This is a genomic window from Cupriavidus sp. L7L (genome assembly GCF_004353535.1).
In the GTDB taxonomy this organism is placed as follows: domain Bacteria; phylum Pseudomonadota; class Gammaproteobacteria; order Burkholderiales; family Burkholderiaceae; genus Cupriavidus; species Cupriavidus oxalaticus_A.
Genome location: NZ_SMNY01000010.1, coordinates 1 through 56,111 on the forward strand (window position 1 = coordinate 1; position 56,111 = coordinate 56,111).

General features: G+C 67.2%; 52 protein-coding genes and 2 pseudogenes (1 of these 54 running past the window's edge). 25 read left to right on the forward strand and 29 right to left on the reverse strand.

Annotation, left to right across the window (positions count from 1 at the left end; translation table 11 throughout):
* Positions 1-134 precede the first annotated feature (134 nt).
* The 3 genes and pseudogenes from E1J61_RS11815 to E1J61_RS11825 form a co-directional block, all read right to left on the reverse strand.
* Entirely contained in the window at positions 135-986 is an 852-nt protein-coding gene (locus E1J61_RS11815) for an EamA family transporter (RefSeq protein ID WP_133094251.1), read from the reverse strand.
* A gap of 87 nt (positions 987-1,073) precedes the next feature.
* The gene (locus E1J61_RS11820) at positions 1,074-2,207 is read right to left on the reverse strand and encodes a 2-aminoethylphosphonate--pyruvate transaminase (RefSeq protein ID WP_133094252.1); all 1,134 of its coding nucleotides are present in this window, start codon (positions 2,205-2,207) and stop codon (positions 1,074-1,076) included.
* A 57-nt stretch (positions 2,208-2,264) separates the two neighbouring features.
* Positions 2,265-2,609 (reverse strand): annotated as a pseudogene (locus tag E1J61_RS11825) (ABC transporter permease subunit); the annotation flags it as partial.
* Between the two features lie 332 nt (positions 2,610-2,941).
* Between E1J61_RS11825 and E1J61_RS11830 the strand changes: the two are divergent.
* The 5 genes from E1J61_RS11830 (at position 2,942) to gdhA (ending at position 9,053) form a co-directional block, all read left to right on the forward strand.
* On the forward strand, positions 2,942-3,661 hold the full coding sequence (locus tag E1J61_RS11830; RefSeq protein WP_133094253.1) for a phosphonate utilization associated transcriptional regulator: 720 nt from the start codon (positions 2,942-2,944) through the stop codon (positions 3,659-3,661).
* Positions 3,662-3,708: 47 nt separating this feature from the next.
* Positions 3,709-4,977 (forward strand): phosphonoacetate hydrolase, encoded by a 1,269-nt coding sequence (phnA, locus tag E1J61_RS11835; RefSeq protein WP_133094254.1) that lies wholly within the window; start codon positions 3,709-3,711, stop codon positions 4,975-4,977.
* A 78-nt stretch (positions 4,978-5,055) separates the two neighbouring features.
* Entirely contained in the window at positions 5,056-6,519 is a 1,464-nt protein-coding gene (phnY, locus tag E1J61_RS11840; protein ID WP_133094255.1) for a phosphonoacetaldehyde dehydrogenase, read from the forward strand.
* Positions 6,520-6,664: 145 nt separating this feature from the next.
* The gene (locus tag E1J61_RS11845) at positions 6,665-7,420 is read left to right on the forward strand and encodes a DeoR/GlpR family DNA-binding transcription regulator (RefSeq protein ID WP_133094256.1); all 756 of its coding nucleotides are present in this window, start codon (positions 6,665-6,667) and stop codon (positions 7,418-7,420) included.
* 289 nt (positions 7,421-7,709) lie between these two features.
* Positions 7,710-9,053 carry an NADP-specific glutamate dehydrogenase gene (gene gdhA, locus E1J61_RS11850; protein ID WP_133094257.1) on the forward strand — a complete coding sequence of 448 codons (1,344 nt, stop codon included), beginning with the start codon at positions 7,710-7,712 and terminating at the stop codon, positions 9,051-9,053.
* A 105-nt stretch (positions 9,054-9,158) separates the two neighbouring features.
* Here gdhA and E1J61_RS11855 read toward each other — a convergent pair whose 3' ends face one another.
* Positions 9,159-9,590, reverse strand: a complete 432-nt coding sequence (locus tag E1J61_RS11855) for a phasin family protein (RefSeq protein WP_133094258.1) — start codon at positions 9,588-9,590, stop codon at positions 9,159-9,161.
* A gap of 271 nt (positions 9,591-9,861) precedes the next feature.
* Here E1J61_RS11855 and E1J61_RS11860 point away from each other — a divergent pair, with 271 nt between their 5' ends.
* Positions 9,862-11,403, forward strand: coding sequence for a methyl-accepting chemotaxis protein (locus E1J61_RS11860; protein ID WP_133094259.1), 1,542 nt, complete (start codon positions 9,862-9,864; stop codon positions 11,401-11,403).
* An 80-nt stretch (positions 11,404-11,483) separates the two neighbouring features.
* On the opposite strand, the gene E1J61_RS11865 is transcribed toward E1J61_RS11860, so the two are convergent.
* The gene (locus E1J61_RS11865; RefSeq protein ID WP_133094260.1) at positions 11,484-12,854 is read right to left on the reverse strand and encodes an esterase-like activity of phytase family protein; all 1,371 of its coding nucleotides are present in this window, start codon (positions 12,852-12,854) and stop codon (positions 11,484-11,486) included.
* 347 nt (positions 12,855-13,201) lie between these two features.
* Here E1J61_RS11865 and E1J61_RS11870 point away from each other — a divergent pair, with 347 nt between their 5' ends.
* Complete coding sequence (locus E1J61_RS11870; RefSeq protein ID WP_133094261.1) at positions 13,202-15,439, forward strand: NADP-dependent isocitrate dehydrogenase; 2,238 nt, start codon at positions 13,202-13,204, stop codon at positions 15,437-15,439.
* An 84-nt stretch (positions 15,440-15,523) separates the two neighbouring features.
* Here E1J61_RS11870 and E1J61_RS11875 read toward each other — a convergent pair whose 3' ends face one another.
* Positions 15,524-15,742: a hypothetical protein gene (locus tag E1J61_RS11875; protein ID WP_133094262.1), complete on the reverse strand. Its 219-nt coding sequence runs from the start codon at positions 15,740-15,742 to the stop codon at positions 15,524-15,526.
* A 198-nt stretch (positions 15,743-15,940) separates the two neighbouring features.
* Between E1J61_RS11875 and E1J61_RS11880 the strand changes: the two genes are divergently transcribed.
* Together E1J61_RS11880 and E1J61_RS11885 are read left to right on the forward strand one after the other, a co-directional pair.
* Entirely contained in the window at positions 15,941-16,228 is a 288-nt protein-coding gene (locus E1J61_RS11880; protein WP_133094263.1) for a hypothetical protein, read from the forward strand.
* A gap of 84 nt (positions 16,229-16,312) precedes the next feature.
* Positions 16,313-16,687 carry a hypothetical protein gene (locus E1J61_RS11885; protein WP_133094264.1) on the forward strand — a complete coding sequence of 125 codons (375 nt, stop codon included), beginning with the start codon at positions 16,313-16,315 and terminating at the stop codon, positions 16,685-16,687.
* Positions 16,688-16,749: 62 nt separating this feature from the next.
* On the opposite strand, the gene E1J61_RS11890 is transcribed toward E1J61_RS11885, so the two are convergent.
* The 4 genes and pseudogenes from E1J61_RS11890 to E1J61_RS11905 all read right to left on the reverse strand — a co-directional run bounded on the left by E1J61_RS11890 (position 16,750) and on the right by E1J61_RS11905 (position 18,815).
* A complete protein-coding gene (locus E1J61_RS11890) occupies positions 16,750-17,004 on the reverse strand; it encodes a translation initiation factor 1 (protein WP_133094265.1) in 255 nt (84 codons plus the stop codon).
* 82 nt (positions 17,005-17,086) lie between these two features.
* Positions 17,087-17,308: a translation initiation factor IF-1 gene (gene infA, locus E1J61_RS11895; RefSeq protein ID WP_133094266.1), complete on the reverse strand. Its 222-nt coding sequence runs from the start codon at positions 17,306-17,308 to the stop codon at positions 17,087-17,089.
* A 74-nt stretch (positions 17,309-17,382) separates the two neighbouring features.
* Entirely contained in the window at positions 17,383-17,643 is a 261-nt protein-coding gene (locus E1J61_RS11900) for an isochorismatase (RefSeq protein WP_133094267.1), read from the reverse strand.
* Between the two features lie 418 nt (positions 17,644-18,061).
* A pseudogene (locus tag E1J61_RS11905) lies at positions 18,062-18,815 on the reverse strand (LysR family transcriptional regulator).
* A gap of 157 nt (positions 18,816-18,972) precedes the next feature.
* Here E1J61_RS11905 and E1J61_RS11910 point away from each other — a divergent pair.
* Positions 18,973-19,650: an isochorismatase family protein gene (locus E1J61_RS11910; RefSeq protein ID WP_133094268.1), complete on the forward strand. Its 678-nt coding sequence runs from the start codon at positions 18,973-18,975 to the stop codon at positions 19,648-19,650.
* A gap of 85 nt (positions 19,651-19,735) precedes the next feature.
* A complete protein-coding gene (gene ycaC / locus E1J61_RS11915; protein WP_133094269.1) occupies positions 19,736-20,362 on the forward strand; it encodes an isochorismate family cysteine hydrolase YcaC in 627 nt (208 codons plus the stop codon).
* 127 nt (positions 20,363-20,489) lie between these two features.
* Here ycaC and E1J61_RS11920 read toward each other — a convergent pair whose 3' ends face one another.
* The 4 genes from E1J61_RS11920 to E1J61_RS11935 form a co-directional block, all read right to left on the reverse strand.
* Positions 20,490-21,848, reverse strand: a complete 1,359-nt coding sequence (locus tag E1J61_RS11920) for an MFS transporter (protein ID WP_133094270.1) — start codon at positions 21,846-21,848, stop codon at positions 20,490-20,492.
* Positions 21,849-21,880: 32 nt separating this feature from the next.
* A complete protein-coding gene (locus E1J61_RS11925) occupies positions 21,881-23,485 on the reverse strand; it encodes a benzoate-CoA ligase family protein (RefSeq protein ID WP_133094271.1) in 1,605 nt (534 codons plus the stop codon).
* A gap of 92 nt (positions 23,486-23,577) precedes the next feature.
* Positions 23,578-25,125, reverse strand: coding sequence for a 3,4-dehydroadipyl-CoA semialdehyde dehydrogenase (locus E1J61_RS11930; RefSeq protein WP_133094272.1), 1,548 nt, complete (start codon positions 25,123-25,125; stop codon positions 23,578-23,580).
* Between the two features lie 8 nt (positions 25,126-25,133).
* Entirely contained in the window at positions 25,134-25,625 is a 492-nt protein-coding gene (locus tag E1J61_RS11935) for a DUF4863 family protein (protein ID WP_133094273.1), read from the reverse strand.
* An 87-nt stretch (positions 25,626-25,712) separates the two neighbouring features.
* Between E1J61_RS11935 and E1J61_RS11940 the strand changes: the two genes are divergently transcribed.
* The 4 genes from E1J61_RS11940 (at position 25,713) to boxA (ending at position 31,439) form a co-directional block, all read left to right on the forward strand.
* Positions 25,713-26,675 carry a helix-turn-helix transcriptional regulator gene (locus tag E1J61_RS11940; protein WP_133094274.1) on the forward strand — a complete coding sequence of 321 codons (963 nt, stop codon included), beginning with the start codon at positions 25,713-25,715 and terminating at the stop codon, positions 26,673-26,675.
* A 212-nt stretch (positions 26,676-26,887) separates the two neighbouring features.
* Positions 26,888-28,546, forward strand: coding sequence for a 2,3-epoxybenzoyl-CoA dihydrolase (gene boxC, locus E1J61_RS11945; RefSeq protein WP_133094275.1), 1,659 nt, complete (start codon positions 26,888-26,890; stop codon positions 28,544-28,546).
* A gap of 56 nt (positions 28,547-28,602) precedes the next feature.
* Positions 28,603-30,030, forward strand: coding sequence for a benzoyl-CoA 2,3-epoxidase subunit BoxB (gene boxB, locus E1J61_RS11950; RefSeq protein WP_133094276.1), 1,428 nt, complete (start codon positions 28,603-28,605; stop codon positions 30,028-30,030).
* Between the two features lie 128 nt (positions 30,031-30,158).
* Positions 30,159-31,439: a benzoyl-CoA 2,3-epoxidase subunit BoxA gene (gene boxA / locus E1J61_RS11955; RefSeq protein ID WP_133094277.1), complete on the forward strand. Its 1,281-nt coding sequence runs from the start codon at positions 30,159-30,161 to the stop codon at positions 31,437-31,439.
* A gap of 90 nt (positions 31,440-31,529) precedes the next feature.
* On the opposite strand, the gene paaX is transcribed toward boxA, so the two are convergent.
* Positions 31,530-32,453, reverse strand: coding sequence for a phenylacetic acid degradation operon negative regulatory protein PaaX (gene paaX, locus E1J61_RS11960; protein WP_133094278.1), 924 nt, complete (start codon positions 32,451-32,453; stop codon positions 31,530-31,532).
* 139 nt (positions 32,454-32,592) lie between these two features.
* On the opposite strand from paaX, the gene paaA reads away from it, so the two are divergent.
* The 9 genes from paaA to E1J61_RS12005 all read left to right on the forward strand — a co-directional run bounded on the left by paaA (position 32,593) and on the right by E1J61_RS12005 (position 41,593).
* Positions 32,593-33,591, forward strand: a complete 999-nt coding sequence (gene paaA, locus E1J61_RS11965; protein ID WP_133094279.1) for a 1,2-phenylacetyl-CoA epoxidase subunit PaaA — start codon at positions 32,593-32,595, stop codon at positions 33,589-33,591.
* A gap of 69 nt (positions 33,592-33,660) precedes the next feature.
* Entirely contained in the window at positions 33,661-33,942 is a 282-nt protein-coding gene (paaB, locus tag E1J61_RS11970) for a 1,2-phenylacetyl-CoA epoxidase subunit PaaB (protein WP_029044895.1), read from the forward strand.
* A gap of 13 nt (positions 33,943-33,955) precedes the next feature.
* On the forward strand, positions 33,956-34,708 hold the full coding sequence (paaC, locus tag E1J61_RS11975; RefSeq protein WP_133094280.1) for a 1,2-phenylacetyl-CoA epoxidase subunit PaaC: 753 nt from the start codon (positions 33,956-33,958) through the stop codon (positions 34,706-34,708).
* A gap of 5 nt (positions 34,709-34,713) precedes the next feature.
* Entirely contained in the window at positions 34,714-35,229 is a 516-nt protein-coding gene (gene paaD / locus E1J61_RS11980; RefSeq protein WP_133094281.1) for a 1,2-phenylacetyl-CoA epoxidase subunit PaaD, read from the forward strand.
* 17 nt (positions 35,230-35,246) lie between these two features.
* Positions 35,247-36,323, forward strand: a complete 1,077-nt coding sequence (paaE, locus tag E1J61_RS11985) for a 1,2-phenylacetyl-CoA epoxidase subunit PaaE (RefSeq protein ID WP_133094282.1) — start codon at positions 35,247-35,249, stop codon at positions 36,321-36,323.
* 55 nt (positions 36,324-36,378) lie between these two features.
* Positions 36,379-38,043: a phenylacetic acid degradation protein PaaN gene (paaN, locus tag E1J61_RS11990; RefSeq protein WP_133094283.1), complete on the forward strand. Its 1,665-nt coding sequence runs from the start codon at positions 36,379-36,381 to the stop codon at positions 38,041-38,043.
* A gap of 73 nt (positions 38,044-38,116) precedes the next feature.
* The gene (paaK, locus tag E1J61_RS11995; RefSeq protein ID WP_133094284.1) at positions 38,117-39,466 is read left to right on the forward strand and encodes a phenylacetate--CoA ligase PaaK; all 1,350 of its coding nucleotides are present in this window, start codon (positions 38,117-38,119) and stop codon (positions 39,464-39,466) included.
* 157 nt (positions 39,467-39,623) lie between these two features.
* Positions 39,624-39,932: a DUF485 domain-containing protein gene (locus E1J61_RS12000; protein WP_133094285.1), complete on the forward strand. Its 309-nt coding sequence runs from the start codon at positions 39,624-39,626 to the stop codon at positions 39,930-39,932.
* Complete coding sequence (locus E1J61_RS12005; protein ID WP_133094286.1) at positions 39,929-41,593, forward strand: cation acetate symporter; 1,665 nt, start codon at positions 39,929-39,931, stop codon at positions 41,591-41,593. The genes E1J61_RS12000 and E1J61_RS12005 overlap by 4 nt, the downstream gene beginning before the upstream one ends.
* A 23-nt stretch (positions 41,594-41,616) precedes the next feature.
* Here E1J61_RS12005 and fusA read toward each other — a convergent pair whose 3' ends face one another.
* Complete coding sequence (gene fusA, locus E1J61_RS12010; RefSeq protein ID WP_133094287.1) at positions 41,617-43,680, reverse strand: elongation factor G; 2,064 nt, start codon at positions 43,678-43,680, stop codon at positions 41,617-41,619.
* Positions 43,681-43,893: 213 nt separating this feature from the next.
* On the reverse strand, positions 43,894-44,793 hold the full coding sequence (locus E1J61_RS12015) for an oxidoreductase (protein WP_133094288.1): 900 nt from the start codon (positions 44,791-44,793) through the stop codon (positions 43,894-43,896).
* Positions 44,794-44,976: 183 nt separating this feature from the next.
* Here E1J61_RS12015 and gcvA point away from each other — a divergent pair, with 183 nt between their 5' ends.
* A complete protein-coding gene (gcvA, locus tag E1J61_RS12020) occupies positions 44,977-45,873 on the forward strand; it encodes a transcriptional regulator GcvA (RefSeq protein WP_133094289.1) in 897 nt (298 codons plus the stop codon).
* Between the two features lie 15 nt (positions 45,874-45,888).
* Here gcvA and E1J61_RS12025 read toward each other — a convergent pair whose 3' ends face one another.
* The 12 genes from E1J61_RS12025 to tauA all read right to left on the reverse strand — a co-directional run.
* Entirely contained in the window at positions 45,889-46,569 is a 681-nt protein-coding gene (locus E1J61_RS12025) for a nitroreductase (protein WP_133094290.1), read from the reverse strand.
* Positions 46,566-47,798: a CaiB/BaiF CoA-transferase family protein gene (locus tag E1J61_RS12030; protein ID WP_133094291.1), complete on the reverse strand. Its 1,233-nt coding sequence runs from the start codon at positions 47,796-47,798 to the stop codon at positions 46,566-46,568. The genes E1J61_RS12025 and E1J61_RS12030 overlap by 4 nt, the downstream gene beginning before the upstream one ends.
* A gap of 1 nt (position 47,799) precedes the next feature.
* Complete coding sequence (locus tag E1J61_RS12035; RefSeq protein ID WP_243736843.1) at positions 47,800-48,225, reverse strand: PaaI family thioesterase; 426 nt, start codon at positions 48,223-48,225, stop codon at positions 47,800-47,802.
* Positions 48,222-49,205: a tripartite tricarboxylate transporter substrate binding protein gene (locus E1J61_RS12040; protein ID WP_133094292.1), complete on the reverse strand. Its 984-nt coding sequence runs from the start codon at positions 49,203-49,205 to the stop codon at positions 48,222-48,224. Before E1J61_RS12040 ends, E1J61_RS12035 begins: the two co-directional genes overlap by 4 nt.
* 34 nt (positions 49,206-49,239) lie before the next feature.
* Positions 49,240-50,043, reverse strand: a complete 804-nt coding sequence (locus tag E1J61_RS12045) for an enoyl-CoA hydratase/isomerase family protein (protein WP_133094293.1) — start codon at positions 50,041-50,043, stop codon at positions 49,240-49,242.
* 10 nt (positions 50,044-50,053) lie between these two features.
* Positions 50,054-50,818 carry an SDR family NAD(P)-dependent oxidoreductase gene (locus E1J61_RS12050; protein WP_133094294.1) on the reverse strand — a complete coding sequence of 255 codons (765 nt, stop codon included), beginning with the start codon at positions 50,816-50,818 and terminating at the stop codon, positions 50,054-50,056.
* Position 50,819: 1 nt separating this feature from the next.
* Positions 50,820-51,965, reverse strand: coding sequence for a thiolase family protein (locus E1J61_RS12055; protein WP_133094295.1), 1,146 nt, complete (start codon positions 51,963-51,965; stop codon positions 50,820-50,822).
* A gap of 29 nt (positions 51,966-51,994) precedes the next feature.
* Positions 51,995-52,348, reverse strand: a complete 354-nt coding sequence (locus E1J61_RS12060; RefSeq protein WP_133094296.1) for a Zn-ribbon domain-containing OB-fold protein — start codon at positions 52,346-52,348, stop codon at positions 51,995-51,997.
* 174 nt (positions 52,349-52,522) lie between these two features.
* Positions 52,523-53,452 carry a LysR family transcriptional regulator gene (locus E1J61_RS12065; protein ID WP_133094718.1) on the reverse strand — a complete coding sequence of 310 codons (930 nt, stop codon included), beginning with the start codon at positions 53,450-53,452 and terminating at the stop codon, positions 52,523-52,525.
* 256 nt (positions 53,453-53,708) lie between these two features.
* Positions 53,709-54,581 carry an ABC transporter permease subunit gene (locus E1J61_RS12070; protein WP_133094297.1) on the reverse strand — a complete coding sequence of 291 codons (873 nt, stop codon included), beginning with the start codon at positions 54,579-54,581 and terminating at the stop codon, positions 53,709-53,711.
* A gap of 10 nt (positions 54,582-54,591) precedes the next feature.
* Positions 54,592-55,368 (reverse strand): taurine ABC transporter ATP-binding protein, encoded by a 777-nt coding sequence (locus E1J61_RS12075; protein WP_133094298.1) that lies wholly within the window; start codon positions 55,366-55,368, stop codon positions 54,592-54,594.
* 41 nt (positions 55,369-55,409) lie between these two features.
* A protein-coding gene (tauA, locus tag E1J61_RS12080; RefSeq protein WP_133094299.1) for a taurine ABC transporter substrate-binding protein crosses the window boundary here: on the reverse strand, positions 55,410-56,111 show its 3' portion. The gene runs 297 nt beyond the window's last position; 702 of the gene's 999 nt are visible here — the last part of the coding sequence; the start codon falls outside the window, past its right edge; its stop codon occupies positions 55,410-55,412.

Genomic DNA, 56,111 nt, shown 5'->3' on the forward strand with positions numbered 1-56,111 from the left:
AGCGGGGGTGGGGTGCCGCGGACCCGGCGGACGCGGCGGCTTTCGTGGAAAAACAGCGGGTTGCGCCGAAGGCGGGGTGGGGTGCGAATGGCCCGGGCGCGGCGCGGGGCGCCCACCCCGCCCGCGTGTGGCGTCTAGCGTGCCAGCTGCAGCGTCAGGATGCCGGCCAGCACCAGCCCGGTCGCGATCAGCCGCCGGCGATCGAACGGTTCGCGCAGCAGGAAATGACCCAGTAGCGCGGCAAAGATCACGCTCGATTCACGCAGGGCCGCCAGCTTGGTCACCGGCGCCAGCGTCATCGCCCACAGCATCAGCGCGTACGAGCCCACGCGGTTGATGCCGCCGATCCAGGCGCGCTTCCATTCCGCGCGCAGCGGCGTCAGCAGTGCGCTGCCGCGCCGGTTCAGCGCGTAGACGGGCATGAAGATGTGCGACATCGCCTGCAGCCAGACGATGTAGGTGAAGACTTCGCCGTAGCGCTTGACCGCCGTGCCGTCGATCACCGTCCCACCGGCCAGGCACGCGCCGGCCAGCAGCGCAAAGCCGAGCAGGTCCGGCGACTGCCGGCGCCAGCGCACCAGGCTGACCAGGCCGCAGCAAATCAGGGCGATGCCGGCATAGCCGCCGGGGCCGAGCCGCTCGGTGCCGGTCAGCAACAACAGGACCGCCACCATCATCGGCGCCGAGCCGCGCATCAGCGGATAGGCCTGGCTGAAGTCGCCACGGTTGTAGGCGGCCACGAGCGCCAGCTTGTAGACCACTTCCAGCGCCACCGTGGCCAGCAGGAAGGGCCAGGCCTGCGGCGCGGGCATGGGTACGAAGAACAGGAAGGGAATCGCCACCAGCAGGCAGAAGGTGTCGATCAGCGCCATCGACGACAGGCGGTCGCCGCCGATCTTGACGATGGCGTTCCAGGATGCGTGCATCAGCGCGGACAGCATCACGGCGGCAAAGGCGACGCCGTGGAAGTCGGTGGGGAGGGGCATCGGAAGTGTGTCTGGACCCGGGGTTTGCTCCCCTCTCCCGCAGGCGGGAGAGGGGAGCCTGCTGCTAGCGTTGGGAGGGAAAACCGATCATGCCGCCTGCGCCAGCGGTGCCTGCATGTCAATCCCCATTTCCCGCAGCACCTCGCCAACCGCCGTCACCACATTGCGCATTTCGTTGTCGTCGATCGCGCCAATGCAGCCAACCCGGAACGTCTCCACCTGCGTCAGCTTGCCCGGATACAGGATGTACCCGCGCTCGCGCACCTTGCCATAGAACGTCTTGAAGTCATAGCGCGCATCCGCCGGCGCATGGAAGGTGACGATGATCGGCGCCTGCACCGCCGCCGGCAGGAACGGCCGGAAGCCGAGCTCGCCCATGCCTCGGATCAACGCATCGCAATTCTTGCGATAGCGCGCCCGGCGCACCGGCTGCCCGCCTTCTTCCAGGAACTGGTCCAGCGCCGCGCGGAACGCCGCCACCACGTGCGTGGGCGGCGTGAAGCGCCACTGCGTGGTCTTCTGCATGTAGACGTACTGGTCGTACAGATCGAGCGCCAGCGAATGGCTGTTGCCCTGGCTGGCTTCCAGCGCATCCTTGCGCACCAGCACGAACCCCATGCCCGGCACGCCCTCGATGCACTTGCCGGTGGCAGCCACCAGCGCATCGAACGGCATGGTGCGCGCGTCGATCTCGATCGCGCCGAACGAACTCATCGCATCGACGATCAGTCCCTTGCCAAGCCGCTGGCACAGCGCTGCAATCTCCGGCAGCGGGTTCAGCACGCCGGCGCCGGTCTCGCAATGCACCTGCGCCACGTGCGTGATCGACGGGTCGCGTGTGAGCGCCTGCTCGATCAGCGCGGCCGTGGCCGGCTGGTCTTCGGGGAGCGGCAGTTCCACGCTGGCGCGGCCCAGCACCTTGCAGATCTTCAGGATGCGCTGGCAGTACGCCCCGTTCTGCGGCACCAGTACCTTGCCGTCGCGGGGCACCACGTTGGCAATGGCGGCTTCCACGGAAAAGGTGCCGCTGCCCTGCATCGGCACGCACACATGGGTGCCTTCGCCGTGGACGATGCGCACGAGGTCATCGCACAGGCTGCGCGTGATGCTGTTGAAGCTGGCATCCCACGATCCCCAGTCGCGCAGCATGGCCTGCTTGGTCGCGAGCGAGGTGGTGAGTGGGCCGGGGGTCAGAAGGATCGGGTCGTTGCCGCGGATCATTGGGAACTCCTCGTTGTGAAGGAGATTGGGGAAGGAGAAATTGCGTATTGGAAGAGTTCAGTCGCTTGCCTGGCCCTGGCGCCATGCCTGGGTCTTGCGGTCGAGCACGCGTTGCAGCAGGTAATAGAGCAGGCAGGCCAGCGCGGAGGTCACCACCACCAGCGTGGCCATGGCCGCCGCCGGGCCGATGTCGCCGGACTCGTCCAGGTTGACGATCTCGACCGAGGCCAGCTTGGTGTCGGCGCCGTAGAGGAACACCACCGCCGACACCGTGGTCATGGCGTTGATGAACAGGTAGCGCGAGATCTCCAGGATGGCGGGCAGGCCGGCCGGCACAGTGACTTTGAAGAAGGTCTTGTAGAAGGGCACCTTCAGCGATGCGGACACGGCCTCGAACTCGGCTGGCGGCGCCCAGTGCGAGCAGGGCGGCGGCGGTGTGCAGGGCGGACTTGATGGACGGTTTCATGAGGCCTCCGTTTTCCGGCATTGTGGGTGGAGATATGTGTCATTTTGGTGAATATGTTGCAACGTGTGGCGCGGCGTTGCGCAGCCATGTATCACCTTGAAACCCTTGTCCTACAACACTCGCAAGACATATGGCCGGCTATTTCCAGCTTTTGCGTCACCCTGTTGGTGCCACCGATGTCTTGATTGTTGACAATATACAAACCGCTTGCTTTAATCGCAACAAGGATTTTCGATATTGCTGAATCCGTCACAAACGGGAGTTTTTCATGTCACGCCAAGTCCCGCTGGCGAGCGAAATCACCATCCTGCAGAGCCAGTCGCTGACCACGCTGGTCCAGCGCGAACTGGAGCTGCGGATCATGTCCGGCGAACTGCCGCCGGGAGCCAAGCTCAACGAGGTCGAAGTCGCGGGCCAGCTCAACGTTTCGCGCGGCCCGGTGCGTGAAGCGTTCCGCGCGCTGGAGCAGGCCGGCCTGCTGCGCACCGAAAAGAACCGCGGCGTGTTCGTGCGTGCCATCTCGGTGCGGGAAGCCGACGAGATCTATGAACTGCGCGCGGTGCTCGATGAATTCGTCGGCCGGCAACTGGCGGCCCGCATCACGGCGGAAGGCTTGCGCGAACTGCGCGCGCTGGTCGAGGCGCTGGGCGCCGCCAGCGCTGCCCGCGACCTGGACGAATACGCGCGCCTGAACTTTGCCTTCCACGACCGCATGGTCGAGCTGGCCGGCAACGGCAAGCTGCTCGACACCTACCGGCGCCTGGTCAAGGAGCTGACGCTGTTCCGGCGCGAGGCGCTGTCGGGCAGCAACGCGGCCATGCCCGATTCCACCCGCGAGCACCGCGCCATCGTCTCGGCCATCGCCGCGCGCGACGGCGAGCTGGCGGGGCGGCTGATGCGCGAGCACGTCGAGCGCGGACGCGCGCGCATGCATGCCGCTGTCGATCCCGATACCGCCGGTACCGCCGGCACCGGCGCGGCCGACTGACGACCACAACCATCGATTCCCAAACACTCGCACACCGGACCGCCACCATGCCCGATACCAACGTTCCCGCCCGCACCATTACCGTCAACCAGCGCTGCTACCGCTGGATGCAGCAGCCCGTCGTGGTGGTCTGCGTCGACGGCTGCGAGTTCGACTACCTTGAGGCCGCAGCCGCCAGCGGCAGCGCGCCTTACCTCAAGCAACTGCTCGCCAGCGGCTCGTCGTTCCGCGGCGCGTGCGTGGTGCCCACCTTCACCAACCCGAACAACCTTTCCATCGTCACCGGCGCGCCGCCCGCGGTGCACGGCATCTGCGGCAACTATTTCTTCGACCGCAGCGCCAATGACGGCCGCGGCGAGGAAGTGATGATGAACGACCCCAAGTACCTGCGCGCGGGCACCATCCTGGCCGCGTTTGCGGGCGCCGGCGCCAGCGTCGCGGTGGTGACCGCCAAGGACAAGCTGCGCCGCCTGCTCGGCCACGGCATGCGCGGCATCTGCTTTTCGTCCGAGAAGGCCGACCAGGCCACGGTGGCGGAGAACGGCATCGACGGCGTGCTGGAACTGGTCGGCATGCCGGTGCCCGATGTCTACAGCGCCGAGCTGTCCGAGTTTGTCTTTGCCGCTGGCGTGCGGCTGATGGAAACGCGCCGCCCCGACCTGATGTACCTGTCCACCACCGACTACATCCAGCACAAGTTCGCACCCGGCTCCGACGGCGCCAACGCCTTCTACGCGATGATGGACAAGTACCTCGCGCGCCTGGATGAACTCGGCTGCGTGGTGGCGCTGACGGCCGACCACGGCATGAACGCCAAGCACGACGATGCCACCAAGGCGCCCAACGTGATCTACCTGCAGGACCATCTGGATGCATGGCTTGGCCGCGGCGTTGACGAGGGCGGGGCGCGCGTGATCCTGCCGATCACGGATCCCTATGTGGTCCACCACGGCGCGCTCGGCTCGTACGCCACCGTCTACCTGCCCGAAGGCGCCGACCGCGACGCGCTCAAGGCCCGGCTGTCCGCCCTGCCGGGCGTGGAAAGCGTGCTCGACAACACCGAAGCCTGTGCGCGCTTCGAGTTGCCGTCCGACCGCGTGGGCGACCTGGTGGTGACTAGCGACAAGCACGTGGTGCTGGGCACCAGCCGCAGCCGCCACGACCTGTCCGGGCTCGATGCGCCGCTGCGCTCGCACGGCGGCGTCTCGGAGCAGACCGTGCCGCTGGTGTTCAACCGTCCGACGGCCGGCATCCCGGGCAAGACCGTGATGCGCAATTTCGACATCTTCGACGTGGCGCTCAATCACCTGCACTGAACCTGCACTGAACCTGCACTGAGAGCTGCACCGCGGCCCGCAGCGGGCCGTTGCTCCCGTACTGACCGGAGAAATCCCATGAATGCCCCCCATTTCCCTGCAGGCACCGTCAGCCCGCACTTCCGCGCGGAGGCGCTGCGCATCGATGGCCAGAAGATCGTGCGCGAGCGCGTGATCGAGGTGCGCAACCCGTATGACGGCACGCTGGTGGGCACCGTGCCCAAGGCCACGCTCGACGACGTGCGCCGCGCCTTCGGCGTGGCGCAGGCGTACCGTTCCAAGCTGACCCGCTACGAGCGCGCCGCCATCCTGAACCGCGCCGCCGCGCTGCTGCGCGAGCGCACCGAGGAAGCGTCGGACCTGATCACGCTGGAGTCCGGCCTGTCCAAGAAGGACTCGCTGTACGAGATCGGCCGCGTGGCCGACGTGCTCGGCTTCGCCGCCACCGAGGCGCTGCGCGACGACGGCCAGCTGTTCTCCTGCGACCTGACCCCGCACGGCACGAAGCGCCGCGTGCTGACCCAGCGCGAGCCGCTGCTCGGCGTGATCTGCGCCATCACGCCGTTCAACCACCCGATGAACCAGGTGGCGCACAAGGTGGCGCCGTCGATTGCGACCAACAACCGCATGGTGCTGAAGCCGTCGGAAAAGGTGCCGCTGTCGGCGTACTACCTTGCCGACCTGCTGTACGAGGCCGGGCTGCCGCCGCAGATGCTGCAGGTGGTCACCGGCGACCCGCGCGAGATCGCCGATGAGCTGATCACCCATCCGGCCGTCGACCTCGTCACCTTCACCGGCGGCGTGGCCATCGGCAAGTACATCGCCAGCAAGGCCGGCTACAAGCGCGTGGTGCTGGAGCTGGGCGGCAACGATCCGCTGATCGTGCTGGCCGACGCCGACCTCGAGCGCGCCTCCGACCTCGCGGTGCAGGGCTCGTACAAGAACTCGGGCCAGCGCTGCACCGCGGTCAAGCGCATGCTGGTGCACCAGGCGGTCGCGGCGCGCTTCACCGAAATGGTGGTGGAGAAGACCCGCGCGTGGACGTATGGCAACCCGATGGACCGTGGCGTCGACATGGGCACGGTGATCGACGAAGAGGCCGCCATGCTGTTCGAGGCGCGCGTCAACGAGGCGGTGGCGCAGGGCGCGCGGCTGCTGGCCGGCAACCAGCGCATCGGCGCCAGCTACGCGCCGACGGTGATCGACCGCGTCGACCCGGCGATGACGGTGGTGAGCGAGGAGACCTTCGGGCCTGTATCGCCCATCATCACCTTCCGCGATATCAATGATGCGATCCGGATTTCCAACGGCACGGCGTTCGGCCTGTCGTCGGGGGTCTGCACCAACGATATCGAGGCGTTCACGAAGATCGCCAACTCGCTGCATGTCGGCACGGTGAACCTGTGGGAAGTGCCGGGCTACCGCATCGAGCTAACGCCTTTCGGCGGCATCAAGGATTCGGGGCTGGGCTACAAGGAAGGCGTGCAGGAAGCGGCCAAGAGCTTTACCAATTTAAAGACGGTGACGTTGCCGTGGGCGTGAAGTATCAAGCGCGTTGATTCGACCGCCGGTCTGCTCGCTCTCACGCAAGCGGGAGAGCGAGCAGGTCCGCGGTAGTTGGCTGCCACCATGCCAATCACACCCGCGCTAGAATCACCGCTCAGCTAAACACGCTCCCGGAGTCCCCGTGCTCGCCGAACAACGGCAGAAATACATCCTCGACCAGCTCTCCGCCACCGGCGCCCTGGCCATCAGCGAGCTGGTGGCCGAGCTCGACGTCTCGCGCGAGACCATCCGGCGCGACCTGAACACGCTCGCCGGCCGCGGCCTGCTGGTGCTGACCCACGGCGGCGCGCTGGCCTCGGACCGCACCGAGCCCGACACCCAGGCCCGCGCCGCGGTCAATGCCGAAGGCAAGCGCGCCATCGGCGTGCGCGCCGCGGAACTGGTGCGCGACGGTGCATCGCTGATCCTGGACTATGGCACCACCACCCATGCGGTGGCGCAGGCGCTGCACGGCCACCACAACCTGCTGGTCTACACCAACGACCTTGCCATCGCCCAGCTGCTGGGCAGGCGCAACGGCAACCGCGTGATCGTGCTTGGTGGCGAGCTGCAGGACAATGAAGACGCGACCCACGGCTGGGACACTATCGAGCAGCTGTCGCGCTACCACACCGACTTTGCCTTTATCGGCATCGGCGGCGTCACGCCCCGCGGCGAGATCTGCGACTTCTCGCGCGCCGCGGCCGAACTGCGCAGCCGCATGCTGATGGCTGCCGACACCCCATGCGTGGTAGCCGACTACACCAAGTTCGGCCGCAACACCGGCGTGACGATCAAGCACTTCGACCTGGCTGCCTGGCTGATCACGGACATGGCGCCCGAGCCGGAAATCGGGGCGGCGCTGAAGGAGCGCGGCGCCAAGCTGCTGATTGCCTAGCCGCGCGGCAAGTCGTTTTTCGATCGCATCTGTGCGCTGATCGAACGAAAAGCCCCGCTGTTCGCACCAAAATGTAGCCTTCACTTGGCAGTCACAGGTGTTTTGACTGCCACATGCCCCATGCTGGTGCTACAGTTTCGGGTTGCCAGACAGGCACGGCATGCCGTCAATGTCTGGACAATTGGAGGCCACCCACCTTCCCCCCGGCGCAACGCCAAACGGCTCCAGAGACCGGCACCAGCCGGCAGGGCCGTCAGACCAGACACAGCACCAGCACAGCAGAGACATCGTGAACGTTCCTTCCCTCGACGCATTCCTGGCGGGGGTCGCCCGCCGCGACCCCAATCAACCTGAATTCCTCCAGGCCGTGAAGGAAGTGATGATGACGCTCTGGCCGTTCGTCGAGCGCAATCCGCGCTACGCCGACCAAGCCCTGCTCGAGCGCCTGGTCGAGCCCGAGCGCGTGATCCAGTTCCGCGTGGCCTGGACCGATGACCGCAACCAGGTGCAGGTCAACCGCGCCTTCCGCGTCCAGCACAGCTCGGCGATCGGCCCGTACAAGGGCGGCATGCGCTTCCACCCGACCGTGAACCTGTCGGTGCTGAAGTTCCTGGGCTTCGAGCAGACCTTCAAGAACGCGCTCACCACGCTGCCCATGGGCGGCGGCAAGGGCGGCTCGGACTTCGATCCCAAGGGCAAGTCCGACGGCGAAGTGATGCGCTTCTGCCAGGCGCTGGTGACCGAGCTGTACCGCCACCTCGGCCCCGACACCGATATCCCGGCCGGCGACATCGGCGTGGGCGCGCGTGAAGTCGGCTTCATGGCCGGCATGATGAAGAAGCTGTCGAACCAGTCCGCCTGCGTCTTTACCGGCAAGGGCCTGGCCTACGGCGGCAGCCTGATGCGCCCGGAAGCGACCGGCTACGGCACCGTCTACTTCGCCCAGGAGATGCTGCACCGCCGCGGCCGCGAGTTCGACGGCCTGCGCGTGCTGATCTCCGGCTCGGGCAACGTGGCGCAATACGCTGCCGAGAAGGCGATCGAGCTGGGCGCAAAGGTGCTGACCCTGTCAGACTCCGGCGGTGTGCTGCACTACCCGCAAGGCATGACCACGGGGCAGCTGGCCGAAGTCATGGCCTTCAAGAACGAAGAGCGCGGCCGCCTGCTCGACTTTGCCGCCCGCCACGGCATGCGCTTCGAAGCCGGCCGCACCCCGTGGCACGTGCCCGCCGACGTCGCGCTGCCGTGCGCAACGCAGAACGAGCTCGACGGCAACGATGCCGAAACCCTGCTCGGCAACGGCGTGATCTGCGTGGCCGAAGGCGCCAACATGCCGTCGACGCTGGAAGCGGTGGACCGCTTCGTCGACGCGAAGATCCTCTACGCGCCGGGCAAGGCCAGCAACGCCGGCGGCGTGGCGACCTCCGGCCTGGAGATGTCGCAGAACGCGATGCGCCTGTCGTGGCACCACGCCGAGGTCGACGAGAAGCTGCACGCGATCATGAAGGACATCCACCAGAACTGCATCCACCACGGGCAGAAGGCGGGTGGGTATATCAACTACGTGGAAGGGGCGAACATTGCCGGCTTCGTCAAGGTGGCGGATGCCATGCTGGCGCAAGGGGTGATCTGACGATCTGACCCGGACGCGGCCGGTGCAATGCCGGCCGTCGGCACGACGGAGGCCCACCGGAGCCAGGCTCTGGGATAGTGGGCCGTCCGATACCAGGGCCGGCCGCTAGCCCTTTTTCCCGGGCTGCTGGAACAGTGCGCCGGCCTCCTTGACGTTCTGCTCGGCGCGCTTGCCGATCACGGTCAGCGCTTCGGCCTGCGCCTTCTGCGCGGTCTCGGCCAGCTCGCGCATGTTTTCGAACGCCCGCTGCAGCGCCTGCTGCACCAGCTCGCCATGCTTGGCCATGGCCTCGGCCGGATTGCCCGTGGTGCCGTACTGCTGCGCCGCGGCCTGCAGTTGCTGCATGGTCTGCATGAAGATTTCCTGCTGCTTTTGCATCACGGCCTGCATGCCCTCGTAGGCCAGCTTGTTGGCCTCGGTCAGGGCCTCGATATCCTTGCGGCGCGCCTCGATCACGGCGTTCATGTCGAGGCCCGGCACGCGGAACTGTTCCATCAGCTTGGTGAAATCGGCAAAAGGATTGGGAGGCGTGGCCATGCTGGATCTCCTGGTGGGGGAAGTGTGAGCAGGGGTGGAGCGGGCCGCGGGACGGCCCTGCGCCGGATTTCACTCCACTATAGCCGGAATCCGCACACTTCTAGCCGTCAATCGAGGAAGACCCTAAAGTTTCGGTCCCCCATGCCGTTGCCATCCATAGCCCGCGCCTGCGCCGGCCCGTCGGGCCCGCCCGCGGACGACAAGAGCGGAGAACGCAGCGCCCACCGGGCGCCGGCACTTCGCCGTAACCAGTCCTAATCAGGTAGAAGACATGAAGAATCTAGGAATCGGGGTCCGCCTCGGCATCGGTTTTGGGGTGGTATTGCTGCTGTCGGCGCTCATGACGGTATTCGGCATGATGCGCCTGCAGCAGGTGGCAGAGCGCACCCACGCGATGATGCAGCAGCCGCTGACCAAGGAGCGGCTGGTCAGCGACTGGTACCGGCTCATGCACACCAGCGTGCGCCGCACCACCGCGGTGGCGCGCAGCGCCGACCCTTCGCTGGGCCAGTTCTTTGCCGCCGAGACCAAGGCGTCGATCGAAGGCATCGCGCAGCTGCGCGACAAGCTGCAGCCGATGCTCAGCTCCGAGCAGGAAAAGGCAGCGTTCCAGAAGATCCTGAGCGTGCGCGACCCGTATAACAACGGCCGCGACAAGATCACCAAACTCAAGCAGGAAGGCCTGACCGAAGAGGCCAACCAGGTGCTGGAGAAGGAATTCGTCCCGGCCGGCGACGCCTACCTGGCCGAGATCCAGAAGCTGCTCGATATCCAGCGCACCAGCATCGACGCCACCGCGCGCGAGATCAACGATATCTACGTCAACGCGCGCAACAGCCTGATCGGGCTGGGCGTGGTGGTGCTGGCGATCGGCATCGCGTTCTCGGTGTGGCTGACCAGCGGCATCACGCGCCCGCTGCACCGCGCCGTGGCGGTGGCCCGCACCGTGGCTTCCGGCGACCTCACCAGCCGCATCGACGTCGACAGCCGCGACGAGACCGGCCAGCTGCTGCAGGCATTGGCCGACATGAACGCCAATATCCTGCGCATCGTGCGCCAGGTGCGCGCGGGCACCGAGTCGATCGTGTCGGGCACCAGCCAGATCGCGGCCGGCAACACCGACCTGTCGCAGCGCACCGAGGAGCAGGCTTCGTCGCTGCAGCAGACCGCGGCCAGCATGGAAGAACTGACCAGCATTGTGCGCCAGAACGCGGACAATGCGCGCCAGGCGAGCACGCTGGCGGTCAATGCCTCGGATATCGCCGAGAAGGGCGGCGCAGTCGCGGGCAAGGTGGCCGAGACCATGGAAGAGATCAACGGCGCGTCGAAGAAGGTGGTCGACATCATCGCCGTGATCGAAGGTATTGCCTTCCAGACCAATATCCTGGCGCTGAACGCGGCGGTGGAAGCGGCGCGTGCCGGGGAGCAGGGCCGCGGCTTTGCCGTGGTGGCGGGCGAAGTGCGCAGCCTGGCGCAGCGCAGCGCGACCGCGGCCAAGGAGATCAAGGCGCTGATCGGGGATTCGGTGGATCGCGTCGAGAAGGGCTCCATGCTGGTGACGCAGTCGGGCCAGACCATGGAAGAGATCGTCGCGGCGGTCAAGCGCGTGACCGACATCATGGGCGAGATCAGCGCGGCGTCGGCCGAGCAGAGTTCGGGGATCGAGCAGGTGAACCAGGCCGTGACGCAGATGGACACGGTGACGCAGCAGAACGCGGCGCTGGTGGAAGAGGCGGCTGCGGCGGCGGGTTCGCTGGAGGAACAGGCGCAGCGGTTGAAGGAGGCGGTGGCGACGTTCAGGCTGGTGGCCTGACGGTGATCCGCTGGTTTTCCCCCCTCTCTCCCTGGGAGGGGGGGCGGGGGAGAGGGGAGCACTCCCCCCCGGCGCTGGCCTTACCGCGCCTTCAAAAACTCCCCCACCTCCAGCAACACCAGCTCATTGTCATCCGCGCGATTCGGTTCGCGGCTGCTGCTGAAGGGCAGGTTGTTGTCGTTGCCGACCACGATATGTGTGGCATCGACCAACTCGACGTTCTCGATGGTAAAGAACGGGAACGCCAGCACGCCATCGGTCAGCGGCTTGCGCGCCAGCTTGCGCGGATCGGCAATGCGCAGCAGGTCGATGTAGCCGACCTTGCGCACCGGTCCGCCGGCATTGGCGTCGGTCAGCTCGACCTTGTAGACCCGCTTGAACTTCGCCACATCGTCGAAGCAATCCGGCCGCTTCTGCCCGGCCGGGCAGGCCTTGTCCGGCGTGCCCTCGCCGTTGTCGCGCTCGATGATCAGGCCGTGGCTGGCGTCGATCATGTTGAAGTCACCGATGGCGTGGCTGGCGCCTTCCAGCACGTACTTCCAGTGGCGGCCGGTCCAGGCCTGCTGCTTCACGTCGAATTCCAGCACGCGCAGGTACGGCTTGCCGCCCTCGCTCTCATAGGCCCTGGCATCCTCGTTCCACAGGGCGCCTTCCAGCAGCGCATACAGCTTGCTGCCGTCGGGCGACGATGCCATGCCCTCGAAGCCCTTCGAGCGCTTTACCTGGAACTTGATGCCGGCGTCCGGCGCGCCGGGCGTGGTCACCGCCGGATGGTCGGGCGAGCGCACCAGCTTGCCGCCGGCCATGGTTTCGAACACCGCCAGCACCTTGCCATTCATGTCGGCCTTGATCAGGAACGGACCGAACTCGTCGCCGATCCAGATGGCGCCGCCCGCGAACTGGAAGCTCTCGGTGTCGAAGTCCGAGCCGGTCAGGTAGCGCTGCTTCGTGCCCTCGTGGACGATGCGGAATGGCACCTTCTTGTCCGGATCGTGCAGGAAGATCGTCTTCAGCCGCCGGAACTGGCCGGTGCCGAAATCCACCTTGTACTGGTTCAGGTACAGCATGAAGTCAGGCGAGTTGGCCTTGGCGCCCGCGCCGTTGTCGGTCAGCAGCCAGAAGCTGCCGTCGGCCATGCGCTTGATGCCGGAGTGCCCCTGGGCCGGCTGGCCGCGGAACGGCAGCGAGACGCCGGTCGGCCGGCCGTTGGACTTGCCTTCGATCGTGCCCGGCGCCTCGGTGCGCTGCGCGGTGGTGAACTTGCCGCTGACCTGGAGATCCGCCGGAGCATCCTTGGGCGCCGACAGCAGGGTTTGCGCGGGCAGCACCGCATGGCCGGCGAGCGTGGCGGGGAAGGCTTCGGGCGCATCGGCCCACGCCGGCAGGGCGCCCAGCAGCGCTGCGGCCACGGCGAGCCGGGCCAGCGGCAGGGCAGGCAAAGGTCGGGACATGATCGGTTCCTTGGCGTTGAGAGGACAAAAGACGACATTGTCGGCGCCAAGTTTGACAACTCTGTGATTCGTCGGGCGCACCTGGGGCATCGGTGGCCTGACCCCAGCTTGTCCCGAAATGTCAATTCGGGCGCCGGACCGGCACCGTTCGGGTGCAACGGGCGAAACCAGGCGCCACCGGACCGGCGCCGGCCTGATTTTCTGCCCGATTGCCGCGCAAAATGCGCTGGTTTTCAGACTACTGAAAGCAAACTGAGGCAAAATTCTATCTTTCGCCTAGTTTGTCGCCCTGACCGTGACCCGGCAGGCAGAAGTCCCACCCACCGATAGAGGATCTGAGAGAAGCAATGAGTACCCAGCAACCCACCATCATCTACACGCTGACCGACGAAGCTCCGCTGCTGGCGACCAGTGCGTTCCTCCCGATTATCCAGACCTTCACCAAGCCGGCCGGCATCAACGTCACCACCAGCGACATCTCGGTGGCCGGCCGTATCCTGGGCGAGTTCCCCGAATTCCTGACCGAAGCACAGCGCGTGCCGGACAACCTGGCCGAGCTGGGCAAGCTGACGCAGCAGCCGGACACCAACATCATCAAGCTGCCCAACATCAGCGCCTCGGTGCACCAGCTGGTCAGCGCCATCCGCGAGCTGCAGGGCAAGGGCTACAAGGTGCCGGACTATCCGGAAGACCCGAAGACCGACGAAGAGAAGGCCATCCAGAAGCGCTATTCCAAGTGCCTGGGCTCGGCCGTGAACCCGGTCCTGCGCGAAGGCAACTCCGACCGCCGCGCCCCGGCCGCGGTCAAGAACTACGCGCGCAAGCACCCGCACAGCATGGGCGAGTGGAGCATGGCCTCGCGCACGCACGTGGCCCACATGAAGCACGGCGACTTCTACCATGGCGAAAAGTCGCTGACGCTGGACAAGGCCCGCGACGTCAAGATGGAGCTGATCACCAAGAGCGGCAAGACCATCGTGCTCAAGCCCAAGGTCTCGCTGCAGGACGGCGAGATCATCGACAGCATGTTCATGAGCAAGAAGGCCCTGTGCGCCTTCTATGAAGAGCAGTTCGAAGACGCCCGCGCCACCGGCGTGATGCTGTCGCTGCACGTCAAGGCGACCATGATGAAGGTGTCGCACCCGATCGTGTTCGGCCACGCCGTCAAGATCTTCTACAAGGAAGCCTTCGCCAAGCACGGCGCGCTGTTCGACGAACTGGGCGTGAACGTCAACAACGGCCTGGTCAACCTGTACGAGAAGATCGAGTCGCTGCCCAGCTCCAAGCGCGAAGAGATCATCCGCGACCTGCACGCCTGCCACGAGCATCGCCCGGAACTGGCGATGGTGGATTCGGCCAAGGGCATCTCGAACCTGCACGCACCGAACGACGTGATCGTCGATGCCTCGATGCCGGCCATGATCCGCATCGGCGGCAAGATGTGGGGTGCCGACGGCCGTCCGAAGGACACCAAGGCCGTGATCCCGGAAAGCACCTTTGCCCGGATCTATCAGGAGATCATCAACTTCTGCAAGACCAACGGCAACTTCGACCCGACCACCATGGGCACGGTGCCGAACGTCGGCCTGATGGCGCAGAAGGCCGAGGAATACGGCTCGCACGACAAGACCTTCGAGATCACCGAAGACGGCGTTGCCAATATCGTCGACCTGGCCACCAATGAAGTGCTGCTGACGCAGAACGTCGAGCAGGGCGACATCTGGCGCATGTGCCAGGTCAAGGACGCGCCGATCCGCGACTGGGTCAAGCTGGCCGTCACGCGCGCGCGCAACTCGGGCATGCCGGCCGTGTTCTGGCTGGACCCGTACCGTCCGCACGAGGCCGAGCTGATCAAGAAGGTCGAGGCCTACCTGAAGGACTACGACACCAACGGCCTGGACATCCAGATCATGTCGCAGGTGCGCGCCATGCGCTACACGCTGGAGCGCGTGATCCGCGGCCTGGACACCATCTCGGTGACCGGCAACATCCTGCGCGACTACCTGACCGACCTGTTCCCGATCATGGAACTGGGCACCAGCGCCAAGATGCTGTCGATCGTTCCGCTGATGGCCGGTGGCGGCATGTATGAAACCGGCGCCGGCGGCTCGGCTCCGAAGCACGTCAAGCAGCTGGTGGAAGAGAACCACCTGCGCTGGGATTCGCTGGGCGAGTTCCTGGCGCTGGCGGTGTCGCTGGAAGACGTCGGCATCAAGACCGGCAATGCCCGCGCCAAGATCCTGGCCAAGACGCTGGATGCCGCCACCGGCAAGTTGCTCGACAACAACAAGAGCCCGTCGCCCAAGACCGGCCAGCTGGACAACCGCGGCAGCCAGTTCTACCTGGCGATGTACTGGGCCCAGGAACTGGCCGCCCAGTCGGACGACGCGGACCTGGCCGCCAAGTTCGCGCCGCTGGCCAAGACGCTGACCGATAACGAGCAGAACATCGTGGCCGAGCTGGCCGCGGTGCAAGGCAAGCCGGTCGACATCGGCGGCTACTACCAGCCGGACGCAGCCAAGCTCAGCGCAGCGATGCGCCCGAGCCAGACGCTGAACGCCGCGCTGGCGTCGGTCACGGCCTGATGGATGCCGGCCCGCATGACGGGCCGGAGCAGGGTCGCAACCCCGGGGACGAGGTCCCCGGGGTTGTTTCTTTTCCGGGCCGGGCTAAGTGTCCGGCTGCACTTCCCAGCCTTGTTCCGTGCCCTTTTTCTGGTCGCGGTAAGTCCAGCGCGCGCCGCAGTCCTGGCACACAAAGGTGCTGATGGTGATCGCGGCTGACCCGGGCGGCTTGATGCGCTGGGTATCGGTAATGCGCAGCGCGGCGTGCCCTGGGGCGCCGCGGCGGTGGCGTTCGATGGCCTGGCAGGCAGTGCAGAGTGTCATCCGTTCTTGTCCGTTTGATGCGGCACTGTAGCATGCACGGACAGAGCGGCCTCGGCGCCGGCCCAGTCAAGAAGCTCCGCCAGCGCGGAGCTTTCTTGTTTTGTGCGGCGCCATCTTCCACCGGCATGAAATAAAGCCACTCATGATGCAGCAACAGGCGTAGAGTGAGGGGAACACCACCAACCCGCGGAGGCTGTCATGGATGTTTATCCAGCTGCGACTTACAAGGGATATGACGTCTATCCCCTGGTGTACAAGCATGCCGTCGCGCGGGTGTGGCCGGAGCCCAGGCCAGACCGCTCGTTCGATGCCGCGGTGGTGATCTGCCTCGCCGGCGAATCGCCTGAAAGCGCGCAGGCACGCACGTTCCGCCTGGATGCCGCCCCCTGGGACAACGTGGGCGGCGCGCGCCGCGGCGCACTGCGCTATGCCGAAGACATCATCAACGGCACGGTGCCGGGGGTGTCGCTGGTCATGGCGCAATAAGAATACTCCCCCCATCAACGCGGCACGATGCCGCCCGGCGCCAGCGCGTGCGGCAGCATCCGTCAGCCAGCAGGGAATTCGTTCATGGACATGCGTTCGGGATCATCCGGTTTTCTGTGCACGTTGCCCGGCGAGGGCAAGGGCATCACCTACCACGTCGCGGTCTGCTTCATTGATGCGCAGCGGCCCACCGGCGTGCTCTTCACCAGCTTTGTCGGGGCCGGGCGGCGCGCATTCGCCGTGCTGGCCGAAGCCGATGCGTTACCGGAGCAGCTTGGCGCCAGCGGCGAAGCGCTGTGCCGGCTGGCCATCGGCCAGGTGGTGCGCGACCAGCTGCATGACAAGGCGCGCGAGGGCGACTATGTGCTGGACCTCGGCGCCGTGCCGTGGGACGGCGAACTGAGACCGGTCGGCAGCGGTGTCCGGGCCGGACGGCCGCATGTGCGCGTAGTGGGCTGAGGCGGCGCTCCGGGGCGCCCAGGCCGCTCGTGCCGGCACGCGGCAACACGGCACGATTTCCGTCAGATATTGAACACCGGGGCGCCGTGGCGCTCCAGCAGCGCTTCGATCAGCGCCATGTCGGCGATTTCGGGCGTGCGGTCTTCCACCGCGCGCGACGGGCCGCAATAGGTCGCGGTCACATGGCGCCTGACCGTCAGTACGCCGGCGGCCGGCGGCGCGATCTGTACCTCCTGCCACGGTGCGTGCCGGTAGGTGCCTGCCTGCCAGCCTTCCGGCGTCAGGTGCAGGGCTTCCCATTCTTCGATGGTCGACATGGTCGGTTCTCCTATGCGATGAAATGACGTGTTGGGGGATGGCATGCGCCGGTGCGGCGCATGCCATGGCGGAAAACGCGGCCTACGACTTGTGTCGATAGTTGATGCGTCCCTTGGTCAGGTCGTACGGCGACATTTCCAGCGTGACGCGGTCGCCGGCCAGCACGCGGATGCGGTTCTTCTTCAGGCGGCCGGACGAGTAGGCCCAGACCTCGAACCCGTTTTCCAGCACGACGCGGAAGCGATTGTCCGGCAGCACCTCGGATACCTTGCCGCCAAATTCCACCAGTTCTTCTTTTGCCAAAGAGGCTCCTTGCGAGAGCGGCGCCGGGATGGCGCACGCCGTTGTGACGGCCCGTAGGCCGGAAGATCGGTTGGTTACCGCAGGCGCAGCCGCGCCGCGGCGCGTTCGCCGGCACGCCGCGCGGCCTGGCACGCACGGGCTTCGGTCCGGTGCGTGTCATGGCGCATGGCCACGTTGGCGACGATGCGCTCGGCGCCGTTGCGGTATTCGGCAATCATGTAGGTCGCGAACCAGAGGCCGGGTTCCTGCTGGATCGGATAGACCGAAACGGTGTACGGGTCCTGGCTGTGCCGGTTGTCGAGGCGTTGGTTGTGGTGGTGCTTGTGTGGCTTCAATGTGTTGTCCGTTCAAGAGGCGCGGCCGCGGGCGGCGCGGTGCATCGGTCCGATGCAGGCGGCGCAGGATTGGCGACCGTTCGCCGTTGCTGTAGGCCAGCGTCGGGGCCCGCGCGCGGCGCAGGCAGGGAGTCTGGCGGGAAGTGGACCATGCCTGCGCAACCGGTGCGCTGCGAGGGGCGCGGTGGTTGCGGAGCGGACGTGCCGCCGGTCGGATAGGGTGAGGGGCGTTGTCGCCCCGCGGATTGCCGGGATCGGGCCCGGCCACCGCCGATGTACTTCTTGTGGGATGGTCCTGCGGCGGGTGCACTGGCGTCGGGCGTTGCCGATCCGTGCAAATGAACCCGCATGATACCACTTCCGGCGCGGACCCTTCCCGCATGCCGGACAGCGCACTCGGTGTGTCCCTGCCAGGCGCTCAGGTTTCGCTGATCTGCGCGAACCGCCGCGACAGGAAATCGATCAGCTCGCGCACTGAAGGAAGCAGCCCCCGCCGCGACGGGAACACCGCGTGGATCACGCCGCCCTTGATCGACCAGCCGGGCAGCACCCGGACCAGGCGGCCCTCGCGCAGTTCAGGCTTGTGGTGCAGCTCGGCGCTGGCGCCGTCGGGGCCGTGCAGCGCCCACAAATGCGTGGGACGCGGCGGACCCAGGTCCAGCGTCGGCAGCGGGTCCAGGTCGGCCGGCGTCAACAGCGGGGGCCGGCCCTCCACCAGCCAGCGGCGGCACGCGCACGCGGATAGCCAGGTCCACGCCTTCGGCGACCACGTCCACGCGGCGGTTGGTGGCCTCCAGGTGCACCGTGACCTTCGGGTTGGCGGCCATGAATTCCGCAATCATTTCGCCCACGCGGGTATGCAGCAGCGCCACCGGGCAAGTCATGCGCACCAGGCCGCTGGGTTCGGCGCGAGTGCGCTCGATCACACTCTCGGCGGCCTCCGCCTCGACCAGCATCGCCTTGCAATGCGCGTAGTAGGTCTGCCCCAGTTCGGTCACGGAAAAGCGGCGCGTGGAGCGCTGGATCAGGCGCACGCCCAGCCGCTCTTCCAGCATGGCCACGCGCCGGCTCAGCTTGGACTTGGGGATCCCTAGCTCGCGCCCCGCCGGGGCAAAGCCCTGATGGTCGACTACCTGTGCAAAGTAATACAGGTCGTTGAGGTCTGGATGCAACGGCGGCTCCTGTCGTCCTGCCAGTAGGACGCTGAGGACGGATTTTCAAGCCTACCGGGGCAATCTGCCAAGACCTATGCTTTTGCCACACGGTCGGTTCCACGGCGTCGGCGCCACGGCCACCGTATCCCAGTCCACTGTGCAAGGAGAAAGCGAGATGACCACCCCCGCCAATTTCAATGGCAGGCGCCCCGCAATCGATCCCGCCGATACGGCCATGCTGCTGATCGACCACCAGAGCGGCCTGTTCCAGACCGTGGGCGACATGCCGATGCCCGAGCTGCGCCTGCGCGCCGCCGCGCTGGCCAGGATGGCAACGCTGTGCAAGCTGCCCGTCATCACCACGGCCTCGGTGCCGCAAGGCCCCAACGGCCCGCTGATTCCCGAGATCCACGAGAACGCCCCGCATGCCAGGTATGTCGCGCGCAAGGGCGAGATCAACGCGTGGGACAACCCCGACTTCGTTGCCGCGGTGAAGGAAACCGGCAAGAAGACGCTGATCATCGCCGGCACCATCACCAGCGTTTGCATGGCGTTCCCGTCGATCAGCGCGGTCGCCGACGGCTACAGGGTGTTCGCCGTGGTCGATGCCTCCGGCACCTATTCCAAGATGGCGCAGGAAATCACGCTGGCGCGCATCGTCCAGGCCGGCGTGGTGCCGATGGATACCGCCGCGGTCGCCTCCGAGTTGCAGCAGAGCTGGAACCGCCCGGACGCGCAGCAATGGGCCGAGGTCTATACTAAGATCTTCCCCGCCTACCAGTTGCTGATCGAGAGCTACATGAAGGCGCAGGACGTCGAGAAGAAGCACGAGGTGCTGGACTCCCAACGCTGACATTCTTCGCACAGGCAAGGCTTTTACCCACGGAAGCGGCCGGTGAGAAATCCTCCGGCCGTGCCCGTTTTCACAGGAGCACGCCATGAGCAAGACCTACAAGCGCCTGGACAAGAGCCAGGCAGCTGTCCTGATGGTCGACCACCAGGCCGGCCTGCTGTCGCTGGTCCGGGATATCGAACCCGACAAATTCAAGAACAACGTGCTGGCATTGGCCGACCTGGCCAAGTATTTCAAGCTGCCGACCATCCTGACCACCAGCTTCGAAGACGGTCCCAACGGTCCGCTGGTGCCCGAGCTGAAGCAGATGTTCCCCGACGCGCCGTTCATCCCGCGGCCGGGCCAGATCAATGCCTGGGACAATGAAGACTTTGTCGCGGCGGTGCGCGCCACCGGCAAGAAGCAGCTGCTGATCGCGGGCGTGGTCACGGAGGTGTGCGTGGCATTCCCGGCGCTGTCGGCGATCGAGGAAGGCTTCGACGTCTTTGTCGTGACCGATGCCTCCGGCACCTTCAACGAAATCACGCGCGATTCCGCGTGGCGCCGCATGTCGGAGGCCGGCGCGCAGCTGATGACGTGGTTCGGCGTGGCCTGCGAGCTGCACCGCGACTGGCGCACCGATATCGAGGGACTGGGCACGCTGTTCTCGAACCATATCCCCGATTACCGCAACCTGATCACGGCATATACGACGGTGAAGGGCGGGAAATAATCCGCATTGCCTGCAGGACTGCCGGTTTGCTCCCCTCCCGCTTGCGGGAGAGGGGCAGGGGAGAGGGGCAGGGGGAGAGTGCAGGCCGTGGGTATGCCCGTGGATGTGCCGACGGGCGAGATAACACTCAAGCCTGCTTCACCGCGCCCCCCACTGGCTCCCGCTCGACCTCGCCCTGCGCCGAGGCCGACCGGCGGTGGTCGATCAGCGACACCGCCAGCACCGCGATCACCGCCGGGATCGCGATCGCCATGAAGTTCTGCTGCAGCGGCAGCGACATCCCCACCAGCACGCCGATCACGATCGGCGCCAGGATCGCGCCGCTGCGGCCCACGCCCGAGGCCCAGCCGATGCCCGTGCCGCGCACCGCCATCGGGTAGAACTGGCCGGCATAGGCATAGGTGACGATCTGCGTGCCGATGGTCGAGGCACCGGCCAGTCCCACCACCACGAACAGCGCGGCGGTCGGCATCGGGTAGCCCAGCAGCGTGATCGAGATCGCTGCCAGCGCGTACATGCCGATCAGCACATGCTTGATCGGCAGGCGGTCGGCCAGCCAGCCGCCGCCCACGGCGCCGATCATCGCTCCGAAGTTCAGCACCAGCACGAAGGTCAGCGCGGAGCCCAGGCTGTAGCCGGCGGCGGCCATCAGCTTGGTCAGCCACGAGCTGAGCGCATACACCATGAACAGGCACATGAAGAACGCCACCCAGAACATGGCCGTGCTGAAGCCGCGGCCGTCCTGGAACAGGCGGCGGATCGGCGCGCTGCCTGACTTGTCGTCGGCGGGCAGCGTGAAGACGTCGCCGGCCTGCGGGCGGTGCGATGGCACCAGCCGTGCTACCACGCCCTGCAGCGTGGCGGTCTGCCTGGTGCGGATCAGGTAGGGCATCGACTCCGGCAGCGCGCGCAGCACCAGCGGAACCAGCAGCACCGGCAGCCCCGCGGCCAGGAACACCGACTGCCAGCCATAGCTTTCGATCAGCCCCTTGCCCAGCAGCGCGGCCAGCATGCCGCCGACCGAATAGCCGCTGAACATCAGCGTCACCAGCGTGCCGCGCAGCTTGCGCGGCGAGTACTCGGTCATCTGCGCCACCACGTTGGGCATCACGCCGCCGATACCCAGCCCCGCCAGGAAGCGCGTGACGCTGAACGCGACCGGATCGCTGGCAAGGCCCGCGGCCGCGGTGAACACGCTGAACAGCCCGATGCAGACGGCGATGGCGCGCCGGCGGCCGATACGGTCGGCAATGGTACCGAGGAAGATCGCGCCGAACATCATGCCGAACAGCGCGGAGCTGACCATGAAGCCCGCGCTGGTCGCGGTGACGCCCATCTCCTTCATGATCGACGGCAGCGCGATGCCGGCGACGGCCAGGTCATAGCCGTCGAAGATGATGATGAGCGCGCACCAGAACAGGATCTGTGCATGGAAGCGGTTGAAGCGGGCCTCGTCGGCCAGCTGGTGGACATCGATCTGACGCATGGTTGTCTCCGGTAGGGTGGGATGGCGCGTGCTTACGCCACTGCTACGGCGCGCTCTGCGGCGGCCTTCAGTTCGCGCTCGCGCAGCACGAAGCGCTGGATCTTGCCCGTGGCGGTCTTGGGCAGCGTGTCGACGAATTCGATCGCACGCGGGTATTTGTAGGCGGCCAGCCGCTCCTTGACGAAGGCCTTCAGCTCGCCGTCGCCCAGCTGCGCGCCGGCCTTCAGCACCACGAAGGCCTTGGTCTTGACCAGCCCTTCCTGGTCCGGCACGCCGATCACCGCGGCCTCCAGCACGGCGGGATGCTGCACCAGCGTGGCCTCGACCTCGAACGGCGAGACGTAGATGCCGCTGACCTTGAGCATGTCGTCGCTGCGGCCGGCGTAGCTGTAGCTGCCGTCCGCGTTGCGCACGTACTTGTCGCCGCTCTTGGTCCAGCCGCCGCGGAAGGTCTCGCGCGATTTCTCGCGGTCGGCCCAGTACATCATCGCGGCGCTGGGGCCCTGGATATAGAGATCGCCGATCTCGCCGTCGGCAACGGGCTGGCCGCATTCGTCGCGCAGCTCGATGGCGTAGCCCGTCACCGGCCAGCCCGTGGTGCCGTAGCGCACCTGACCGGGGCGGTTGGAAAGAAAGATATGCAGCATCTCGGTGGAGCCGATGCCGTCGATGATCTCGCAGCCGAAATGCGCGGTGAAGCGCTGGCCGATCTCGGCGGGCAACGCTTCGCCGGCCGACGAGCACAGCCGCAGCGCCACGTCGGCGCGCGCGGGCAGCGCGGGGTTGGCCAGCATGCCGGCGTAGCCGGTGGGCGCGCCGAAGAACACCGTGGGTTTGTGTTCCAGCCAGCGGCGGAAGGTGGCCTCGGGCGTGGGCCGCTCGGCCATCAGCACCACCGTTGCGCCAACGCTCAACGGAAAGCTCAGGCCATTGCCGAGGCCGTAGGCGAAATACAGCTTGGCCGCTGAGAAGCAGATGTCGTCCTCGCGCAGGCCCAGCACCGGGCCGGCATAGAGCGCGGCGGTCCAGTACGGGTTGCCGTGGCTGTGCACCACGCCCTTGGGCTGTCCGGTCGAGCCTGACGAATACAGCCAGAAGCCCGGATCGTCGCAACTGGTCGCGGCGGGCGCGGCGAGCGGGGTTTGCGCGGCGAGCACCGTGTCGAGCGGCACCATGCCCTCGGGCAACTGCCCTTGCGCGCGCGACACGAACACCTTGCCCACCTCATGCCCGGGCACCGCCAGCGCGTCCCGCAGCACCGGCAGCAGCGCCGCCGACACCAGTACCGCCTGCGCGCGGCTGTGCTGCAGCATGTAGACGTAGTCATCCGCGGTCAGCAGCGTGTTGACCGCCACCGGCACGACACCGGCGTACATCGCACCCAGAAAGCTCACGGGCCAGTCGGTGCAGTCGTGCATCAGCAGCAGCACGCGTTCCTCGCGGCGCACGCCGGCGCCGAGCAGCGCGGCGGCCAGGCGCCGCGCCTGCTGCGCCAGCTCGCCGTAGGTAAGCCGGCCATCGTCATCGATATAAGCGGTCTTGTCCGGGCGCCCGGCATTGCACGCCAGCAGGTGCGCGGCAAAGTTGAAGGACGCGCCCGGCGGCTGCACCGGGACGTCTGCGGTGGTGGCGGTCATGCTTGTCTCCCCGTTACTGGTGTACGGTGTGCTGCGCGCCGCCATGCGAGGACGGCGCGGTGAAGGAGGGTGAAGGCGTGTGGAACCGGCGCTCAGGCCAGCGTGCCAAGTACCTCGGTGCTGGCCTGGATCGCGCTGCGGCGATGGTAGAAATGCAGCGCGCGCAGGCCGCCCAGCTCCTCGCCGCCGCCGGCGCGGCCGGGGCCGCCATGCAGCGATTGCGGCATCACGTTGCCGTGGCCGGTGTGCAGCTGCGCGACGTCGGGAGAGATCACATGCACGCGGCCGTGGCTGTCGGCCAGTTCCACGGCGGCGGCGCCGAGCGCAGCGGCATCGCTGCCATAGAGCGAGGCCACCAGCGAACCCTGGCCGCGGCGCACCAGTGCGAGCGCATGCGGGGTATCGCGATAGGGCAGAAGCGTGGCGACCGGGCCAAATACTTCGGTGTCATGCACCGCCGCGGCCGCATCGGCATCGCTGGCGCCGAGCAGCGTCGGCCCGAGGCAGCAGGCCACGGCCGGATCGGCGTCGACCAGCGGCTGCCGCGTGCCGTCGTGCAGCACCTGCGCGTGCCGGCGCAATGCCGCCAGCGCCGCGGTGACCGCATCGAACTGCGCGCGGCTGACCAGCGCGCCCATGCGCACCGAGTCGTTGCGCGGATTGCCGACGATGACTTTCGAAAGCCGCGCGCCGATCGCTTCGGCGGCCTGCCCGTAGAGCGCCTCGGGCACGAACACGCGGCGGATCGCAGTGCACTTCTGCCCGGACTTGACCGTCATCTCGCGCACCACTTCTTTCACCAGCAGCTCGAACGCGGCGGTGTCCGGCCCCGCCTGCGGCAGCAGCACCGCGCTGTTGATGCTGTCCGCCTCGATATTCACGCGCACCGAGCGTTGCGCGACGGCCGGATGCGAGCGGATCACCGCCGCGGTATCGGCCGAGCCGGTGAACGACACCACGTCGAACGGCTGCAACTGGTCCAGCAATCCCGCCGAGCTGCCGCAGACGACCGACAGCGCGCCCGCCGGCAGCACGCCGGCCTCGACCACGTCGCGCACCATGCGCTGCGTCAGCCAGGCCGTGGCGGTGGCGGGCTTGGCGATGACCGGCACGCCGGCCAGCAGCGCGGGCGCAGCCTTCTCCCACAGTCCCCAGCCCGGGAAGTTGAAGGCATTGATAAACAGCGCCACGCCGCGCGTCGGCACCAGCACGTGCTGCGACTGGAACAGCGGATCCTTGCCCAGTCGCGCGGCCTCGCCGTCGGGCAGGAAGCGGCGGTCGCCGAGCGCATCGCCCAGCTTGGCATAGGTGCCCAGCGTAAAGATGCCGCCATCGATATCGACCGCGGAGTCGTTCTTCACGGTGCCGCTGTTCGCGGTGGCAATCTCGTAATAGGCATCGCGGTTGGCCTGCAGCACCTTGACGATGTCGGCCAGCAGCGCGGCGCGCTGTCGGTAGGTCAGCGCGCGCAGCGCGGCACCGCCCTGTTCGCGCGCGAAGGCAAAGCCGGCGGCGAGATCCAGGCCGGCCGCATCGACCCGCACCAGTTCATCGCCCAGCACGGGATCGAACAGCGGCGTGCCGGCACCGCTGCCGGCCTGCCACTTGCCGCCGAGGTAGTTGGAAAGCAGTTCGGTCATGGCGGTCCTTAGCGGGTGGAGTCGCGGGTGAAGTCGATCCGGCCTTCCGGCAGCAGGTAGAGCACCAGCGCGCGGCCGTTGCTGACAGTGGGGCGGTGCGCGCTGCCCGCCGGGCATACCAGCCAGCCGGCGGGGCGGCCGTCGAATTGCGCATTGCTGCCGTCCAGCGGCATGATCAGGTCGATCTCGCCATTGGGATGCGTATGGTGCGGACCGGCAATGTCCTGCATGTTGACCACATCGACTGAAAATCCGTGCAGGTCGTCGGCGGGCTTGAAGATGCGGCCGTAGCGGATGCCGCCGCCTTCGCGGTCGCACAACCAGCCTTCGGCCACGCCGGCCTCGCAGCTCGCCTTCAGTTGTTGGTAGGTAGCGCTGCCGGCGCCGTGCTCGGCATTGAGCCACGCGTCCAGCGCGGTATCGAGCGGCCGGCCGGCAAGCTGCGCGGTAAGTTGCGCAATCTGCTCGCGGAAATGCTTTGGAGAGGGGGTGAGGGACATCCAGGGGGCTCCGTCTGATTCAGCCATTGCTATCGAAGGCTTCATGCATTATTGTGCATGTATGAAAAATAGGACCACCGAGAAATCATGTCAAGCACTATATTGCATGAATCTGGGTTAACCCGGGATGAACGCCTGCAAGATGATTCAGGCGCGGCGGCCGCCAACGGCGCCGAGAAAAACCCCTTCCTGGTGGCGCTGGGCGAGCGCGTGCGCGACCTGCGCGCGCGCCGCGGCCTGACGCGCAAGGCGGCGGCGCAGGCGGCCGGGGTGTCGGAGCGGCACCTGGCCAACCTGGAATATGGCAGCGGCAACGCGTCGATCCTGGTGCTGCAGCACATTGCCGACGCGCTGCAGTGCTCGCTGGCCGGGCTGCTGGGCGACGTCACCACGTCCTCGCCGGAATGGATCCTGCTGCGCGAGTTGCTGGAGCACCGCGACGAAGCCACGCTGCGGCGCGTGCGCATCGCCGTGGGCGAGATGCTCGGCACCGGCGGCGAGAATGCCGCGCAGGCGGCGCGCAGCCCGCGCGTGGCGCTGATCGGCCTGCGCGGCGCCGGCAAGACCACGCTGGGCGGCATGCTGGCCGAGGACCTGGATTTCCCGTTCGTCGAACTGAGCCGCGAAATCGAGAAGTTCGCCGGCTGCAGCATTGCCGAGATCCAGGGGCTGTACGGCATGAACGCCTACCGCCGCTACGAGCGCCGGGCGGTGGAAGAGGCCATCCAGATCTATCCCGAAGCCGTCATCGCCACGCCGGGCGGCCTGGTGTCCGACCCGGCCACCTTCAACCTGCTGCTGGCCCACTGCACCACGGTCTGGCTGCAGGCCGACGCGGAAGACCATATGGAGCGGGTGCGGGCGCAGGGCGACTTCCGCCCGATGGCCGCGAGCAGGGAGGCGATGGAAGACCTGCGCCACATCCTGGCCGGCCGCGCCGCGTTCTATTCCAAGGCGGAGTTCTCGCTGAATACCAGCGCGCAGCCGCTGGAGCCAACCTTCGCGGCGCTGCGCGAGCTGGTGCGCACGGCGTTGCAGATGCCGGGCTGAGGGTTCGCCCGTCACCCGGGGTGTAATCCCCGCAATTTCCGACTGCGTGCCCCTCTCCCGCCTGCGGGGAGCAAGCCGGTCGGGTGCGTTTTCCGTCCCTCCTAAAAATCTGCACAATAGTGCTTGCATAAAATCTGAACGATGAACTATAGTTCGTCTCACCAGATTCCAGCTCATGCACTATGGTGCAGTTCCACCGAGGAGACACCGCCGTGACCACCGCCCCCCGCGTCGAGTACCAGACCACCCCCGCCCAGTACAAGCACCTGAAGCTGAAGTTCGAAGGCCCTGTCGCCACGCTGGCGGTGGATATCGACGAGAACGCCGGCCTGCGTCCGGGCTACAAGCTCAAGCTGAACAGCTACGACCTCGGCGTCGATATCGAGCTGAACGATGCGCTCAACCGCATCCGCTTCGAACACCCCGAAGTGCGCACCGTGGTCGTCACCAGCGGCAAGGACAAGGTGTTCTGCTCGGGCGCCAATATCTTCATGCTCGGCGTCAGCAGCCATGCGTGGAAGGTCAACTTCTGCAAGTTCACCAACGAGACCCGCAACGGCATCGAAGACTCGTCGCAATACAGCGGCCTGAAGTTCCTGGCCGCGGTCAACGGCGCCTGCGCCGGCGGCGGCTATGAACTGGCGCTCGCCTGCGACGAGATCCTGCTGGTGGACGACCGCTCGTCCGCGGTGAGCCTGCCGGAAGTGCCGCTGCTGGGCGTGCTGCCGGGCACCGGCGGCCTGACCCGCGTGACCGACAAGCGCCACGTGCGCCACGACCTCGCCGATATCTTCTGCACCACCACCGAAGGCGTGCGCGGCCAGCGCGCCAAGGACTGGCGGCTGGTCGACGATATCGCCAAGCCGGCGGTGTTCGCGCAGAAGGTGCAGGAGCGCGCGCTGGCGCTGGCCGCGCAGAGCGATCGCCCGGCCGATGCGCAGGGCGTCGCGCTCGCGCCGATCGAGCGGAGCATCGAAGCCGATGCGCTGCGCTACACGCATGTGACGGTCGAGATCGACCGCGCCGGCCGCACCGCCACCTTCACGGTGAAGGCGCCCACCGGTGCGCAGCCGCAGGATATTGAAGCGATTGTCGCTGCCGGCGCCAGCTGGTACCCGCTGCAACTGGCGCGCGAACTGGAAGACGCGATCCTGTCGATGCGCACCAATGAGCTGGACATCGGCACCTGGCTGATCAAGACCAGCGGCGATGCCGCCGCGGTGCTGGCCACCGACGCCACGCTGCTGGCGCACAAGGACCACTGGTTCGTGCGCGAGACCATCGGCCTGCTGCGCCGCACGCTGAGCCGCCTGGATGTGTCGTCGCGCAGCCTGTTCGCGCTGATCGAGCCGGACTCCTGCTTTGCCGGCACCTTCCTGGAACTGGCGCTGGCCTGCGACCGCAGCTACCACCTGGCGCTGCCCGACGACGAGGCGCGCGCGCCGGAGATTACCGTGGCCGAAGTCAATTTCGGCCTGTACCCGATGGCCACCGGCCAGAGCCGACTGGGACGGCGCTTCTACGACGAACAGCCCGCGCTCGATGCCGTGCGCGCAAAGGCCGGCCAGCCGCTCGATGCCGACGCCGCCTGGGCGCTGGGACTGGTCACCGCCAACCCCGACGATATCGACTGGACCGACGAAGTCCGCATCGCGCTGGAAGAGCGCGTGGCGATGTCGCCCGACGCGCTCACCGGCATGGAGGCCAACCTGCGCTTCAACGGCCAGGAAAACATGTTCACCCGCATCTTCGGCCGCCTGACCGCGTGGCAGAACTGGATCTTCCAGCGCCCCAACGCCGTCGGCGACAAGGGGGCGCTCAAGGTCTACGGCAAGGGCGACAAGGCCGCCTTCGACTGGAACCGCGTCTGATCCCGCACCCACCGCGAACCCAACGACAACCGAATCGTCCTCCCCAGGAGACCACCATGTCCGGCATCAACTACAGCGACAAGATCCCCAACAACGTCAACCTGAGCGAAGACCGCACCCTGCAGCGCGCGCTCGAGCAGTGGCAGCCCAACTACCTGAGCTGGTGGAACGACATGGGCCCGGAAGGGTCGCACACCCATGACATCTACCTGCGCACCGCGATCAGCGTCGATCCGCAGGGCTGGGCCCACTTCGGCCACGTCAAGATGCCGGACTATCGCTGGGGCATCTTCCTGAACCCGGCCGAGGCCAACCGCAAGATCCACTTCGGCGATCACAAGGGCGAAGACGCGTGGCAGGACATTCCCGGGGAATATCGCGCCAACCTGCGCCGCATCATCGTGACGCAAGGCGATACCGAGCCGGCATCGGTGGAGCAGCAGCGCCACCTGGGCCTGACCGCCCCCAGCATGTACGACCTGCGCAACCTGTTCCAGGTGAACGTGGAAGAGGGCCGCCACCTGTGGGCCATGGTCTACCTGCTGCACAAGTACTTCGGCCGCGACGGCCGCGAAGAAGGCGAAGCGCTACTGGAGCGCCGCAGCGGCCAGCAGGACAACCCGCGCATCCTGCAGGCGTTCAACGAACAGACGCCCGACTGGCTGTCGTTCTTCATGTTCACCTACTTCACCGACCGCGACGGCAAGTTCCAGCTGTGCGCGCTGGCCGAGAGCGCCTTCGACCCGCTGGCACGGACCACCAGGTTCATGCTGACCGAGGAAGCGCACCACATGTTCGTCGGCGAGAGCGGCGTGTCGCGCGTGATCCAGCGCACCTGCCAGGTGATGAACGAGCTGAAGACCGACGACCCGGCAAAGCTGCGCGCCGCCGGCGTGATCGACCTGCCGACCATCCAGCGCTACCTGAACTTCCACTACAGCGTCACCATCGACCTGTTCGGCGCCGATGAGTCGAGCAACGCCGCCACCTTCTACAGCACCGGCCTGAAGGGCCGCTACGAAGAAGGCAAGCGCATGGACGACCACGTGCTCAAGGGCCAGACCTACCGCATCCTGCAGGCGCAGAACGGCCAGCTGACCGAGAAGGAAGTGCCGATGCTGAACGCGCTCAACGAGGTGCTGCGCGACGACTACATCAAGGACAGCATGGCCGGCGTCGAGCGCTGGAACAAGGTGATCGAGAAGGCCGGCATCCCGTTCCGCCTGAAGGTGCCGCACAAGGCCTTCCACCGCAATATCGGCGCGCTCGCCGGTGTGAAGGTATCGCCCGACGGCCGCGTGGTCTCCGAAGCCGAATGGCGCGATTTCCGCGACCAGTGGCTGCCCACCGAAGGCGACCGCGCTTTCGTCGCCAGCCTGATGGGCCGCGTGGTCGAGCCCGGCAAGTTCGCCAACTGGATCGCGCCGCCGGTCATGGGCATCAATCGCCAGCCGGTGGATTTCGAGTACGTGCGGTTTAACTGAGCCACGGCGTCATCAACCGCGTTCGGTTTGCTCCCCTCTCCCACTGCGCGGGAGAGGGGAGCGTCCGCGGCGGGCCTCGGCAAGCTCAAGCGCAGTGCCCGCGAAGCACTCTGATTCTGGAGACCGCCATGGACATGGCAGAAATTCAAGTCATCAAGCAGCACCTGATCGATCCCGAGATCTGCATCCGCTGCAACACCTGCGAAGCCACCTGCCCGGTGGGCGCGATCACCCATGACTCGCGCAACTACGTGGTCGACGCCGACAAGTGCAACCTGTGCATGGCCTGCATTTCCCCGTGTCCGACCGGCTCGATCGACAACTGGCGCGACATGCCGAAACTGCGCGCCTACAGCATCGAAGAACAGCTGACCTGGGACACGCTGCCCGCAGAGCTTTCGCCCGAGCAACTGGCCGACCTGGCCCCCGGCGCCGGAACGCAGACCGCGACTCCGGAGATTCCCGCCACGTCGCCGCTCGCCGGCACCGGCGAAGATACCTTCAACAGCGCGCGCTACGGCGCCACCGTGCCCCCCTGGTCCGCCGCGCATGCCTACACCAACCTCTATGGCGCCAAGTCCGCGCACAAGACCATCACCGCCACGGTGACCGGCAACGTGCGCGTGACCGAAGTCGGCCGTGAATACGACACGCACCACATCGTGCTGGATTTCGGCGCGACGCCGTTCCCGGTGCTCGAAGGGCAGTCGATCGGCATCGTGCCCCCGGGCACCGACGCCAGCAGCCGCCCGCACCACGCGCGCCAGTACTCCATCGCCAGCGCGCGCAACGGCGAGCGGCCGGGCTACAACAACCTGTCGCTGACAATCAAGCGCGTGCTGCAGGACCACGACGGCAACCCCGTGCGCGGCGTCGGCTCGAACTACATGTGCGACCTGAAGGTGGGCGACAAGGTGGAAGTGATCGGGCCGTTCGGCGCCAGCTTCCTGATGCCCAACCATCCGCGCTCGAACATCGTGATGATCTGCACGGGCACCGGCAGCGCGCCGATGCGGGCGATGACCGAATGGCGCCGGCGGCTGCGCAAGGCCGGCAAGTTCGATGGCGGCAAGCTGATGCTGTTCTTCGGCGCGCGCAGCAAGGAAGAGCTGCCGTACTTCGGGCCGCTGCAGAACCTGCCGAAGGATTTCATCGACATCAACCTGGCGTTTTCGCGCACGCCGGGGCAGCCCAAGCGCTATGTGCAGGACCTGATGCGCGAACGCGCGGCCGACCTCGTGGCGCTGCTGGCTTCAGCGGATACGTACTTCTATGTCTGCGGGCTGAAGAGCATGGAGGAGGGCGTGGTGCTGGCCTTGCGCGACGTGGCGCAGCAGGCGGGCCTGCATTGGGAAGCGCTGGCTGAAGGGCTGAAGCGAGAAGGGCGGTTGCATCTGGAGACGTACTGAAGGCGAGGCGTCGCAGATAGCGCCATCGCCGCTCGCACAGGCTCCCCTCGCCCGCTTGCGGGGGAGCAAACCGGCGGCCTTCGCGGCATGTCAGGCATGCTTGAACCGCTTGCGCAGTTCGTTGGACGCATCGGCCAACCCGCCCTCCGCCACCTCCACCACCTCATGCAGGTACTTCTCGCTCGCCTCCAGCAACGCCCCATACATCCCACTACACATCCCCCGCGCCGTCCGCCCCGGCCAGTCCTGCGGCAGCAGCGCCTCCGGCAGGTTCGGGTCGCGCAGCAGCACGCGCCGGTATTCATGGACCAGCAGCGTCCGGACAAAGAAGGCATCCACCGGCGGCAAGTCTGCCGCTTCGTCCGCCAGCGGTGAAAACCGCCGCAGCAGCGCCTGCCACGCGTGCGCCACATCGCCCAGCTTGAAGGTCTGGTGCATCAGCGCCTGCAGCGGGCGCAGCGAGAACGCCTCCAGGCTGCTCGCCTCCATCACTGCCACATACTCCTGCGCGCGCGCCGCCTGGACGATCTCGCGCAGCGAGGCCAGGTCCGCGTTGGGGTGCGCCAGCACGCCCGGCGCGATGGCGCCGAAGCCTTCCCACAGCAATTCGCGCTTCAGCTTCTGCCGGATGGTGGCGCGTACGTCACCGCGCACCAGCACCATGGTCCAGCGGCCGTCCCAGGCAGGCGCCTCGCCGGCATAAATGCGCTTGCCGGCGTGCAGCATGCGCTGCAGGCCGGCCTCCGACAGCCCGTAGTAGCTGCGCCGCCCGATCCGGGTCGCGGCCAGCCAGTCGTCCGCCGCAAGGCGGAAAGTGGCCGTGCGCACCAGCCTGTCATTGATGCCGAACGGCGCCGCGAGGCGGATCAGGCTGCCCAGCCAGATCGCCTGTGGCCGCGGCGCCACCACGTCGCCGAACAGCGTCGACAGCATGGCATTGGCCCCGAGCTTCAGGCCGCGTGCCAGCCGGGCAATGCGCGGGGAGGGCAGTTCCGGAGCCGGGGAAAGCGCCATGATGGTCCTCGAAAGTGATACACATTCGTAGATTGCTTGAATCAAATTGTATCACTACCATCCATTGCAACTGACGAGCTTGATGCAAATCAAGCGCCCGTCAAGCTTCAGACAAGGCCCTTACAAAAGCGGAGCAGGCATGTACGCACAGCTGGTGGAGACAGGAGCAACAAGGCTCCGCGCGATGGAAGAGATGGACCCGCAGGAGCGCGCGTTCCAGTCCCGCGTGGATGACGGCATCAAGATCGAGGCCAAGGACTGGATGCCCGAGGCCTATCGCAAGACCCTGGTCCGCCAGATCTCCCAGCACGCGCACTCGGAAATCGTCGGCCAGCTGCCGGAGGGCAACTGGGTGACCCGTGCCCCCACGCTGGAGCGCAAGGCGGTGTTGCTGGCCAAGATCCAGGATGAAGCCGGTCACGGCCTGTACCTGTACAGCGCCGCCGAGACGCTGGGCGTGTCGCGCGACCAGATGCTGGGCGACCTGCATTCGGGCAAGGCCAAGTATTCCAGCATCTTCAACTACCCCACGCTGTCCTGGGCCGACATCGGCATGATCGGCTGGCTGGTCGACGGCTCGGCCATCATCAACCAGGTGCCGCTGTGCCGCTGCTCGTATGGCCCGTATGCGCGCGCCATGGTGCGCGTGTGCAAGGAAGAGTCGTTCCACCAGCGCCAGGGCTACGACATCCTGCTGAAGCTGTGCAACGGCACGCCCGAGCAGAAGCAGATGGCGCAGGATGCGCTCAACCGCTGGTGGTGGCCCGCGCTGATGATGTTCGGCCCGTCCGACGGCGATTCGCCCAACAGCGCGCAATCGATGCAATGGCGCATCAAGCTGTTCTCCAACGACGAACTGCGCCAGAAGATGGTCGACCAGACCGTGCCGCAGGCCGAATACCTGGGCCTGACCATCCCTGACCCGAAGCTGAAGTGGAACGAAGAGCGCGGCCACTATGACTTCGGCGAGATCGACTGGTCCGAGTTCTACAACGTGATCCAGGGCAACGGCCCGTGCAACCGCGAGCGCCTGCGCACCCGCGTCAAGGCCTGGGACGACGGCGCATGGTTCCGCAACGCGCTGGTGGCCCACGCGGACAAGCAGGCCGGCAAGCAGGCGCAGCAAGCCGCCGCCTGATTTCCGCCTGATCGCACGCGGCGCAGCGCGCCGCTCCCCACATCGAATCGCTTTACACAGGAGGTTGCCATGAAAGAGTGGCCGCTTTGGGAGATCTTTATCCGCAGCCAGCACGGCCTGGCCCACAAGCACGTGGGCAGCCTGCACGCGCCGGACGGCGAAATGGCGATCAACAACGCCCGCGACGTCTACACGCGCCGCAACGAGGGCGTCAGCGTCTGGGTGGTCAAGGCCAGCGACGTGATGGCCAGCAGCCCCGGCGACAAGGGCCCGCTGTTCGAGCCCGCCAACAGCAAGGTCTACCGCCACCCCACGTTCTTCCCGATGCCGGAAGCGGTCAAGCACATCTGAGGCGGCCCGGACCATGACGAACCACAAGCTCGAATATTTGCTGCGCCTCGGCGATTCCACGCTGGTGCTCGGCCAGCGCCTGTCGGAATGGTGCGGCCGCGGCCCGGCGCTGGAAGAGGACATCGCGCTGACCAACGTCGCGCTCGACCTGATCGGCCAGACCCGCCTGTGGCTGGGCTATGCCGCCGAAGTGGAGGGCGCCGGCCGCAGCGCCGACCAGCTGGCCTTCCTGCGCGACGCGCACCAGTTCCGCAACCTGCTGCTGGCGGAACAGCCCAACGGCAGCTATGCCGATACGCTGGCGCGCCAGTTCCTGTTCGATACGTGGCACTACTTCCAGCTCGAAGCGCTGCAGCGATCAACCGATGCGCGCATTGCCGAAATCGCCGCCAAGTCGCTCAAGGAAGTGACCTACCACGTGCGCCGCAGCGCCGACCTCGTGGTGCGCCTGGGCGATGGCAGCGAAAAAAGCCACCGCCGCATGCAGGATGCGTTCGACGACCTGTGGATGTTCACCGGCGAACTGTTCGAAGCCGATGCGGCCGAGGCCGCTCTGGCGCGCGCAGGCGTGATCCCCGATCCCGCCACGCTGGCCGAGCCCTGGCAGCGTCATGTCGGCGAGGTGCTGGAGGAAGCCACGCTGCGCGTGCCTGCGAGCCAGTGGGCGCAGAGCGGCGGCCGCCACGGCCGCCATACCGAACACCTCGGCTACCTGCTGGCCGAGATGCAGTTCCTGCAGCGCGCCTATCCCGGCGCGCAGTGGTGAGCATCATGACCGCGCAAGCGCTGGCGCGTCCCGCCGTGGAGCAGGTCTGGACCTGGCTCGACGCGGTGCCGGACCCTGAGATTCCAGTGATTTCCGTGGTGGATCTCGGCATCGTGCGCGACGTGGCGTGGGAAGGCGATGCCTGCGTCGTCACCATCACGCCGACGTATTCAGGCTGCCCGGCCATGACCGTGATCCGCGAAGGCATCGAAAGCGCGCTCGCCGCGCAGGGCGTGGACAAGGTGCGCGTGCGGACGCAACTGGCGCCGGCGTGGACCACCGACTGGATGACGCCGCGTGGCAAGGCCAGCCTCACCGGCTATGGCATCGCGCCACCGGCGCAGCAGGTGATCGATATCAGCGGCATCAGCCGGAAAGCGGCGCCGGCCCTGGTGGTGGCCTGCCCGCACTGCGGCTCGCGCCATACGCGGCTGGTCAGCCAGTTTGGCTCGACCGCGTGCAAGGCGCTGTACCGCTGCGGCGACTGCAAAGAGCCGTTCGACTACTTCAAGGCTCACTGAGAAGGAAAGGTGGGGAGATGAGCAAATTCCATGAACTGACGGTGGCCTCGGTCACGCGCGAAACCCGTGACGCGGTGGCCGTGACCTTCGCCGTGCCGGACGAACTGGCCGACGCCTACCGCTACGTGCAGGGCCAGCACCTGACGCTGCGCACCGGTATCGACGGCGAGGACGTGCGCCGCTCGTACTCGATCTGCTCGGCGGTGCAGGATGCGCAGCTGCGCGTGGCGATCAAGCGTGTCGACGGCGGGCTGTTCTCCAACTGGGCCAACGAGCAGTTGCAGCCGGGCATGAAGCTGGAAGTGATGCCGCCGTCCGGCCATTTCCACGTGCCGCTGTCCGCCACGCACGCGAAGCACTACGTCGCCTTTGCCGCCGGCAGCGGCATCACGCCGATGCTGTCGATCATCAAGACCACGCTGCAGGCGGAGCCGGACAGCCGCTTCACGCTGTTCTACGGCAACCGCGCCTCGTCGTCGGTGCTGTTCAAGGAAGAGCTGGAAGACCTGAAGGACACCTACCTGCAGCGCTTCAACCTGGTGTTCGTGCTCAGCCGCGAGCAGCTCGACATCGACCTGTTCAACGGCCGCATCGACGGCGGCAAGGTCAACGCGCTGCTCAAGCACTGGGTCAGGCCGCAGGACATCGACGTCGCCTTTATCTGCGGCCCGCAGTCGATGATGGAAGAAGTCTCGCAGGCGCTGCTCGACAACGGCGTCGACAAGGCCCGCATCAAGCGCGAGCTGTTCGCCACCAGCATCCCCGCGGCGCGGCCCGCCGCGCATGCGCACAAGCAGGTCGGCCAGCAGCAGTGCGAGGTGACGGTGATCCAGGACGGCCGCACCCGTTCCTTCACGCTGGAAAAGAACAAGGAAACCGTGCTCGACGCCGCGCTGGCGCAGGGCATCGAGCTGCCGTACTCCTGCAAGGGCGGCGTCTGCTCGACCTGCCGCTGCAAGCGCATCGAAGGCGAGGTCGACATGGACGTCAACTTCGCGCTGGAAGACTACGAAGTCGCGCGCGGCTTCATCCTGAGCTGCCAGAGCTACGCCGTCAGCGACAAGCTGGTGATCGATTTCGACCAGGAAACCTGAAGCGTTTTCCTGCCATTCCCAATACCCAGATTCAATCCCGCCCCCGGAGCAAGCCGTGTCCCATCCGTTTTTCGAACGCCACCAGGCGCTGCTGGAACAAGCCACCCAAGCCATTGCCACGCGCGGCTACTGGAGCCCGTTCGCTGAAATGCCGAGCCCCAAGGTCTATGGCGAGACCGCCAATGCCGATGGCAAGGCCGCCTTTGAGGCCCGCCTGAACCAGCCGTTCGCGTTGTCGCAGCCCGGCACCGTCGGCCAGGCCGGCAAGGAAGTCTCGCCGTATGGCCCGGAACTGGGCATCACTTATCCTCGGCCTGACCTCGATCAGCTCTTTGCCGGCGTGGCCAGGGGCATGCCCGCATGGCGCAAGGCCGGACCGGAGGCATGGGTGGGCGTATCGCTGGAAATCCTGCAGCGCCTGAACCGCCGCAGTTTCGAGATTGCCTACGCGGTCATGCACACCACCGGCCAGGCCTTCATGATGGCCTTCCAGGCCGGCGGCCCGCACGCGCAGGACCGCGGCCTGGAAGCCGTGGCCTACGCCTGGGACGAACTGCGCCGCATCCCGAAGCAAGCCACGTGGGAGAAGCCGCAGGGCAAGAACGAGCCGCTGCGCATGGAAAAGCGCTACACCGTGGTGCCGCGCGGCGTGGGCCTGGTGATCGGCTGCTGCACCTTCCCGACCTGGAACGGCTATCCCGGCCTGTTCGCCAGCCTGGCGACCGGCAATGCGGTGGTGGTCAAGCCGCACCCGGGCGCGATCCTGCCGCTGGCGATCACCGTCGAGGTGGCGCGTGAAGTGCTGGAAGAAGCCGGCTTCGACCCGAACATCGTCACGCTGGTGGCCAACGACCCGAGCGAGCGCATGGCGTCGAAGCTGGCGTTGCGCCCGGAAGTGCGCCTGATCGACTTCACCGGCAGCACTGCCAACGGCGACTGGCTGGAGCGCAACGCGCACCAGGCGCAGGTGTACACCGAGAAGGCAGGCGTCAACCAGATCGTGATCGACTCCACCGCCGACTTCAAGGGCATGGTGCGCAATATCGCTTTCTCGCTGTCGCTGTACTCGGGCCAGATGTGCACGGCGCCGCAGAACATCTACGTGCCGAAGGGCGGCATCGACACGCCGGAAGGGCGCATCAGCTTCGACCAGGTTGCCTCGGCGATCGGCGAGGCCGTTGGCAAGCTGACCAGCGATCCGGCCAAGGCGGTCGAACTGATCGGTGCGATCCAGAACGACGGCGTGGCGGAACGGATCGAAGCGTCGCGCGCGCTGGGCGAGATCGTTGCCGACAGCCGTGTGCTCGAACATCCCGAGTTTCCGGGCGCGCGCATCCGCACGCCGCTGGTGCTGAAGGTCGATGCCAGCGACGAGGCGAAGATCATGCAGGAACTGTTCGGCCCCATCTCCTTCGTCGTGGCGACCGACAACACGGCGCACAGCATTGAACTGGCGCACCGCGGCGCGAAGACACACGGCGCGCTGACGCTGTCCGCATACACCACCGACGCGGGCGTGACCGAAACCATCCGCGATGCCGCGGAAGACGCTGGCGTGGCGCTGTCGCTTAACCTGACCGGCGGCGTGTTCGTCAACCAGTCGGCCGCGTTCAGCGATTTCCACGCTACCGGCGCCAACCCCGCGGCCAATGCATCGCTGTCGGATGCGGCCTTCGTCGCAAACCGCTTCCGCGTGGTCCAGAGCCGCTCGCATATCTGATCGCAAGGCCTGCAGTACCCCGGCGCCGGCCCCCCTTCGTACGCGGCGCCATCATAACGAGATGGAGTAGACAATGGTGCAACGCAACCCCAACCCCAATGAGCTGGAGCCGATCGAGCGCGCCAGCCGCGACGAACTGCAGGCGCTGCAGCTGCAACGGCTCAAATGGAGCGTGCGCCATGCCTATGACAACGTGCCGCATTACCGCAAGGCGTTCCAGGCGGCCGGGGTGCACCCGGACGATTTGAAGTCGCTGTCCGACCTGTCGAAGTTCCCGTTCCTGACCAAGCAGGACCTGCGCGACAACTATCCGTTCGGCATGTTCGCGGTGCCGCGCGAGCAGGTGGCGCGCGTGCATGCGTCGAGCGGCACCACCGGCAAGCCGACCGTGGTCGGCTATACCGCGAAGGACATTGACACATGGGCAAGCGTGGTGGCGCGCTCGATTCGCGCCGCGGGGGGCCGCGCCGGCGACCTGGTCCATGTCAGCTATGGTTATGGGCTGTTCACCGGCGGGCTGGGCGCGCACTACGGCGCGGAGAAGGCGGGCTGCACGGTGATCCCGATGTCGGGCGGACAGACCGAGAAACAGGTACAGCTGATCCGCGAGTTCCAGCCCAACATCATCATGGTGACGCCGTCGTACATGCTGAACCTGATCGAGGAGATGGAGCGCCAGGGCATGGATCCTTCGGAAAGCTCGCTGAAGGTCGGCATCTTCGGCGCCGAGCCCTGGACCGACGCGATGCGCGTGGAGATCGAGGCGCGTGCCGGCATCGACGCGGTGGACATCTACGGCCTGTCCGAGGTGATGGGGCCGGGCGTGGCTTGCGAATGCATCGAGAGCAAGGACGGCCCGGTGATCTGGGAAGACCATTTCTATGCCGAGATCATCGACCCGGTGACGGGCGAGGTGTTGCCGGATGGCTCCGAGGGCGAGCTGGTGTTCACCTCCCTGACCAAGGAAGCACTGCCGGTGATCCGCTACCGCACGCGCGACCTGACGCGCCTGCTGCCGCCGACGTCGCGCTCGATGCGCCGCATCGGCAAGATCACGGGGCGCTCGGACGACATGCTGATCATCCGCGGCGTCAACGTGTTCCCGTCGCAGATCGAGGAACTGATCCTGAAGGCGCCGGCGCTGGCGCCGCAGTACCAGCTGGTGGTGACGCGCGACGGGCACCTCGACAAGCTGGAGGTGCGGGTCGAGGCGCGGCCCGAGCGCTCCGCGTCGCTGTCGGCGGATGACCGGGCGGCGCTGGAGCGGGATCTGAAGGACCAGATCAAGACCTATGTCGGCGTGACCACGCGGGTGCAGGTGGTGGCGGCTGCAGGGATCGAGCGCACCACGGTCGGCAAGGCAAGGCGCGTGGTGGACATGCGGCCGAAGGTTACACACGAGCAGCCGGTTGGCGCGATCTGAGGCGCTGCTTTTTACCCACACCGCCGGCATAGGCTCCCCTCTCCCGCAAGCGGGAGAGGGGAGCAAACCGTCGGTAGATCGACGCCCCCAAACAAGAACCAAACTGATGGCAGCCACCAGAGCCGCCACACCACCCCCCTGCGCCAAAGGAGACACCATGGACGCGCGACAACTGGAAGCCATCCAGAACCACCCCGACTTTATCCGCCTGATCCACGGCCGCACGCGCCTGGGCTGGTCGCTGACGCTGGTCATGCTGGCGGTCTACTTCGGCTTCATCCTGCTGCTTGCCTTTTCGCCCGCCACGCTCGGCACGCCGGTCGCCGGGGGCGTCATGACGGTGGGCATCCCCGTAGGCGTTGCAGTGATCGTTGCCGCCGTGCTGCTGACCGCCATCTACGTCCACCGCGCCAACCGCGACCTGGATCCGCTCAACGATCGCGTGCGCAAGGAGTGCGAAGCATGAAGCCGGTACACTTTTCCCTCGGCGCCGCCCTGTGCGGTCTGGCAGCCAGCGCCGCCACTGCAGCCCCCGCGATCCAGGGCGAGGCCGCGCAGCGGCCGCTGAACTGGAGCGCCATCGTCATGTTCATGCTGTTCGTGCTGTTCACGCTCGGCATCACCCGCTGGGCCGCGCGGCGCACGCGTTCGGCGTCGGACTTCTATGCGGCCGGCGGCGGCCTCACCGGCTTCCAGAACGGCCTGGCGATCGCCGGCGACATGGTGTCGGCCGCGTCCTTCCTTGGCATCTCGGCCATGATGTTCGACAAGGGCTACGACGGCCTGATCTACGCGCTCGGCGTGGTGGCGGGCTGGCCGATCATCCTGTTCATCGTCGCCGAACGGCTGCGCAACCTGGGCCGCTACACCTTTGCCGACGTGGTCTCGTACCGGCTGGCGCAGAAGCCGGTGCGCATCACCGCAGCGTGCGGCACGCTGACCGTGGTCATCATGTACCTGGTCGCGCAGATGGTCGGCGCCGGCAAGCTGATCGAGCTGCTGTTCGGCACCAGCTATGAATCGGCGGTGGTCATCGTCGGCGCGCTGATGGTGCTGTACGTGATGTTCGGCGGCATGCTCGCCACCACCTGGGTGCAGATCATCAAGGCGCTGCTGCTGCTCGGCGGCGTGACCTTCATGGCGGTGATGGTACTGGCCTATTTCGGCTTCAGCCCCGAAGCCATGTTCGCCAGCGCGGCCAGGGTGCATGACAAGGGCACGGCGATCTTGTCGCCGGGCGGGCTGGTGTCCAACCCGATCGATGCGATCTCGCTCGGCGTCGGCATGATGTTCGGTACCGCGGGTCTGCCGCACATCCTGATGCGCTTCTTCACCGTGGCGGATGCGAAGGAAGCGCGCAAGTCCGTGCTCTACGCCACGGGCTTCATCGGCTACTTCTACGTGCTGATCCTGGTGGTGGGCTTCGGCGCGATCGTGATGGTGGGCGCGGACCCGGCCTATCGGGACGCGGCCGGCAAGCTGATCGGCGGCAGCAACATGGTGGCCGTGCACCTGTCGCACGTGATCGGCGGCGACCTGTTCCTCGGCTTCATCTCGGCGGTGGCGTTCGCGACCATCCTGGCGGTGGTGGCCGGGCTGGCGCTGTCAGGCGCGTCGGCGGTGTCGCACGATCTCTACGCCAACGTGTTCCGCCGCGGGCAGGCCAGCGAGAAAGACGAGATCCGCGTGTCGAAGCTCGCCACGCTGGTGATCGGCCTGCTGGCGATGGTGCTGGGCGTGATGTTCGAGAAGCAGAACATCGCCTTCCTGTCCGGGCTGGTGCTGGCGATCGCCGCGTCGGTCAATTTCCCGGTGCTGTTCCTGTCGATGTTCTGGAAGGGGCTGACCACGCGCGGTGCGGTGGCCGGCAGCCTGGCGGGGCTGGTGTCGGCGGTGCTGCTGCTGGTGCTGGGCCCGACCGTATGGGTGGGGATCCTCAAGCACCAGCAGGCGATCTTCCCATATGCCAACCCGGCGCTGTTCTCGATGACGCTGGCCTTTGCCGCCGCCTGGCTGGTGTCGGTGCTGGACCGCTCGGCGCGGGGGAGCGCCGAACGCCAGCGCTACGGCGCGCAGTTCGTGCGCGCCATGACCGGCATCGGCGCGGCCGGTGCCAGCCAGCACTGAAAACCAGGCCAGCTCCGGGCTGGTCAGTCGGTGTCCTGCTGCGCCTTGTGGCGGGACGCCATCTTCTCCTGCTGCCCCGGCGGCACGTTGTCGTAATGGCTGAACTGGATGGTGTAGCTACCGTGGCCGCCGGTCATGCTGTTCAGCCGTGACTGGTAGTCGTTCAGCTCCGACAGCGGCACCTGCCCGGCAACGATCACGCTGTTGGCGGCGCCGGTGCGGGTGCCATGCACCTGGCCGCGCTTGGCGGACAGGTCGCCGATGACATCGCCCATCGCGGTGCCCGGCACCGTGACCTCGATCTCGACGATCGGCTCCAGCACGCTGGGGCGCGCCTTCATCACCGCGTCGATAAACGCCTTGCGTCCGGCCGTGGCGAACGCCACTTCCTTGGAATCGACGGGGTGGCTCTTGCCGTCGTACACGGTCACGCGCACGTCCTGCATCGCAAAACCGGCCAGTGGACCGCTTTCCAGCACCTGGCGGATGCCTTTCTCCACTGCGGGGATGAACTGGCCGGGAATCGCGCCGCCCTTGACCGCATCGATGAACTCGAAGCCTTCGCCGCGCGGCAGCGGCTCCACGCGCAGCATCACTTCGCCGAACTGGCCGGCACCGCCGGTCTGCTTCTTGTGGCGGTGGTGGCCCTCCGCCTTGCCGGCAATGGTCTCGCGATACGCGATCTTCGGCGGCCGCGTGGCGACTTCCAGCTTGTACTGCTCGGTCAAACGCTCCAGCGCGCAGCGCAAATGGAACTCGCCCAGTCCGAACACCACGGTCTCGTTGGTGCCGGCCGGATGCTCGATGCGCAGGCAGGGATCTTCGGCGCTGAGCTTGTGCAGCACCTCGGCCAGCCGCTGCTCGTTGCCGCGCCGCGCCGGCTCGATCGCCAGGCCGTAGATCGGCGTGGGAAACTCCAGCGGCGTCAGGTGGATGTCGCCATCCTCGGTGGCGTCGTGCAGCACCGCGTCGAAGCCGAGTTCATCCACCTTGGCCACCGCGCAGATATTGCCCGGGCCGGCGCGCTGCACTTCCTGCGTCTCCTTGCCCTGCAGCAAGAGCAGGTGCGCCACCTTGAACGGCTGGCGGCCCTCGCCGATATAGAGCTGGCTGTCGCGCGTGACCGTGCCCTGGTGGATGCGGAACACCGCCAGCTTGCCGACATAGGGATCGACTACCACCTTGAACACATGCGCCAGCACGTGCTTGTCCGGCACCGGCTCGGCGCGCACCGCCTTGCGTTTCTCGGTACCGTCCTCGGCAGTGCCGGTCGAGCGGTAGAACAGCGGCGGGTTGCCTTCGGTGGGATTGGGCAGCAGCCGCACGAAGACATCGAGCAGTTCCGCGATACCGGCGCCGGTGGCGGCCGAGGTAAAGCAGATCGGCACCAGGTGGCCTTCGCGCAGCGCACGCTCGAACGGCGCGTGCAGTTGCTCCGGCGTGATGGCCTCGCCTTGCTCCAGGTACACCTCCATCAGCTCCGGATCGATCTCGATCACCTGGTCGATCAGCGCTTCATGCGCCGACGCCACCGATAAAAAATCCGACTCTCCGGCCGGATTGAAGAAGCAGTCCACCACCTTGCCGCCGTTTCCGGCCGGCAGGTTGATGGGCAGGCACTCCTTGCCGAACGCCTCCTGGATCTCGGCCAGCAGCCCCGGCAGGTCGACCTTCTCGCCGTCGATGCCGTTGATAACGATCATCCGGCACAGTTGCCGCGCCTGCGCCCAGGCCATGGCGCGGCGCGTGGTCATTTCGATCCCGGTCTGCGCGTTGATGACGATGGCCGCCGTCTCGACCGCCGCCAGCGCACTGATCGCCAGGCCGGAGAAATCCGGGTAGCCCGGCGTGTCGAGCAGGTAGATGCGGGTGTCGCGGAAGTCGACGTGGGTGATGGCGGAACTGAGCGAGCGCTTGTACTTGCGCTCCAGCGGATCGCTGTCGCTGACGGTCGAGCCGCGCTCCACGCTGCCCGGGGTGTGCAGCGCACCCCCCTTGTGCAGCAGTGCTTCGACCAGCGAGGTCTTGCCGCTCCCCGCATGCCCGAGCAGGGCAACGGTGCGGATGGCATCGGGACTGTCGTGCATGGTGGCTCTCTCGTCCGGCAATGGCTGTCAGGGCATTATTGGCGAAATTTGCCGGAAACGACATATGCCAGTGTCGGCATCGGGACAAAGCCTGATAGGCGCAAGGGTGTGAAGTGGTTCATGCGGCGCTTGGGCCCGGCCGGCAACCCGCGCCTCGCGCATGGCTGCAGCGCAGCAATCCAGGATTCAATAAGACTGCTGCGCCGCAACAGATCAGGCACTGGCGTGGTCGGTCGAGACCGCCACGGCATGCCATGCCGCCAGTTCGCTTTCCACCTTGCGGTTCTTTTCCGCGATGCGGGCCACCGTATCGGAGCCCAGCGGCAGCCGCACCGGCGGGTTGTCGCTGTCGGCAAGGGCGAGCAGCGCCACAGCCAGCTTGGCGGGATCGCCGGGCTGCTGGTGGTTGGCCGACGCCATGTGGCCGCGCATCGCGCCGACGGTTTCGGCGTATTCGGCGATCTCGGTGCCGACGCGGACCAGCGAGCTGGCATCGAGGAAGTCGGTGCGGAAGAAGCCCGGCTCGACCACGGTAGCGCGCACGCCCAGCGGCGCCAGCTCGGCGTCGAGCGCTTCGGTCAGCCCTTCCACCGCGAACTTGGTGGCGCCGTAGACGCCCCAGCCGGGATAGGCCGCGTAGCCACCGATCGACGAGATATTGACGACATGCCCGCTGCGCTGGCGGCGCATCTGCGGCAGCACCGCGCGCGTGACGTTCAGCACGCCGAAGACGTTGGTGGCGAACTGCTGCTCGACTTCGCGCGCCGACGCTTCCTCCACCGCGCCCAGCAGGCCGTAGCCGGCGTTGTTGACCAGCACGTCGATGCGGCCGAAGCGGGCCACGGCGGCCTCGGCCGCGGCGATGGCCTGCGCTTCGCTGGTGACGTCGAGCGCCACCGGCAGCAGGTTGTCATGCGCGCCCACGGCGCCGGTGATCGTTTCGGGGCGGCGCGCGGTGGCGACGACACGGTCGCCGCGGGCCAGCGCGGCGCGGGTCAGTACCAGGCCGAAGCCGCGCGAGGCGCCGGTGATGAACCAGACCTTGCCGGCGGCGTTGGTGACGTTGGTGACGTTGGTGGCGGTGTTGGCAGCGATGGTGGTGTTGGCGGACATGGTGAATCTCCTTTGCTCGGTTTGACTTCGGTGTCTGATGGCGGGGGCCACGGAGACAAATTTAGGCGCGCTCGGTCAGCAACACTAGGCGGTGTAATTCCGTTTAAAAGACAACCAGAAGTTGTCAATAAACGCGAGCGATGTCGATTGAGCAATTCTCAACCGTATGGCAGACTCGCCGGCATGGACAAACTGCCTCCCCTGAACGCCCTGCGCGCCTTTGAAGCGGCGGCCCGGCACCTGAGCATCACCACCGCTGCGGAAGAGCTGCACGTGACGCCGGGCGCCGTCAGCCGCCAGATCCGCTCGCTGGAAGAAGGCCTGGGCGTGCAGCTGCTGCATCGCGGCCACCGGCAGATTTCGCTGACCCGCACCGGCGAGGACTACTACCGCGCCGTGACCCGGGCCATGGACGACCTGCGCGAGGCCACGCGGCGGCTCGGCAAGCGGGCCAGGCGCAAGCAGCTCAAGGTGCGCGCCTACACTACTTTCGCCATGCGCTGGCTGATCCCGCGGCTGTCGAGCTTCCATGCGGCCAATCCCGGCATCGAGGTGCTGCTGACCGCCTCGCTGGACCCGGTCGATTTCCGCAAGGAAGACATCGATGGCGCGATCCGCCTAGGCGACGGCAAGTGGAGCGGCGTGAATACCTACCGGCTGGTGTCCAACATCCTGGTGCCGGTCTGCAGCCCCGGCGTTGCGGCCGGCAACCCGAAGGTGAAAAAGCCTGCCGACCTGCAGCATCAGACGCTGCTGCATTCGATTGCGCGTCCGGACGACTGGGCGCACTGGCTGAAGGCGGCGCGCGCCGACGCGCAGGTCGACGCGCGCAGTGGCATGACGTTCCAGAGTTCCGCCATGGCTTATGCGGCGGCAGTGGAAGGGCAGGGTTTCGCCATCGCCCAGCGCTTCCTGGTCGCGGGAGACCTGGAGGCCGGGCGGCTGGTCGCGCCGTTCCGCCAGAGCGTCGACATGGGCGACTTCACCTACTACCTGCTGACGCCGGCGGACCGCAAGGAAAGCGCCAGCATGGCGGTGTTCCGCGAGTGGCTGCTGGCGCAGTGCGAGACGCAAAGCTAGCGCGGCGCTCGCCGGTCACCAGCCGGCGAAGCAGGCAAATCCCTCCACTGGCTCGCGCGCAGTACGCAGCCGGTTGGCCGGCTCGGCGGGATCGGCGTGTCCGAGCGACATGCCGCACACCAGGATTTCATGGTCGGGAATGGCAAGCTGCGCGCGGATGACCCGGTGGTAGCGCGCGAACGCCTGCTGCGCGCAGGTTTCCAGGCCGTGCCCCAGCGCCGCTAACATCACCGCATGCAGGAACATGCCGAGGTCCAGCCACGCCGCCTGTCCCTGCCCGCGCTCGATGGTGAAGAACAACCCCACCGGCGCGCCGAAGAACGCGTAGTTGCGGGCATACTGCCGCGCCATGCCGGCGGCGTCGCCGCGCGGGATGCCAAGCAGGCCGTACAGCGCCTTGCCCAGTGTGCGGCGGCGCGCCAGGTAGGGCTCGCGCCACGCCGGCGGGTAGTAGACGTATTCCTCGCGATGGCCGCCGCCATCGCTGTCGTGCAGCGCCAGCAGGGCATCGCTGAGCCGGTCGCGCACGGCACCGGCGCAGGCGTAGACCCGCCATGGCTGGGTGTTCGACGCGCTCGGGCTGCGCGCCGCGTCGGCCAGGATTGCCGCCACGGTCTCGCGCGGTACCGGCGTATCGAGAAAGCCGCGCACGCTGCGGCGGGCGTGGAGCGCGGCGATGATGTCGGCGCGGTTCATGATGCCGTTGCCGTGAGCGGTGCCTCGATGGTATCGGCACAATGGACCGCGCCGCGCGCCTGCAAGGCGGCGATCTGTGCCGCGCTGAAGCCAAGCCCGGCGAGCACCGTTTGCGTATGTTGTCCGCACGCCGGCGCCGGCCGCGCGGGCAGCGCGTTTTCCTGGACGCTATTGATCGGGAAGCCTGGCATGCGGACCTCGCCCAGCGTCTCGTGCGGGATGCGCTGCACCATGCGGTTGGCCGCCACCTGCGGGTGCGCCATCAGGTCTTCATAGGTGGCCACGCGCGCACACAGGATGTCGGCATCCTGCAGCACGGCCAGCCACGCGTCGGTGGGTCGCGTCACCAACACGCTGGTCAGCGCCTCGACCATTGCCGCCCGGTTGGCGACGCGCAGCGGCGAGGTGGCGAAGCGCGGGTCGTCGGCGAGCGCCGGCAGGCCCAGCACGTCGCACAGCCGGCGCCAGCGCTCGGGCATGTAAGCGGCGATCATGATCCAGCCGTCGGCGGTGCGGAAGGCCTGGTTGGGCGCCGAATAGGGCGCGGCACTGCCCGCCCGTTCCGGCAGCCGCCCGTCGGCGCAATAGCTGGTGAGCGACGATTGCTGCAGCGCCAGCGCGGCGTTGAGCAGGCTGACGTCGAGATGCCCGCCCTGGCCGTCGCGTGCCCGCTGCGCCAGCTTGCCCAGGATACCGACGCAGGCGACGTAGCCGGTCATCACGTCGACCACCGGCGCCTGCACCTTGCACGGCTCGCCGTCGGGCAGGCCGATCAGGCTCATCAGCCCGGAATCGGCCTGGATGATGCCGTCGACGCCGGCACGGCCGGCATACGGGCCGTCCTGGCCATAGGCGGAGATCGAGCAGTAGACCAGCGCCGGGTTCAGCGCCGACAGCTCGGCATGGCCCAGCCCGAGGCGATCCATCACGCCCGGGCGCATGCTTTCCACCACGATGTCGGCTTCTGCCGCCATCCGGCGCGCCACGGCGAGACCTTCGGGGGATTTCAGGTCCAGCGCCACGCCGAGCTTGTTGCGGTTGAAGCCGTGGAACAGCGCGCTGTCGTCGCCCAGCCAGCCGGGGCCAAGCCCGCGGCCCAGTTCGCCGCCGGGCGGCTCGACCTTGATGACGCTGGCGCCCATGTCGGCCAGCAGCATGGTGCAGGTCGGCCCGGCGCCGATCTGCGTGAAGTCGATGACGGTCAGGCCGTCTAGTGCATCGCGCAGCATGTCAGGTCTCCGGAAGGATGCGGGATCGTTTGAACGTGCCCTGCGCGGTGGCGACCAGCACGCCGGCATCGGTGGCCAGTTCGGCCGTGGCAAAGTACAGGCTCTTGCCGGCGCGGCTCACCGTGGCGGTGGCGCGCAGCCGGCCCGCGCTGGCCTTGCTGAGGTAGCTGATGGCCAGCATCACCGTCACCGCGTGGCCGAGGGCGCCGTCGGGGCCCGTCGGCAGGCCGGCGTAGCCGCAGGCGGCGTCGAGCAGCGTGGCGATCACGCCGCCCTGCACGCTGCCCTGCCGGTTCAGGTGGCGCGGCTCGATGTCGAGCTCGAAGGCGCAGCGGCCGTCGCCGACGCTGGCCAGGCGGATGCCAAGGTAGTCCAGCAGCGGGTTGTCGGTGGGCGGCACCATGGGGTGTTCAATCGGCGCGTTCACAGCGCCACCTTGATGTTGTTGTCCTGGATCACGCGCTGCCAGCGCGACATTTCCTTGCCGATATACGCCTTCAGCTCGGCCGGCGTGGAGGCCTGCGGCTCGAAGCCCTGCTTTTCCAGTTGCCCGGCAACGTCGGGCGACTTCAGCGCGCCCACCAGCGCGGCGTTGACCTTGTCGACCACGGCCTTCGGCGTGCGCGCCGGCGCCAGCAGGCTGTACCACAGCTCCGCGTCGTAGCCGACGATGCCGGCCTCGGCAAAGGTCGGCAGGTCTGGCATCAGCGCGCTGCGCTTCTTGCCGGCGATGCCGAGCGCGCGCAGCTTGCCGGCGCGCACGAACTGGATCGACGAGGCAAAGGTGGCGAACGAGATCTGCACCTGGCCGCCCATCAGGTCGCTGATCGACGGGCCGGTGCCGCGGTAGGGCACGTGCAGCAGCTCGGTCTTGTTCAGCTTGGCGAAGACCTCGCCCGCCAGGTGCTGCGGCGTGCCGGGCCCGGGGCTGCTGTAGCTGAGCTTGCCCGGGTTGGCGCGGGTGTACTGGATGAACTCCTGCAGCGTGCGGAACGGCTGGTCGGGATTGGCGACCAGCATGATCGGCACCGACGCGATGCGCCCGACTGGTTCGAAGTCGCGCTCGACCTGGAACGGGACCTTCATGCCGAGGAACGGGTTCATCGTGATCTGGCTCGACGCGATTACCAGCGTGTAGCCGTCCGGCGCGGCGTGCGCGACGTAGTCGGCGCCCAGGTTGCCGCCGGCGCCGGGCTTGTTCTCGATCACGATGGTCTGGCCCAGCAGCTGGCTCATCTTGGGTGCGATGGCGCGTGCCAGGATGTCATTGCCGCCGCCCGGGGCGAACGGCACCACCAGCGTGATCGGCTTCTGCGTGGGGTAGGGTGCCTGTGCCGCTGCGCTCAGCGCCGTGACTGCCAGCACGCCGGCCATTGCCGCGCGCATGATTCGGGAAATACCTGCCATGGTTGTGTCTCCTGCGTGGTTCTTGTCGGTCCGCTCAGCGTCCCGTGTAGTGGGGCTGCCGCTTTTCGGCGAAGGCCTGGCGGCCTTCGGCGCGGTCGGCGGTATCGCGCAGCACGCCCCAGTAGAGTTCGGTGAGTTGCTGCGCGTCGGCCTCGCTGAGGTGGCTGGTCTGGCGCGACAGCTTCTTGACCGCCTGCACGGCCAGCGGCGCGTTGGCGGCGATGCGCGCGGCCAGCGCCAGCGCACGGTCGGGCAGGGCATCGGGCGCCATCGTCTCGGTGACCAGGCCGATGCGCGCGGCGTGCGCGGCATCGATGCGTTCGCCGGTCAGCACCATCTGCATCGCATGTGCCGCGGGCACCGCCTTGAGCAGCCGGTGCAGGCCGGACACCGCCGGGATCGAGCCGACCGCGACTTCGGGCAGGCCGAAGGTCGCCTGCGTCGACGCGATCCGCAAGTCGCACTGCAGCGCGAGCTCCAGCCCCGCGCCGAGGCAGTGCCCGTTGACCGCCGCGACCAGCGGCTTGCCGAGGCCGAGGTCGGTCAGGTCCATCAGCCGGATATAGAGCCCAAGGTCAGCAGCATGCTCCGGCGCGCGGAACAGCGCCTCGGGGTAGGTGGCGGCGGAGGTGCGCGTGCCCTTGAGGTCCGCGCCGGCGCAGAAGGCGCGCGTGCCGGCGCCGGTCAGCACCGCGACGCGCAGGTCGTCGCGGTCGCGCACCTCGGCCAGGTGCGCGCGCAGTTCGCGCAGCGTGGTTACGTCGAGCGCATTGAGCGCGTCTGGCCGGTCGATGGTCAGCACCGCGACCGCGCCTTCGATGTGGCGTTGGATGGTCATGATGGCCTCCTTACACGCTGGGCGACGACAGGCTGCGCCCGCCGCAGACGTAGAGCGTCTGGCCGGTCACGTACGACGATTGCGGATCGAGGAAGAAGCTGACCGCATTGGCGATATCGTCGGCGGTGCCGATGCGCTGCACCGGCACCGACTTCTGCAGCCGCGCCTGTACCTCCGGCGCAAAGCCATGGAACAGCGGCGTATCGACGATGCCGGGCGCGACCGCGTTGACGGTGATGCCCTTGCCGGCGAACTCGATCGCCAGCGAGCGCGTCAGGCTGACCACGCCGCCCTTGGCCGCCGAGTAGTTGGCCTGCCCGAAGCCGCCCAGCCAGGCCCGCGACGAGATATTGACCACGCGCCCGTAGCCGCGCTCGACCATGCCGGGCAGCGCCGCGCGGCAGCACAGGAACTGCGAGCGCAGGTTGGTATCGATGACCAGGTCCCAGTCGTCGTCGGTCATCTTCAGGAAGCGCATGTCGCGCACTGCCCCCGCGTTGTTGACCAGGTAGTCGACGCGGCCGGCGCGGGCCGCGACTTGCGCAAAGGCGTCGTTGACCGCGGTGGAATCGGTCAGGTCGGCGGTGGCGCCGAAGGCATTGAGCCCTGCGGCGGCCAGCGTGCCGACGGCCTCGTCCAGCGCACCGCCATCGCGGTCCAGCAGCGCCACGGTCAGCCCCTGCCGCGCCAGTTGCGTGGCGATGCCCAGGCCGATGCCGCGCGCGGCGCCCGTGACCACGGCCACATGGGTGGGATCGAATCGTTGCGTACCCATGTCAGACTCCCAGCAGGTGGACGGAAGAGGCGGCGTGGTCGACACCCGCGATGCCGCCGCCGGTGCATTGCGTCAGGCCGACGCGCGCGTTCTCGACCTGGCGCTCGCCGGCGCGCCCTTGCAGGTGCCACAGGATCTCCACCATCTGCGCCACGCCGGTGGCGCCGAGCGGGTGGCCCTTGGCCAGCAGGCCGCCGCTGGGGTTGACCGGCACGCGGCCGCCCAGCCGGGTTGCGCCGGACTTCAGCAGCGGCACTGCTTCGCCTGGCTCGGCCAGGCCCAGCGCTTCGTAGTAAAGCAGTTCGGCGATGGTGAATGCGTCGTGCAGCTCGACCACGTCGACGTCCTGCGGCCCCAGCCCCGCCTGTTCATACGCCTGGCGCGCGGCGCGCGCGGTGATCTCGGCATCGAGGATGTCGTCGTGGGCCTCTTCGCGCAGGCCGGAGACCACCACCGACGACAGCACCTTGACCGGACGCGCCTGCGCCGGGCGTTGCGTGCTCAGCACCACCGCGGCGGCGCCATCCACTTGAGACGGGCAGCACTGCAGCAGCGTCAGCGGGTCGGCGATCATGCGCGAGCCGAGCACTTCTTCCACCGTGGTGGCCTTGCGCTGCTGCGCATACGGGTTGAGCGAGCCGTTGTAGCGGTTCTTGACCGCCACTTCCGCCAGGTCTGCGGGCGATGCGTCGCGCTCGTGCAGGAAGCGCGTGCCGCGCATCGCATACACCGCGGGCAGCACCATGCCGGCCTTGGCATAGAGGTCCGTCTTGTGGTCGTTGCGCTGCAGCGGGATGGTGCCGCCACCCAGCGCGGTCAGTTGCTCGATGCCGAACACCAGCACGGTGTCGTATTGCCCGGCCAGCAGCGCGTGCCGCGCCAGGTGCACGCCGGTGGCGCCGCTGGCGCAGGCGTTCTCGACGTTGTAGACCGGGATGCCCTTCAGCCCCAGGTCGCGCACAATCAGCTGGCCCAGGATCATGCCGCCCAGCACATTGGCGCAATACACGGCCTGGATGCGGCCGAGCGGCACGTCGGCGTCGGCCAGCGCCTTGAGGATGGCCTGTTGCGCCAGTTCCGGCGCCAGCACGCCGGGGTGGCGGCCGAACGGCGTCATCGCGCCGCCGTGGATGTAGATGTCCTGCATGTTGCTTTCCCTTTCCTTTTTTCGATCGGTCAGGCCGTGACGGCCTCGAAGACATAGCCGAACTCGGCGTCCGGGCGCGCTTCATAGCGGTCGCCGATCGCCGGGCGCGCCTTGCCCTGCAGGCGCCCGAAGATGCGCACCGGGCCGACGAAGTCGACATAGCCCAGCGCGTACGGCGGCTGGCCGCTCTTGGGCGCGGGATGGATCACGGTGAAGCTGTAGACCACGCCGGAGCCCCGGATGGCGACGGGGTCATGCTCGGCGGCGAGCGGCGAATCGGCCGGCACTGCCGGGAAGATCCATTCGCCGGTGGCGCGGTGGCGCGAGGCGATCAGGTGGGGAAGGGGGTCCGCACTCCAGAGCGGATAGGCTTGGTCTGACACGGCAGTCTCCTGTGTTGGTGGGCCTTGGCGTAATGGTTGTCGCTGGCGGCGCGTGCGACAAACGACATTTCCGGCGCGTTCGCTTGAGAAAAAATCAAACGAAGGGCCGGCGCAGGGCGTCAGGAGAAGGGTGTTGGAAAGAAGTGTGGGTGGGGCTGCTTCGCGCCGGAAGGCTCAGGGCACCAGGCCCACCAGCCGCGACAGCGATTGCTCCGCGCCGCGCCCCGCTTCCACTACGAAATCGATGAAGCGCCGTACCCGCACCGGCATCTGGCTGCGGTGCGGGTAGTACATGTACAGCCCGACATTGCTGCTGCTGAATTCTGTCAGGATCGCCTTGAGCCGGCCGCTGACGAGGTCGGCGTGGATCATGTAGGCGGACAGCTGGCCGATGCCAATACCGGCGCGCACCGCCTCGACCTCGGTTTCCACGTCGTTGAAGCTGGCGACGGCGGGCACCTCCTGGTAGACCAGCGCGCCGTCGACCTGCAGCTCCCACGGCACCATGCGCCCGGTGGCCGGGCGGCGGAAGCCGGTGCACTGGTGCTGCAGCAGTTCGTCCAGCGTGGCCGGCTCGCCGTGCCGTGCGAGGTAATCGGGAGCGGCGCAGATGACCAGCGGCAGGTCGCACAGCCGGCGCGCCACCAGGTTCTGGCCGGGACTGGTGCCGGCGCGGAAGCCGATATCGATGCGGGACTCGACCAGGTCGGTAAAGAGGTCGCTCAGCACCACGTCGAAGGTGATGCCCGGATGCAGCTCGCGGAAGGCGCGCACCAGCGGCACCAGAACGCGGCTGCCGACCGACGGCGGCGCGGTCAGCCGGATCAGCCCGTCGTCGTCGCTCTTGCTGCTGCGCACCTGGTCCAGCGCCTCATCCAGCTGGCGCATGCCCGGCGCGGCCAGCTCGAACAGCCGCGCGCCTTCGGTGGTGAGGCTGAGCTTGCGCGTGGTCCGGTGCAGCAGGCGCACGCCGAGGTCGTCTTCCAGCGTGCGCACCGCCTTGCTGACGGCCTGCGGGGTCACGCCGGCTTCTACCGCGGCGCGCTGGAAACTGCCGGCGCGTACCACGCCGATAAAGAGGGTGAGGACGCGGGCTTTGTCCATCATTGGCAACTGGCGGTTGGGAATGTGCCGATGATAGTGCGTAACCGGCCTTGCTGGCTCGAAAAGGCGGGCTTTCGTACAAGTGACGGGACCGGGCGGCGTTGCGTAGCATTGAGGGCACACGCGCGCCGCGGGGGAGCAGGGCGCGCTGCATTTCGGCAAGCGGCTGATCGGGCGGAACCGGGCGTATCAATCACCGCCAGATGCCAGCCGCCAGGAACAGAATCCCGGCGGCCAGCAAAATGCCCACCCCCCCTTACATCCTCCCCTTCCAGGGCACCAACCACTTCGCCATCTTCCTCATCAGCAGATCAAACACATAAGCAATCAACCCGATCAGCACGATCCCCATGATCACAACGTCGGTACGCAGGAAGTTGGACGCGTTCAGCACCATCTGCCCGAGCCCGGCGGTGGCGGCCACCATCTCGGCCGCCACCAGCGTGGTCCACCCGAAGCCGATCGCAATCCGCATGCCTGTCAGGATGTCCGGCAGCGCGGCGGGCAGCACCACGTGCCGCACCACCTGCCACGGCGTGGCGCCCATGGAGTAGGCGGCATTGATCTGCTCGATGGTCACCGACCGCACCCCCGCCTGCGCCGACATCGCCAGCGGCGCGAAGCACGCCAGGAAGATCAGCAGCACCTTCGAGGTCTCGTCGATGCCGAACCAGATCACGATCAGCGGCAGGTACGCCAGCGGCGGCAGCGGGCGGTAGAACTCGATGGGCGGATCGAAGATGCCGCGCGCGATGCGCGACACGCCCATCAGCACGCCGATCGGCACCGCCGTGACCACCGCCAGCCCGAACGCGCCAAATACGCGCACCATGCTTGCGGTGAAATGCTCGGTCAGCGGCTGGCCGCCTTGCAGGTTGCCCTGCCAGGCATCGATGAAGGCGGTGACGATCGATTCCGGCGTGGGCAGGAACAACGGCGGCAGCCAGCGCAGGTGGCTGGCGACCCACCACAGGACGAGCAGGCTCGCCACGGTTACGGTGGAGATGCGCGAGCTGGAGCCTTCGCCGGGCAGGCGGTAGCCCGACACGGCTTTCATCGGCTTGCTGGAAGGCACGGCCGCAGGTGCTGCGCGCGGCGCGGGTTCGATGCGTTGGGCGGAAGCGGGCATCTTGAATTCCTCAGGCGGTGGCATGGATCAGGTCGACGATCTCTTCGCGGTAGCGGATGAATTCCGGGTCGGACTTGACCTGGCGGGCATCGCCGCACTCGATGAAGCGGCGCGCGAAGGGCAGTTCATAGGTATGCGCGATGCGGCCCGGCGACGGCGTCATCACGATCAGCCGCGTCGCCAGGAACAGCGCCTCTTCCACGCTGTGGGTGATGAAGAACACGATCTTCTGCTCCTTCGCCCACAGCCTGAGGATCAGCGCCTGGATCGATTCGCGCGTCAGGGCGTCGAGCGCGCCCAGCGGCTCGTCCATCAGCATCACGGCCGGGTCGCAGGCCAGCGCGCGCGCGATCCCCACGCGCTGCTGCATGCCGCCGGAGAGCTGGTAGACCGGCTTGGCGGCCGCCGCATCCAGTCCCACCGCGGCCAGTTTTTCGCGGGCGATGCGCAGGCGTTCGGCGCGCGGCACGCCGCGCAGGCGCAGGCCCAGCGCCACGTTGTCGGCCACGCTCAGCCACGGCATCAGCGCATGCTTCTGGAACACCACGCCGCGCTCGGCACCGGGTCCGCGCACGGCCTTGCCGTTCAGCCGGATCTCGCCTTCCGACGGCTCCATGAAGCCGGCGATGCACGACAGCAGCGTAGTCTTGCCGCAGCCCGAGGCGCCCAGCGCGACGACGAAATCGCCGCGCTCCATGGTGAGATTGACCTGCGACAGGGCCAGCGTGCGGGCGCCGCCGGCGGCGCCGTAGTTCACGCTGAGGTTATCGATTTCAAGTTTGTTCATGACGATTTCCGCTGCTGTTGCCGTTCCACACACCGCGCGCGTTACCGCAGCGCTCGTTTGGCCCATTCCGCATTGACGCCCTTGCTGTAGTCCGGCAGCACTGTCTGGATGGTCCCTTGCTCCTTCAGGAACTGCGCCGCCGACTGCAGCGCACGCGCCGCGCCGCCACCGAGCCAGCGCTCCGAGACCTGCTCTTCCAGCGTCGGGAAGGCATACAGCGCCATGCTGGCCGGCACCGTCTCGGCCTTGGCGCCCGAGACCTTGGCCACCGCCTTGACCATCGGCGAATCGGCGGTCCATGACGCCTTGTTCTTGCGGTAGTTGTCATCCGCAGCGGCCAGCACGCGCACCAGCTTGACCATGAACTCCGGGTTTTCACGCGCGAACTTCTTGTTGGCGATCATCCCGTCGAAGGTCGCCTTGCCGGTATCGGCGGCGATCTGGCCGGAGGTGGTCAGCACCGTGCCCGACTGCTTGAGCTTGGCCAGCACCGGGTCCCAGATAAAGGTCGCGTCGATGTCGCCGCGCTCCCACGCGGCCGCGACCTCGGGCGGGCGCATGTTGACGATGCGCACGTCCTTGGGATTGACCCTGGCGCGCTCCAGCGCGACCAGCGTGTGGTAGTGCGTGGTCGACACGAACGGCACGCCCACGCGCTTGCCCTTCAGGTCGCCGATGCTGGCGATCTTGCTGCCGTTGCGCGCGACCATGGCCTCGGCCGCGTTGATGTCATCCAGGATCCA

Excerpts from the sequence above, each read along its gene's own strand:
- E1J61_RS11815 (WP_133094251.1), bottom strand. The coding sequence starts at position 986 with ATGCCCCTCCCCACCGACTTCCACGGCGTCGCCTTTGCCGCCGTGATG.
- E1J61_RS11820 (WP_133094252.1), bottom strand. The coding sequence starts at position 2,207 with ATGATCCGCGGCAACGACCCGATCCTTCTGACCCCCGGCCCACTCACC.
- E1J61_RS11830 (WP_133094253.1), top strand. The coding sequence starts at position 2,942 with ATGTCACGCCAAGTCCCGCTGGCGAGCGAAATCACCATCCTGCAGAGC.
- phnA (WP_133094254.1), top strand. The coding sequence starts at position 3,709 with ATGCCCGATACCAACGTTCCCGCCCGCACCATTACCGTCAACCAGCGC.
- phnY (WP_133094255.1), top strand. The coding sequence starts at position 5,056 with ATGAATGCCCCCCATTTCCCTGCAGGCACCGTCAGCCCGCACTTCCGC.
- E1J61_RS11855 (WP_133094258.1), bottom strand. The coding sequence starts at position 9,590 with ATGGCCACGCCTCCCAATCCTTTTGCCGATTTCACCAAGCTGATGGAA.
- E1J61_RS11860 (WP_133094259.1), top strand. The coding sequence starts at position 9,862 with ATGAAGAATCTAGGAATCGGGGTCCGCCTCGGCATCGGTTTTGGGGTG.
- E1J61_RS11865 (WP_133094260.1), bottom strand. The coding sequence starts at position 12,854 with ATGTCCCGACCTTTGCCTGCCCTGCCGCTGGCCCGGCTCGCCGTGGCC.
- E1J61_RS11870 (WP_133094261.1), top strand. The coding sequence starts at position 13,202 with ATGAGTACCCAGCAACCCACCATCATCTACACGCTGACCGACGAAGCT.
- E1J61_RS11875 (WP_133094262.1), bottom strand. The coding sequence starts at position 15,742 with ATGACACTCTGCACTGCCTGCCAGGCCATCGAACGCCACCGCCGCGGC.
- E1J61_RS11880 (WP_133094263.1), top strand. The coding sequence starts at position 15,941 with ATGGATGTTTATCCAGCTGCGACTTACAAGGGATATGACGTCTATCCC.
- E1J61_RS11885 (WP_133094264.1), top strand. The coding sequence starts at position 16,313 with ATGGACATGCGTTCGGGATCATCCGGTTTTCTGTGCACGTTGCCCGGC.
- E1J61_RS11890 (WP_133094265.1), bottom strand. The coding sequence starts at position 17,004 with ATGTCGACCATCGAAGAATGGGAAGCCCTGCACCTGACGCCGGAAGGC.
- E1J61_RS11910 (WP_133094268.1), top strand. The coding sequence starts at position 18,973 with ATGACCACCCCCGCCAATTTCAATGGCAGGCGCCCCGCAATCGATCCC.
- ycaC (WP_133094269.1), top strand. The coding sequence starts at position 19,736 with ATGAGCAAGACCTACAAGCGCCTGGACAAGAGCCAGGCAGCTGTCCTG.
- E1J61_RS11920 (WP_133094270.1), bottom strand. The coding sequence starts at position 21,848 with ATGCGTCAGATCGATGTCCACCAGCTGGCCGACGAGGCCCGCTTCAAC.
- E1J61_RS11925 (WP_133094271.1), bottom strand. The coding sequence starts at position 23,485 with ATGACCGCCACCACCGCAGACGTCCCGGTGCAGCCGCCGGGCGCGTCC.
- E1J61_RS11930 (WP_133094272.1), bottom strand. The coding sequence starts at position 25,125 with ATGACCGAACTGCTTTCCAACTACCTCGGCGGCAAGTGGCAGGCCGGC.
- E1J61_RS11935 (WP_133094273.1), bottom strand. The coding sequence starts at position 25,625 with ATGTCCCTCACCCCCTCTCCAAAGCATTTCCGCGAGCAGATTGCGCAA.
- E1J61_RS11940 (WP_133094274.1), top strand. The coding sequence starts at position 25,713 with ATGTCAAGCACTATATTGCATGAATCTGGGTTAACCCGGGATGAACGC.
- boxB (WP_133094276.1), top strand. The coding sequence starts at position 28,603 with ATGTCCGGCATCAACTACAGCGACAAGATCCCCAACAACGTCAACCTG.
- boxA (WP_133094277.1), top strand. The coding sequence starts at position 30,159 with ATGGACATGGCAGAAATTCAAGTCATCAAGCAGCACCTGATCGATCCC.
- paaX (WP_133094278.1), bottom strand. The coding sequence starts at position 32,453 with ATGGCGCTTTCCCCGGCTCCGGAACTGCCCTCCCCGCGCATTGCCCGG.
- paaA (WP_133094279.1), top strand. The coding sequence starts at position 32,593 with ATGTACGCACAGCTGGTGGAGACAGGAGCAACAAGGCTCCGCGCGATG.
- paaB (WP_029044895.1), top strand. The coding sequence starts at position 33,661 with ATGAAAGAGTGGCCGCTTTGGGAGATCTTTATCCGCAGCCAGCACGGC.
- paaC (WP_133094280.1), top strand. The coding sequence starts at position 33,956 with ATGACGAACCACAAGCTCGAATATTTGCTGCGCCTCGGCGATTCCACG.
- paaD (WP_133094281.1), top strand. The coding sequence starts at position 34,714 with ATGACCGCGCAAGCGCTGGCGCGTCCCGCCGTGGAGCAGGTCTGGACC.
- paaE (WP_133094282.1), top strand. The coding sequence starts at position 35,247 with ATGAGCAAATTCCATGAACTGACGGTGGCCTCGGTCACGCGCGAAACC.
- paaK (WP_133094284.1), top strand. The coding sequence starts at position 38,117 with ATGGTGCAACGCAACCCCAACCCCAATGAGCTGGAGCCGATCGAGCGC.
- E1J61_RS12000 (WP_133094285.1), top strand. The coding sequence starts at position 39,624 with ATGGACGCGCGACAACTGGAAGCCATCCAGAACCACCCCGACTTTATC.
- E1J61_RS12005 (WP_133094286.1), top strand. The coding sequence starts at position 39,929 with ATGAAGCCGGTACACTTTTCCCTCGGCGCCGCCCTGTGCGGTCTGGCA.
- fusA (WP_133094287.1), bottom strand. The coding sequence starts at position 43,680 with ATGCACGACAGTCCCGATGCCATCCGCACCGTTGCCCTGCTCGGGCAT.
- E1J61_RS12015 (WP_133094288.1), bottom strand. The coding sequence starts at position 44,793 with ATGTCCGCCAACACCACCATCGCTGCCAACACCGCCACCAACGTCACC.
- gcvA (WP_133094289.1), top strand. The coding sequence starts at position 44,977 with ATGGACAAACTGCCTCCCCTGAACGCCCTGCGCGCCTTTGAAGCGGCG.
- E1J61_RS12025 (WP_133094290.1), bottom strand. The coding sequence starts at position 46,569 with ATGAACCGCGCCGACATCATCGCCGCGCTCCACGCCCGCCGCAGCGTG.
- E1J61_RS12030 (WP_133094291.1), bottom strand. The coding sequence starts at position 47,798 with ATGCTGCGCGATGCACTAGACGGCCTGACCGTCATCGACTTCACGCAG.
- E1J61_RS12040 (WP_133094292.1), bottom strand. The coding sequence starts at position 49,205 with ATGGCAGGTATTTCCCGAATCATGCGCGCGGCAATGGCCGGCGTGCTG.
- E1J61_RS12045 (WP_133094293.1), bottom strand. The coding sequence starts at position 50,043 with ATGACCATCCAACGCCACATCGAAGGCGCGGTCGCGGTGCTGACCATC.
- E1J61_RS12050 (WP_133094294.1), bottom strand. The coding sequence starts at position 50,818 with ATGGGTACGCAACGATTCGATCCCACCCATGTGGCCGTGGTCACGGGC.
- E1J61_RS12055 (WP_133094295.1), bottom strand. The coding sequence starts at position 51,965 with ATGCAGGACATCTACATCCACGGCGGCGCGATGACGCCGTTCGGCCGC.
- E1J61_RS12065 (WP_133094718.1), bottom strand. The coding sequence starts at position 53,452 with ATGGACAAAGCCCGCGTCCTCACCCTCTTTATCGGCGTGGTACGCGCC.
- E1J61_RS12070 (WP_133094297.1), bottom strand. The coding sequence starts at position 54,581 with ATGCCCGCTTCCGCCCAACGCATCGAACCCGCGCCGCGCGCAGCACCT.
- E1J61_RS12075 (WP_133094298.1), bottom strand. The coding sequence starts at position 55,368 with ATGAACAAACTTGAAATCGATAACCTCAGCGTGAACTACGGCGCCGCC.